General features: G+C 70.4%; 50 protein-coding genes (2 of these 50 running past the window's edge). 25 read left to right on the forward strand and 25 right to left on the reverse strand.

Going from position 1 to position 55653, the window contains the following annotated elements:
* On the reverse strand, positions 1-1462 hold the 5' portion of the coding sequence (locus ASF43_RS22765; RefSeq protein ID WP_056186164.1) for a sensor domain-containing diguanylate cyclase. 239 nt of this gene lie to the left of the window's left edge; the window shows 1462 of its 1701 coding nt (coding positions 1-1462); the start codon lies at positions 1460-1462; the stop codon falls past the left edge of the window.
* A gap of 190 nt (positions 1463-1652) precedes the next feature.
* Here ASF43_RS22765 and ASF43_RS22770 point away from each other — a divergent pair, with 190 nt between their 5' ends.
* Complete coding sequence (locus ASF43_RS22770) at positions 1653-3014, forward strand: FAD-dependent oxidoreductase (protein ID WP_056186167.1); 1362 nt, start codon at positions 1653-1655, stop codon at positions 3012-3014.
* Positions 3015-3041: 27 nt separating this feature from the next.
* Here ASF43_RS22770 and ASF43_RS30940 read toward each other — a convergent pair whose 3' ends face one another.
* The 4 genes from ASF43_RS30940 to ASF43_RS30090 form a co-directional block, all read right to left on the reverse strand.
* Complete coding sequence (locus ASF43_RS30940; protein ID WP_156373472.1) at positions 3042-3242, reverse strand: hypothetical protein; 201 nt, start codon at positions 3240-3242, stop codon at positions 3042-3044.
* Positions 3243-3391: 149 nt separating this feature from the next.
* Positions 3392-3877, reverse strand: coding sequence for a VOC family protein (locus ASF43_RS22775; RefSeq protein WP_056186171.1), 486 nt, complete (start codon positions 3875-3877; stop codon positions 3392-3394).
* A gap of 67 nt (positions 3878-3944) precedes the next feature.
* Positions 3945-4556, reverse strand: a complete 612-nt coding sequence (locus tag ASF43_RS22780; RefSeq protein WP_156373473.1) for a GAF domain-containing protein — start codon at positions 4554-4556, stop codon at positions 3945-3947.
* Positions 4557-4762: 206 nt separating this feature from the next.
* Positions 4763-5764 carry a polysaccharide pyruvyl transferase family protein gene (locus tag ASF43_RS30090; RefSeq protein ID WP_162241848.1) on the reverse strand — a complete coding sequence of 334 codons (1002 nt, stop codon included), beginning with the start codon at positions 5762-5764 and terminating at the stop codon, positions 4763-4765.
* Here ASF43_RS30090 and ASF43_RS31285 point away from each other — a divergent pair.
* Positions 5763-5912, forward strand: a complete 150-nt coding sequence (locus ASF43_RS31285; protein ID WP_162241849.1) for a hypothetical protein — start codon at positions 5763-5765, stop codon at positions 5910-5912. The genes ASF43_RS30090 and ASF43_RS31285 overlap by 2 nt on opposite strands.
* 226 nt (positions 5913-6138) lie before the next feature.
* Here the strand turns inward: ASF43_RS31285 and ASF43_RS22790 are convergent, their stop codons facing one another.
* Genes ASF43_RS22790 through ASF43_RS22825 form a run of 8 tightly spaced genes read right to left on the reverse strand, consistent with a single transcriptional unit; the run spans position 6139 to position 13122 of the window.
* Positions 6139-7449 carry an MSMEG_0569 family flavin-dependent oxidoreductase gene (locus ASF43_RS22790; RefSeq protein ID WP_056186180.1) on the reverse strand — a complete coding sequence of 437 codons (1311 nt, stop codon included), beginning with the start codon at positions 7447-7449 and terminating at the stop codon, positions 6139-6141.
* Between the two features lie 27 nt (positions 7450-7476).
* Positions 7477-7761 (reverse strand): MSMEG_0570 family nitrogen starvation response protein, encoded by a 285-nt coding sequence (locus ASF43_RS22795; RefSeq protein ID WP_056186182.1) that lies wholly within the window; start codon positions 7759-7761, stop codon positions 7477-7479.
* Positions 7762-7773: 12 nt separating this feature from the next.
* Positions 7774-8991 carry an MSMEG_0565 family glycosyltransferase gene (locus tag ASF43_RS22800; protein ID WP_056186185.1) on the reverse strand — a complete coding sequence of 406 codons (1218 nt, stop codon included), beginning with the start codon at positions 8989-8991 and terminating at the stop codon, positions 7774-7776.
* Complete coding sequence (locus tag ASF43_RS22805) at positions 8984-9982, reverse strand: sll0787 family AIR synthase-like protein (RefSeq protein ID WP_156373474.1); 999 nt, start codon at positions 9980-9982, stop codon at positions 8984-8986. The genes ASF43_RS22800 and ASF43_RS22805 overlap by 8 nt, the downstream gene beginning before the upstream one ends.
* Complete coding sequence (locus ASF43_RS22810; protein ID WP_056186187.1) at positions 9973-10536, reverse strand: MSMEG_0567/Sll0786 family nitrogen starvation N-acetyltransferase; 564 nt, start codon at positions 10534-10536, stop codon at positions 9973-9975. The genes ASF43_RS22805 and ASF43_RS22810 overlap by 10 nt, the downstream gene beginning before the upstream one ends.
* A gap of 7 nt (positions 10537-10543) precedes the next feature.
* Entirely contained in the window at positions 10544-11614 is a 1071-nt protein-coding gene (locus ASF43_RS22815) for an MSMEG_0568 family radical SAM protein (protein WP_056186189.1), read from the reverse strand.
* Positions 11577-12626: a Nit6803 family nitrilase gene (locus tag ASF43_RS22820; RefSeq protein WP_056186192.1), complete on the reverse strand. Its 1050-nt coding sequence runs from the start codon at positions 12624-12626 to the stop codon at positions 11577-11579. Before ASF43_RS22820 ends, ASF43_RS22815 begins: the two co-directional genes overlap by 38 nt.
* Positions 12627-12639: 13 nt before the next feature.
* Positions 12640-13122, reverse strand: coding sequence for an MSMEG_0572/Sll0783 family nitrogen starvation response protein (locus ASF43_RS22825; protein ID WP_056186195.1), 483 nt, complete (start codon positions 13120-13122; stop codon positions 12640-12642).
* A 344-nt stretch (positions 13123-13466) separates the two neighbouring features.
* On the opposite strand from ASF43_RS22825, the gene ASF43_RS22830 reads away from it, so the two are divergent.
* The gene (locus ASF43_RS22830; protein WP_056186198.1) at positions 13467-14858 is read left to right on the forward strand and encodes a PLP-dependent aminotransferase family protein; all 1392 of its coding nucleotides are present in this window, start codon (positions 13467-13469) and stop codon (positions 14856-14858) included.
* Positions 14859-14921: 63 nt separating this feature from the next.
* Positions 14922-15614 carry an extensin family protein gene (locus ASF43_RS22835; protein WP_056186649.1) on the forward strand — a complete coding sequence of 231 codons (693 nt, stop codon included), beginning with the start codon at positions 14922-14924 and terminating at the stop codon, positions 15612-15614.
* A gap of 3 nt (positions 15615-15617) precedes the next feature.
* Here ASF43_RS22835 and ASF43_RS22840 read toward each other — a convergent pair whose 3' ends face one another.
* A complete protein-coding gene (locus tag ASF43_RS22840; RefSeq protein ID WP_056186201.1) occupies positions 15618-16538 on the reverse strand; it encodes a LysR family transcriptional regulator in 921 nt (306 codons plus the stop codon).
* A 120-nt stretch (positions 16539-16658) separates the two neighbouring features.
* Here ASF43_RS22840 and ASF43_RS22845 point away from each other — a divergent pair, with 120 nt between their 5' ends.
* The 4 genes from ASF43_RS22845 to ASF43_RS22860 are packed head-to-tail and all read left to right on the forward strand — an operon-like array spanning position 16659 to position 20149.
* Positions 16659-17855 (forward strand): CaiB/BaiF CoA-transferase family protein, encoded by a 1197-nt coding sequence (locus ASF43_RS22845; RefSeq protein WP_056186204.1) that lies wholly within the window; start codon positions 16659-16661, stop codon positions 17853-17855.
* The gene (locus ASF43_RS22850) at positions 17852-18331 is read left to right on the forward strand and encodes a MaoC family dehydratase N-terminal domain-containing protein (RefSeq protein WP_156373475.1); all 480 of its coding nucleotides are present in this window, start codon (positions 17852-17854) and stop codon (positions 18329-18331) included. Before ASF43_RS22845 ends, ASF43_RS22850 begins: the two co-directional genes overlap by 4 nt.
* A 23-nt stretch (positions 18332-18354) precedes the next feature.
* Positions 18355-19146 (forward strand): class II aldolase/adducin family protein, encoded by a 792-nt coding sequence (locus tag ASF43_RS22855; RefSeq protein WP_056186209.1) that lies wholly within the window; start codon positions 18355-18357, stop codon positions 19144-19146.
* 25 nt (positions 19147-19171) lie between these two features.
* Entirely contained in the window at positions 19172-20149 is a 978-nt protein-coding gene (locus ASF43_RS22860) for a tripartite tricarboxylate transporter substrate binding protein (protein WP_056186212.1), read from the forward strand.
* A 32-nt stretch (positions 20150-20181) separates the two neighbouring features.
* Here the strand turns inward: ASF43_RS22860 and ASF43_RS22865 are convergent, their stop codons facing one another.
* Positions 20182-21117 carry a LysR family transcriptional regulator gene (locus ASF43_RS22865; protein ID WP_056186215.1) on the reverse strand — a complete coding sequence of 312 codons (936 nt, stop codon included), beginning with the start codon at positions 21115-21117 and terminating at the stop codon, positions 20182-20184.
* Between the two features lie 100 nt (positions 21118-21217).
* Here ASF43_RS22865 and ASF43_RS22870 point away from each other — a divergent pair, with 100 nt between their 5' ends.
* The 7 genes from ASF43_RS22870 to ASF43_RS22895 all read left to right on the forward strand — a co-directional run bounded on the left by ASF43_RS22870 (position 21218) and on the right by ASF43_RS22895 (position 27486).
* Positions 21218-22234: a tripartite tricarboxylate transporter substrate binding protein gene (locus tag ASF43_RS22870; RefSeq protein WP_082498092.1), complete on the forward strand. Its 1017-nt coding sequence runs from the start codon at positions 21218-21220 to the stop codon at positions 22232-22234.
* 5 nt (positions 22235-22239) lie between these two features.
* Entirely contained in the window at positions 22240-23301 is a 1062-nt protein-coding gene (locus ASF43_RS22875) for a maleylacetate reductase (protein ID WP_056186656.1), read from the forward strand.
* 30 nt (positions 23302-23331) lie between these two features.
* A complete protein-coding gene (locus ASF43_RS22880; RefSeq protein ID WP_156373476.1) occupies positions 23332-24288 on the forward strand; it encodes an SMP-30/gluconolactonase/LRE family protein in 957 nt (318 codons plus the stop codon).
* Positions 24289-24304: 16 nt separating this feature from the next.
* Positions 24305-25021, forward strand: coding sequence for a 3-oxoacid CoA-transferase subunit A (locus ASF43_RS22885; RefSeq protein ID WP_056186220.1), 717 nt, complete (start codon positions 24305-24307; stop codon positions 25019-25021).
* 14 nt (positions 25022-25035) lie between these two features.
* On the forward strand, positions 25036-25680 hold the full coding sequence (locus ASF43_RS22890) for a 3-oxoacid CoA-transferase subunit B (protein WP_056186222.1): 645 nt from the start codon (positions 25036-25038) through the stop codon (positions 25678-25680).
* A 163-nt stretch (positions 25681-25843) separates the two neighbouring features.
* The gene (locus ASF43_RS31820) at positions 25844-26350 is read left to right on the forward strand and encodes a helix-turn-helix domain-containing protein (RefSeq protein ID WP_235578338.1); all 507 of its coding nucleotides are present in this window, start codon (positions 25844-25846) and stop codon (positions 26348-26350) included.
* The gene (locus ASF43_RS22895) at positions 26266-27486 is read left to right on the forward strand and encodes an ATP-binding protein (protein ID WP_235578339.1); all 1221 of its coding nucleotides are present in this window, start codon (positions 26266-26268) and stop codon (positions 27484-27486) included. The genes ASF43_RS31820 and ASF43_RS22895 overlap by 85 nt, the downstream gene beginning before the upstream one ends.
* A gap of 150 nt (positions 27487-27636) precedes the next feature.
* Here the strand turns inward: ASF43_RS22895 and ASF43_RS22900 are convergent, their stop codons facing one another.
* Positions 27637-29712, reverse strand: a complete 2076-nt coding sequence (locus tag ASF43_RS22900; RefSeq protein WP_056186225.1) for an NAD(+) synthase — start codon at positions 29710-29712, stop codon at positions 27637-27639.
* 135 nt (positions 29713-29847) lie between these two features.
* Between ASF43_RS22900 and ASF43_RS22905 the strand changes: the two genes are divergently transcribed.
* On the forward strand, positions 29848-30225 hold the full coding sequence (locus tag ASF43_RS22905; protein ID WP_056186227.1) for a carboxymuconolactone decarboxylase family protein: 378 nt from the start codon (positions 29848-29850) through the stop codon (positions 30223-30225).
* Between the two features lie 75 nt (positions 30226-30300).
* Here the strand turns inward: ASF43_RS22905 and ASF43_RS22910 are convergent, their stop codons facing one another.
* From ASF43_RS22910 to ASF43_RS22920, 3 genes are all read right to left on the reverse strand, one after another.
* On the reverse strand, positions 30301-32451 hold the full coding sequence (locus ASF43_RS22910) for a hypothetical protein (protein WP_156373477.1): 2151 nt from the start codon (positions 32449-32451) through the stop codon (positions 30301-30303).
* Positions 32452-32629: 178 nt separating this feature from the next.
* Complete coding sequence (locus ASF43_RS22915) at positions 32630-33301, reverse strand: DUF6064 family protein (RefSeq protein ID WP_082498093.1); 672 nt, start codon at positions 33299-33301, stop codon at positions 32630-32632.
* Between the two features lie 22 nt (positions 33302-33323).
* Complete coding sequence (locus ASF43_RS22920) at positions 33324-34265, reverse strand: aldo/keto reductase (RefSeq protein ID WP_056186230.1); 942 nt, start codon at positions 34263-34265, stop codon at positions 33324-33326.
* Positions 34266-34447: 182 nt separating this feature from the next.
* On the opposite strand from ASF43_RS22920, the gene ASF43_RS22925 reads away from it, so the two are divergent.
* Positions 34448-35017 (forward strand): DUF3455 domain-containing protein, encoded by a 570-nt coding sequence (locus tag ASF43_RS22925; RefSeq protein ID WP_056186233.1) that lies wholly within the window; start codon positions 34448-34450, stop codon positions 35015-35017.
* Positions 35018-35177: 160 nt separating this feature from the next.
* Positions 35178-36923 (forward strand): bifunctional diguanylate cyclase/phosphodiesterase, encoded by a 1746-nt coding sequence (locus tag ASF43_RS22930; RefSeq protein WP_162241850.1) that lies wholly within the window; start codon positions 35178-35180, stop codon positions 36921-36923.
* Here ASF43_RS22930 and treF read toward each other — a convergent pair.
* Genes treF through ASF43_RS22950 form a run of 4 tightly spaced genes read right to left on the reverse strand, consistent with a single transcriptional unit; the run spans position 36895 to position 40888 of the window.
* Positions 36895-38484, reverse strand: coding sequence for an alpha,alpha-trehalase TreF (gene treF / locus ASF43_RS22935; RefSeq protein WP_082498095.1), 1590 nt, complete (start codon positions 38482-38484; stop codon positions 36895-36897). The genes ASF43_RS22930 and treF overlap by 29 nt on opposite strands.
* 5 nt (positions 38485-38489) lie before the next feature.
* Positions 38490-39053: an NYN domain-containing protein gene (locus ASF43_RS22940; protein WP_082498096.1), complete on the reverse strand. Its 564-nt coding sequence runs from the start codon at positions 39051-39053 to the stop codon at positions 38490-38492.
* 47 nt (positions 39054-39100) lie between these two features.
* The gene (locus tag ASF43_RS22945) at positions 39101-40006 is read right to left on the reverse strand and encodes a DMT family transporter (protein WP_056186238.1); all 906 of its coding nucleotides are present in this window, start codon (positions 40004-40006) and stop codon (positions 39101-39103) included.
* Between the two features lie 39 nt (positions 40007-40045).
* A complete protein-coding gene (locus ASF43_RS22950; protein ID WP_056186240.1) occupies positions 40046-40888 on the reverse strand; it encodes an outer membrane beta-barrel protein in 843 nt (280 codons plus the stop codon).
* Positions 40889-41073: 185 nt separating this feature from the next.
* Here ASF43_RS22950 and ASF43_RS22955 point away from each other — a divergent pair, with 185 nt between their 5' ends.
* The 6 genes from ASF43_RS22955 to ASF43_RS22980 all read left to right on the forward strand — a co-directional run bounded on the left by ASF43_RS22955 (position 41074) and on the right by ASF43_RS22980 (position 52672).
* Entirely contained in the window at positions 41074-42087 is a 1014-nt protein-coding gene (locus tag ASF43_RS22955) for a LacI family DNA-binding transcriptional regulator (RefSeq protein WP_056186243.1), read from the forward strand.
* 225 nt (positions 42088-42312) lie between these two features.
* Complete coding sequence (locus tag ASF43_RS22960) at positions 42313-44898, forward strand: beta-glucosidase (RefSeq protein WP_056186245.1); 2586 nt, start codon at positions 42313-42315, stop codon at positions 44896-44898.
* Between the two features lie 38 nt (positions 44899-44936).
* Positions 44937-47210, forward strand: coding sequence for a glycoside hydrolase family 3 N-terminal domain-containing protein (locus tag ASF43_RS22965; RefSeq protein ID WP_082498097.1), 2274 nt, complete (start codon positions 44937-44939; stop codon positions 47208-47210).
* 34 nt (positions 47211-47244) lie between these two features.
* A complete protein-coding gene (locus tag ASF43_RS22970) occupies positions 47245-50010 on the forward strand; it encodes a glycoside hydrolase family 2 (protein WP_056186248.1) in 2766 nt (921 codons plus the stop codon).
* Positions 50011-50178: 168 nt separating this feature from the next.
* A complete protein-coding gene (locus ASF43_RS22975) occupies positions 50179-51717 on the forward strand; it encodes an MFS transporter (RefSeq protein ID WP_082498098.1) in 1539 nt (512 codons plus the stop codon).
* Between the two features lie 13 nt (positions 51718-51730).
* On the forward strand, positions 51731-52672 hold the full coding sequence (locus ASF43_RS22980; protein WP_056186250.1) for a LysR family transcriptional regulator: 942 nt from the start codon (positions 51731-51733) through the stop codon (positions 52670-52672).
* 76 nt (positions 52673-52748) lie between these two features.
* Here the strand turns inward: ASF43_RS22980 and ASF43_RS22985 are convergent, their stop codons facing one another.
* A complete protein-coding gene (locus tag ASF43_RS22985; RefSeq protein ID WP_056186253.1) occupies positions 52749-52958 on the reverse strand; it encodes a hypothetical protein in 210 nt (69 codons plus the stop codon).
* Between the two features lie 251 nt (positions 52959-53209).
* On the opposite strand from ASF43_RS22985, the gene ASF43_RS22990 reads away from it, so the two are divergent.
* Positions 53210-54280 (forward strand): flavodoxin family protein, encoded by a 1071-nt coding sequence (locus ASF43_RS22990; protein ID WP_056186255.1) that lies wholly within the window; start codon positions 53210-53212, stop codon positions 54278-54280.
* A 94-nt stretch (positions 54281-54374) separates the two neighbouring features.
* Here the strand turns inward: ASF43_RS22990 and ASF43_RS22995 are convergent, their stop codons facing one another.
* Positions 54375-55653: the 3' portion of an APC family permease gene (locus tag ASF43_RS22995; RefSeq protein WP_235578340.1), read on the reverse strand. It continues 128 nt past the right edge of the window; only the last 1279 of its 1407 coding nucleotides appear in the window; the start codon falls outside the window, past its right edge; it ends in the stop codon at positions 54375-54377.

The raw sequence follows: 55653 nt of genomic DNA on the forward strand, positions 1-55653 counted from the left end.
CGAACTCCTCGCCACCCCAGCGCGCAATGACGTCGGTGCCGCGCAGGCGGGCGCGCAGGCAGTTGGCCAGGAACTGCAGCACGGCGTCGCCGATGGCGTGGCCGTGCAGATCGTTGACGACCTTGAAGTGGTCGGCATCCAGCATCAGCAGGCTCAGTGGCCGGCCGCTGCGCCGGGCCAGCGCGAACAGGGATGCACCTTGCGCATGCAGGCCGCGCCGGTTCAGCACGCCGGTCAGCGGGTCGTTGCGCGCCATGAGTTCCAGCGCGCGGTTGGCCTGCTCCAGGTCGGCCGTGCGCTGGCGCACCTGCCGCTCCATCTCTTCATTGGCGGCCAGCAGCCGCTGCGTCATGCGGTGCAGCGAGCCGGACAGCGCCAGCACCTCGCGGCTGCTGGTCAACACCGGGATCGTGGCGCCCGCGCGGCGCGCCTCGACCTCTTCGGCGGCCCGCGCCACATGGCGCAGGTCGCGGCCGAGCCTGCGCGCGCCCAGCCATGCGGCGCCGCAGGCCAGCAGCGCCACCAGGCAGCCGATGCCGAACGCGATCTCCACCGCGCCGCGCAGCGGCGCCAGCGACTGGGCCAGCGGCTCGCGCGCGACGATGTGCCAGCCGAGCGCGGCCACGCTGGCGTCCGGCTGCAGCAAGGCAGCGGCCGTGAGGTAGCGCTCGCCGTCCTGCCAGGCCACGATCTCGGCCGGCGCGTCGTCGCGGTCCACGTCGAGGCGCCGCGCCGTCGGCAGCCGTTGCTGTGCCGCGCGCAGCGCGGTGGTGCGGCCGCCCGGCGCATAGAGCAGCTCGCCGGCGCGGTCGAAGATGAAGATCTCCAGCTGCCGCTCGCCCGCATTGCCGGGCAGGATGCGCGCAATCGCCTGGCGCGCCCAGTCCCAGCTCACGTGGGCGCACAGCACGCCGAGCAGTGCACCGTCGCGCCGAATGGGCGCCGCGAAATCCAGGAAGCGCAGCGGGTCGCCACTGGCCGGCGCGGGCAGCTTGGCCTCCAGCAGCACGGCCGCGTGCACGTCGCCCACATACAGGCCCTGGCGCCCCCCGCTGAACCAGGGCCGCGCCGCCACGTTCTCGCCGAGCAGCAGGTCGCCGGTCGCGGCGCGCACCACGCCCTGGGCGTCGGCCACGCCGATCCACAGGCTGTTGGGGCTGACGGCGCGCAGGCGCCCGAGCAGCGCGACGACGGCGGGCGAGTCCAGCCCGTCCTGCCACAGCGCCTGCGAGCGCGTCAGCACCTCGATCTCTCGGCTGCGCTCGACCAGGCCCTCGGCCAGCAGCTTGGCTGCGTTGCTGGCGATGACGTCCAGTTCCGTCGCGCTGCGCTTGACGGACTCCTGGCGCACGAGGTCGCCGAAGATCAGTGCGAGGACGACGGCCAGCGCGCCCACCAGCAGACCGAACAGGGCCGTGATCTGCGTCGTCAAGGCCGGTGCGGAACGTCGGGCCGAAGGCATATGTGTCGATTCGTCTCGCGGGGCCATGGGTGCAGGGCTGCAAGCCTGTGCGTAGGCCGGCCGGCAGGTGCGTCCAGTGTCGGTAGGCGCAGCGGCCAATGTATCGGCCTGCGCAAACCGCGCGTGTGGGAGAACACGCCGTCGCCGGAGGCGACTAGCATGTCGGCCCCGACCACCGCCAGGCACGCCCATGCACGAGACCGCACCCCGCACCTTGAACGAGCCGAGCCGCGACACGCCCGTGTGGGGCGCCTACGACGTGGTCGTGCTGGGCGGCGGCCCGGCCGGCATCGCCGCGGCCACTGCTGCGGCGCGCGGTGGCCAGGCCACGCTGCTCATCGAGCGCTACGGCTTCCTGGGCGGCATGGGCACGGCGGCCGGCGTGACGAACTTCTGCGGCCTGCATGCCAATGTGCACGGCAGCATCCAGCAGGTCGTGCATGGCGTGGCCGACGAGCTGCTCGCGCGCATCGACGCGCTGGGGGGGCTGAACGCGCCGCATCGGATCTTTGCCGACCGGATCGCCGCGCAGGCCTACGACAACGCGGCGCTCAAGGTCGCGGCCGATGACCTGGTGCTGGGCAGCGGCGCCCGGCTGCTGTTCCATGCCACGCTGGTCGGCGTGTCGATGGACGGGCCGGGGCGCATCCGCGCGGCGCTGATCGAGACCAAGTCGGGCCGCTTCGCCGTGCTGGCCCGGACCTTCATCGACTGCTCGGGCGACGGCGACCTGGCCGCCCATGCCGGCGCACCGTTCGAGAAGGGCACGGGCGGGCACGACATGATGTATCCCTCCACCATGTTCCGCGTCAACGGCGTGGACGCCGCCGTGGCGGGCGATGCCTACAACCGCTTCGGCCAGCTCATGGAAGAGGCGGAGAAGAAGGGCCGCAAGTTCCCGCGCAAGATGCCCATCATTCGGCCGCAGAAGAACCCTGCGGAGTGGCGCGCCAACGTGACCCAGCTGTCCAATGCCGACGGCAGCCCGGTGGACGGCACGAACGCCGCGCAGCTCAGCGACGCCGAGGTGCAGGGCCGGCGCCAGATCGTGGACTTCTTCCAGTTCCTGCGCGCGTCGGCGCCAGGCTTCGAGAACTCCTACATCCTGGAGATCGCGCCGCAGGTCGGCGTGCGCGAGACACGCCGCATCGTGGGCGACTACCAGTTGACCGAGGCCGACGTGCTGCAGTGCGCGAGCTTCGAGGACAGCATCGGCGTCAACGGCTGGATGGTGGAGGAGCACGTGGCCGGCACCATCGCGCTGAAGTGGCAGGACATCCCGCACTGCCGCGGCTTCAACCACCTGCCCTACCGCATGCTGCTGCCGCGCCAGGTCGACAACCTGCTGGTGGCGGGGCGCTGCGCCTCGATGACGCACATGGGCCAGTCGGCGGCGCGCGTGTCGGGCGCCTGCTTCGTCATGGGCCAGGCGGCCGGCACGGCCGCGGCGCTGGCGTTGCAGGCCGGGGTGCGCCCGCGCGATGTGTCGGTGCCGGCGCTGCAGCAGCAGCTCGAAGCGGCAGGGGCCTACCTGGGGCGCGAGCAGGCGTGAGAGTAGGCCGGGGCCAGCACCTCGGCCTCAGGCGAAGTGCGTCCAGGCCTCCAGCGCGCGGTCATGGCTGTCGATGCGCAGGTGCGATGCGGCCGCAGGTGGGCGCCGCGGCGTCGCGGGCTGGGCGGCCGGGGCCGGCGGCACCGGCGCGGGCGTGGCCCATCTCCACAGCTGGTGCGGGCAACTGGACGAGCAATGGCCTTCTCGGCCGCAGGCGATGCATGTCATGGCGCAACTCCGGTTGCCTGCAGCATGCGCGCTGCAGGCCCCGGCCGTCAGTGACGGATTCCCGTTCCGGCGTCGGCACGGGTGCACATTTGTCCCCGCTGCGGCGCGTACCGGCCTGTCGGATGGCGCGCCGTGCCCGCAGCGCGGCCTCAGCCCGCGCCGCGGCGCGCTGCCTCGATGGCGGCGATGTCGATCTTGCGCATGGTCATCATCGCCTCGAACACCCGCTTGGCCGCGGCGCGGTCCGGGTCGGCCATGCCGTCGGTCAACGCGCGCGGCGTGATTTGCCACGACAGCCCCCAGCGGTCCTTGCACCAGCCGCAGGCGCTTTCCTGGCCGCCGTTGCCCACGATCGCGTTCCACAACCGGTCGGTCTCGGCCTGGTCGTCCGTGGCGATCTGGAACGAGAAGGCCTCGCTGTGATGGAAGGCCGGCCCGCCGTTCAGCCCCAGGCAGGGGATGCCGGCCACGGTGAACTCGACCGTCAGCACATCGCCCTGGTGGCCCGAGGGGAAGTCGCCCGGCGCGTGGTGCACGGCGCCGACCGCGCTGTCGGGGAAGGTGGCGGCATAGAAGGTGGCGGCGTCCAGCGCGGTGCCGTCGTACCACAGGCAAAGGGTGTTCTTGCTGTGCATGCTGTGCTCCTTGGTGGGAGCGGCGATCTTGGCACCGCGGCCGCCCGCTGACCAGCGGGGGCTGCCCTCAACAGGCTGGCGGTCTTGCGAGGTCCGGGTAGGGCGGCACCAGCCCGGGCTGGGCGAGCGCGCTGCTCACCTGCACCAGCAGGTCCAGGTTCAGTTGCTCCGGGTCGCGCGGCACCACGTCGTAGTGGCACAGCGTGCCGATCAGCGTGCCGTCCGATTCCATGATCGGAATGCCGCAGTAGGCCAGGACCACGTCGCGCGCCGGGTGGCCCAGGGTGCGCGGGTCCGATGCGGCGTCTGCCGTGGCGAACGGCTTCATGCTGCCGCGCACGAACGAGCAGTAGGTTGCCGTGTCGGGCACTTCGTCGGCCTGCGTGATGGCCAGATTCTCGCGGTCGACATGCACACAGGACGTGGCCTTGCCGTCCTTGAAGCGGAAGATGCCCAGGAAGCGGTAGTCCGACTGGCGCAGCACCGCGTACAGCGCGGCGCGGATGCCGTCGCTGTGCAGCAGGCTCGTGAAGATGTTGAACGCCACCGCCGTCTGGTCGATGCGCCCCACGACGGAGACCGGCTGGCGCGCAGCGCCGCCGCGTGCCTGTGCCGTCGCCGTGCCGATCTCCTGCGTCAGTTCGTCGAGCCGCTGGGCGTGGGGGCGGGTGGTCGTCATGGTGGTCATCAAGGCGCAGGTGCGCGTCCGTTCAGGGGGTGGGCGATTGTGCATGGCAGGCGAAGGCGTGCCGCAGCCCGTGGCCTGGACGGCCGTGCGCCGTGCGCAGCTGGATCAGAACCTGGCGCGGGCCGGCGCCGGGCTGCTGGCGCGGCTGGTGGCGCCCGGGGCGGTGGCGGTGCGGCCCGTGATGGCCGAGCGCACCATCAGGACGCGAGAAAAGCAGCGGCAGGCTGCCCGCCGGCGTGCGGCGTGGCGCGGGGTGGCGCCACGGGCGCAGCCACTTCGGGCGGCAGTGGCCCGGCCAGGTCCATGCGGGCCGAGAACGCGTCCATGGTCTCCATCAGGCGGCGCTTGGCGTCGTCCTGCACACGCGCATCGCTCAAGTACAGCGTGGGCGCATTCTTGAGCTGCGTGAGTTTGTCGAGCACCGATTGCCAGACCTGCTGCCGGTTGTTGGTGGGCAGGGGCGGGGTCCAGCTTTTCGCGTCCATGCCCAGGCGGATGAGGCCTTTTTTGATCGCGCTCTTGAACAGTTCCTTTTTGTTGCTGAACGGCTCGATATCCCACAGCTCCGGCAGATCCTCGGGCGCATAGGCCATCTTCAGCGACGCGCACCAGTCCTGCCATTTGAATTCGAGAATGTGCTGGTAGGCACGCACCGGCATCCAGGGCACGCGCAAGGCATCGGCCACGATGGCCGCGTGCATGGCCTCGGCAATCACGAATTTGCTTCTGGAGATTTGCAAAATGGTCTGGTGGATATCGGCCGTCGGGTCCAGATAGGTCAGGCCCACCTGGCGGCATACCTCGGCCCAGTCTGCCTGGTAGGCGCTGACATGGTGCGGCATATAAGACACCATCGAGGTCTGGCTGGGCCGTTTGGGCACCAGTTCGGAGACCAGAATGGCCGGGTCGGTGATCGCAAAATCCGGCGACAGCCCCAGATAATCCGCCGTTTTCGGGCCGCGCACGAAAACGTAATTCCAGCCGGCCTCGGGTGGCGGGGCTCCGTAATATCCCGTGCCAGAGCCACACACATACACCGGCCCTGGAATACGCGTGCGGTCGTTGATCAGCGTGCCGATGCCCAAAATCGTACCGCGGCCGCGCTCCTGGAACAGCTCCGGATAAAGGCTGTACCAGACCCAGGGATTCAGGTCGTCACCAAAATTACCTCGGGAATCTTTGTAATAGGACAGCTGCATGAATTCGGTCGTCAGAGTGTTTGTTGTGTCCGGTTTCATTGAAGCCCTGGTGCGGGCGTCGCGCCCCGGAATCCCGGAGATTTGTACAAACGCTTGTGCGGTGACGACACCACGGAAAATCGTGCGCGCGCTCGTCGACGGCAGATGATCGTATGCAATCAGTTGGCATGTGCTGGTGATTGCAACAAGACGATTCTGACCGTCTGGCCGACTTCTGATTCCAGAATGCTTGCACTGGTGCGCCATGGCGCACGACGCCGCTACCGTAACCGATTCACCCGGCATGCGTGCCGGAAATACCCGAGCCCATAGGGATATTGGGAGCGGCTGAGTAATGCAACAGAAATTACATTCTCAGCGTCCCAATCAGTTGCTTACGCAGCGCGCAGCTCGATTGTCGCTGTTGCCACAACGGGCTGATCGGCCAACCCGCCCAGGCGCACGATCTGTTGCGCAAGGTATTCGGCGTCCCGCGCCACCCCGGAAAAGCGACCCGAGCCCCAGGTGTGCAGCCAGGGCAGGCCCAGGAAGTACAGGCCCGGCTGCTGCGTCACGCCACGCAGGTGCACCGGCTCACCACGGCCGTTGAACACCGGCGCGTCCACCCAGGCGAAGTCCGGCAGGAAGCCGATGCACCACACCACGCTGCTGATGCCGGCCGCGCGCAGGCCCAGCGTGGTGCGCTCGGCCGCGGGTTGCCAGACCGGTTCGTAGACGCCGCCGGGCGGCGCGTCGATGCCTTGGGCCGCGATGAACTTGTCGATCGAGGCGTTGATGCCGTTGAAGATCGCGTCGGCATGGTCCAGGTGCTCGCGCAGGTTGGACTGGAACTGCAGCGTGTCGCCGTCCAGCCCGGTGAGCTGGCCGTACAGCTGCATGCCCTCGGCCGCGAAGCGGCGCAGGTCGATGTCGCGCCCGCCGTCGCGCCCGGTCACGTAGTGGTTGGTGTTGTCGCGCACGCCCTCGCGCAGCGGGTGCTGCGTGACGGGCATGTCGTAGTAGTGCATGTCGGCCAGCCAGTCGACCACGTCCTTGCCGCGGTAAAAGCGCGCGCAGCGCGGCGCGTTGCCCGTGGCCAGGAACACCTGGCGGCCGGCCAGGTGCAGGTCTTCGGCGATCTGCGCACCCGACTGGCCGCAGCCGACCACCAGCACGGCGCCGGCCGGCAGCTGGGCGGCGTTGCGGTACTGCGCCGAGTGGTACTGCGTGACGCAAGCCGGCAGCCGTTCGGCCATGCGCGGCACCACGGGCTTGTGGTAGCCGCCCGAGGCCACGACCACCTGGCCCGCCGTGAACCGGCCGGCGCTGGTGTCCACCGTGTAGCGGTCGGCCTCGCCCACGCGCGAGATCTTCTCCACCGTCACGCCTTCGAGCGCGGGCGGGCGCACCTGGGCCACGAAACCCGCCAGCCAGGCGTTGATCTCGTCCTTGACCATGAAGCCGTGCGGATCGTCGCCCGTGTAGGGCCAGCCCGGCAGGTTGCACTGCCAGTTGGGCGTGACCAGGCAGAACGAGTCCCAGCGCTGCGTGCGCCAGGCGTGCACGAGGCTGCGCTTTTCGACGACGAGGTGGTCCACGCCGCGCTGCTGCAGGCAATGGCTCAGCGACAGGCCGGCCTGGCCGCCGCCGACGATGACGACGCTGTAGTGCGTGATGGAGGGGTCGACGGGCGAGAGGTAAGACATGGTGGGCTCCGGGAAAGGGGTGGGCGTTCAGTCGAACGCGACGACGGTGACCGTGGCGCCTGCCGCGCCTGCGAACAGCGCAGCCCGGGCCTCGATCTCGGCCAGCTGGTCCATGGCCTGCGAACACGCGAAGCCGTACTTGGCGCGCACGCGTTCTGACGCGATGCCCAGCGCCTCGCGCGTACGGGCGGTGAAGTCGTACAGCGGGTAGGCCGTGCCGGGCGTGAGGAAGTCCGCCACGACCAGCGAGGGCGAGTAGCAGCGCGTCTCGGTCTGGTCGGGCCAGCGGACGCGAAAGTGCATGACGGGCATCGTGGTTCTCTTTCAGGCGGTGGTGGCCAGGCCGCGGCGCGCGGCCGCGATGCCCTGCCGGTACAGCAGGCTGTGCCGGGCGGCCGACACCGCCCAGCTGAAACGCGCGCCGAGCCGCGCGGCCGCGCTGGCGATGCGCCGGGGCGAGCGCCGGTCGATCGCGTGCGACAGCGCGTGGGCGATCGATGCCGGGTCGAACGGGTCGGCCCAGCTGCAGTCGCCATCGAGCAGGTATTCGGTGAACGGCGCGATGCGCGACACGGCCACCGGCACGCCGCTGGCAAGCGCCTCCAGCACGACCAGGCCGAAGCCCTCGTTCAGCGAGGGCATCGCGACCACGTCGGCCAGGCGGTACAGCGCGGGCATGTCGGCGTCGGCCAGCGGGCCGGTGATGACGACGGGCTGGCCCGGCCCATGGGCCAGGCCGGCCGCCCGCGCCAGCGCGTGGAACTCGCGCGCGTAGGGCGCGTGGTCCAGGAGGCTGGCGCCGCCCGCGATGACGAGCTGCGCGCCGGGCCGCTGGGCGCGCAGCGCGATGAAGGCCTGCAGCAAGCGCAGGGTGTTCTTGCGCGCCTCGATGCCGCCGACCGCCAGCACCACGGGCGCGCCCACGTGCACGCCCAGGCGCTGTGCCAGGGCCGCGTCCTGCGGCTGCGCGATGTCGGAAAAGCGCGCGCTGTCCACGCCATTGGCCACCTCGTCGGCGGCCACGCCGTGCTCGCGCGCCAGGGTCTGCTGCCACAGCCGGCTCACGCAGAACACCTGCCGCGCCGCGCGCAAGCCGCGCGCCTGCCAGGCCATGAGCTGCGGCTGCGCGAAGGTTTCCAGGTGGTGCACGGTGCGCACGAAGCCCTGGGCCAGCCCGCGCTCGGCCAGCGTGGCCAGCGCGTTGCCACCGATGGGGTCGTGCGTGTGCAGCACGTCGAAGCTCTCGCGCTGCAGCAGCGCCGCCAGGTGCGTAGTGAACGCATCGATGCGGTTGCCCACCATCTCCACCATGCCCTGCGCCGCCGCCGCCGCCGCCGCCGCCACCGGCACCAGCGCGCTTGCGCAGCGCAGAGGGCGAAAGAAGGCCTGGCCCGGCGTGGCGGGGGCCAGCACGGTGACGGCATGGCCGGCGTCGTGCAGCGCATGGGCCAGCTCGATGGTGTGGACCACGCCGCCACGCGGGTTCACCGAATGCGTGAGCAGCGCGATGCGCAGCGGCGCGGTGGTGTAGCGCTCAGGCATCGCACAGCTCCCGCGGCCCGGGCGCGCAGATGAAGTTGTCGCGCTGCAGGTCCCACAGCAGCGCGTGCTCGCCGCCCTGCGCCAGGTGCAGCGCCCGCGTGTCGTCGACATCACCGACCACCGCGGCCGCCAGGTCGCGCGCTGCGAAGCGCGCCAGCACCGCGTCCACGTCGCCGGGCCGCACGCTCAGCACGAAGCCGTAGCTCGGGAACGCGTGCAGCCAGCGCAGCAGCGGCTGGCCCGCCGGCCTGGGGATCGCGTCCAGGTCGATGGTCGCGCCCACGCCCGAGCATTCCAGCAGCATCAGCGCCGTGCCGATGGCGCCGGCCATGCTGATGTCCTTGGCCGCCCTGCACAGGCCGTCCTCGGCCAGCGCGGGCAGCAGCGCCAGGTCGCCGCGCAGGCGCTCGGTCGGGGCCGTGGTCGAGGCGTTCCAGTACGGGAAGGGCTCCTCGTAGGCGCCGCGCAGGTCCACGGCCATCACGAGCCGGTCGCCCGGCCGCGCGTCGAAGCTGGTGAGCAGGCGCTGCGCGCGGCCCAGGATGGCGACGGCCAGTTGCGGCCGCGCGCTGCGGTTGTTGCTGTGGCCCCCGACGATAGGCACGCCGTAGCGCGCCGAGGCCGCGGCCATGCCCCGCAGCATGTCGGCGGCCGGGTCCATGCCGTGGCTCCACAGCGCGTTGACGACGGCCGTGGGCCGCCCGCCCATGGCGTAGATGTCGCTCACGTTGACCATCACGCTGCAGTAGCCGGCGAACCAGGGCATGCGCTCGATGAAGTCCTCGACCAGCCCCTCGATGGCCAGCAGCAGGTAGCCGCCCTGGCCGTCGGGGATGGCCGCGCAGTCGTCGCCCACCGGCACGGCCTGCGCCAGGTCGCCCGCACCGCCGGGCAGGGCCGTGCCCAGCGCCGCCACGATGTCGCCGATGTCGCGCTTGTGCGCGAAGCCGCGGCTGGTGCGCAGCGCGGTGACGATCTCGGTCAGGTGCATGGCGCGCTCCTGCGCCGCGACACGAAGCCGCTGGCTGCGTCGTGGCAGGGCGGGTAGTGCGCCAGGTCCGGCGCCATCACGGCATGCGCGCGGCCGTGCACCGCCGTCTGGCCCAGGGCCTGCCAGTGCAGCTTCTCGAACAGCGGCACGTTCTGCATCTGCACGTGGGCGCGGAAGGCGGTGCAGCCCTGCGCATGGGCGCGCGACACGGCCAGCCGGATCAGCGTGGCGCCCAAATGGCCCTGGCTGCGAAAGGCCGGGTGCACGGCCAGCCGCGAGCCCCACCACAGGCCGGGCCGATCGGCGTGGATGCGCACCGTGCCCACCACCTGCTCGGGCATGCCGGCGATGCATGCCATGGCCACCAGCAGCTGCGCATGGCCGTCGATGGTGTCGCGGTCGTCGCCCGCGAAGATGCCCTGCTCGATGCAGAACACCGCGCGGCGCAGCGCGTGCGCCTCGTCGCGCTCCCAGCCGGCCGTGGCCTCGCGCACGATAAACGCGACGGGCGCGTAGTCCAGCCGCAGCTCGCTCAGGTCGTCGATGCACAGCATGGCGGCCTCAGCTTTCGTAGACCGAAAGCGACGAGCAGGCGCCGCACTTGCCGCAGCCGGCCTTGATGTCGGCCGAGCGCAGCTTGTGCGCGGCCACGCTCCGGCCCAGCGGCTCCAGGATGGACCGCATGAATTCGGGCGTAGGCGCCGGGTGGCTTTCCAGCGGCGTGCCGCTGATCGGCACGAAGGGCACGACGAAGGGGTAGACGCCCAGCGCCAGCAGTTGCTCGCAGATCGTGAGGATGGCCTCGCGCGTGTCGCCCAGCCCGGCCAGGATGTAGGTGCTGACCTGGCCGCGGCCGAACACGGCGACGGCGGCCTCGAAGGCGGCCATGTAGCGCGCGATCGGCACGCTGGCCTTGCCCGGCATGATCTTTTCGCGCACGGCCGGCGTCACGGCTTCCAGGTGCATGCCCAGCGTGTCGATGCCCGCGGCGTGCATGCGCTGGAACCAGCGGTCGTCGTCGGGCGGCTCGCACTGGCCCTGGATCGGCAGATCGACCGCGGCCTTGATCGCGAACGCGCTCTCGCACAGGATGGCCGCGCCGCGGTCGGTCGCGTTCGGCGTGCCCGTGGTCAGCACCATGTGCTTCACGCCGTCCAGCAGCACGGCTGCGCGCGCCACCTCGGCCAGCTGCTCGGGCGTCTTGCGCGCCACCGTGCGGCCGGCCGCCAGCGACTGGCCGATGGCGCAGAACTGGCAGGTCCGGGTGCGGCTCTGGTAGCGGATGCAGGTCTGCAGCACGGTGGTGGCCAGCACATCGCTGCCGTGCAGCGTGGCGATGTGCGAGTAGGGCACGCCGTCCAGCGTCTGCATGGCGTAAAAGCGCGGCTGCTTCGGGAAGCTGATGCGCGCGATCGGAATCGTGCCGCGCATGACGGTGCTGCGGCCCGTGGCGTCGGGCGCCTGCGCGACGAAGGGCGAGTCCCACGCGGTGGAGGTGTGGACCGGCACCATGATCGTGTGCCCGTCCACCGTCACGGCCTTGTGGTCCGACGGCCCGGCACCGCCGCGCCGGCTGGCGACGCCTGCGCTCGGGTCAACCAGCCGCAGCCCGAAGGACTGCAACTCGGTCATCAACTGCCGGCTCGATATCGGGGCGGAGGGGGTCATGGTGGGTGCTCCCGTGGGAGAAGTTGGAAGGAGAGGTCGTGGCCGGCATGGCGCACGTGGTCGTGGCGGGCCGGTCGTCCAGCGCCAGGCGCAGCAGCTCGGGCCGGGCGTAGTGGCCGACCGAATCCATCATGCGTTTGCGCTTGGTGATCAGCGCCATGTCCAGGTCGGCGACCACCATGCCTTCGCCCTCGGTCAGGGGCGGCGCCAGGTGCCTGCCCTCGGGCGACACGATGGCCGTGTGGCAGCCGCCGCGCAGCGCTTTTTGCAAACCCGCGTCGGGCGTGATGGCGGTGATCTGCGCGTCGGTGAGCCAGCCGGTCGCGTTGACGACGAAGCAGCCCGATTCCAGCGCGTGGTGGCGGATGGTGACCTCCATCTGCTCGGCGAAGATCGGCCCGACCAGCGAGCCGGGGAACTGCGCGCAGTGGATCTGCTCGTGCTGCGCCATCAGGGCGTAGCGCGCGAGCGGGTTGTAGTGCTCCCAGCAGGCCAGCGCGCCGACACGGCCGACGGCGGTGTCCACCACCTTCAGCCCCGCGCCATCGCCCTGGCCCCAGACCATGCGCTCGTGGTAGGTCGGCGTGATCTTGCGGCGCTTGAGCGCCAACGTGCCATCGGCGTCGAACACCAGCTGCGTGTTGTACAGGCTGCCATGGTCGCGCTCGTTCACGCCCAGCACCACGACCACGCCGCGCGCACGCGCCCGCTCGGCCACGGCCGCCGTCACCGGCCCGGGCACGACCACCGCGCGCTCCATGAGCCGGATGTGCGCCGGCCCCTGCAGCACGGGCGGCTGCACGAACGAGAAGTAGGGGTAGTAGGGCACGAAGGTCTCGGGGAAGACCACGATCTGCGCGCCGCGCGCCGCCGCGGTGTCGATGGCCTCGCACACCTTGTTCAGCGTTCCGTCCGGGTGTTCGAAGTCCGGCGCGATCTGGACGGCGGCGGCGCGCACGATGCGCTGTGTCGTCATGGCAGCTGCCGCCTCACAGCGTCCAGGTGTCCAAGATCACGGCACCTGCCTTCTTGTGCAGCAGCACGATGTCCAGCACGTCCAGCGGGTTGATCGGCGTGATGCCGGGGATCAGCGCGCCCTCGCCGTGCCCGTACAGCGCCTGCAGCGCGAAGCGGCAGGCGTAGACCTTGCCGCCTTCCTCCATGAACTTGGTGATCTGCTTGTTGAAGTTCTGGTGGCCGGGGAAGGCCTCGTCGCCCAACGTGGGAAAGCCGCGCTGCACGCCCAGCGTGACGCCGGGGCCGTACAGCAGCACCGAGGTCTCGTAGCCCTTGCGCTTGAGCCGCGTGGCCTGCAGCAGGTTCACGAAGCCGATGGAGCCTTCGAAGGCCACGGTGTGGAAGGTGACGAGTGCCTTCTCGCCGGGCTCGGCCTTCACGTCGGGGAACACTTTCTCTTCATAGTCGACCAGGTGTTCGCCGGCGACGTTGGGGGCTTTGCTGACTTTGGGCATGGGTGGCTCCGATGGGAAAGAACGTGGATGGAATGGGTTGCGCGCCCTGTTCTTTCGCATGCGCCGTGCCATGGAAAGGCGCAGGCCATGCGATCAATGCGCGATCAATCAGCGCGGGCGCCCTGTGTGGCCGGTCGAGAAATTTTTCGGCGCCTCGGCAGGCTCTTTGCGTTGCCGGGAGGGCGGCCGCGCTGCACCGCATTGACGCATGCGCCATGCGATCAATGCACCCGATCAAGGGGGTGCCATGCACGCAATCCATGCGCTGCTGGGCTGGAAGGCCGGCATGCTTCATGCGTCCATCCAGGGGCACCGATGCAATCAATGGATGCGATCAACTCGCCATGACCACCACCACCCAGCAGTGGCGCAAGCGCCTGGAAGCGAGCGACCGGCCGGCCTACCTGCTGCTGGCCGACCTGATCGCGGAGGACATCCGCACGGGCCGACTCACGGCGCGCGATCAACTGCCCACGCTGCGCGACCTGGCCGCCGAGCTGCGGCTGAACTACACGACGGTGGCACGCGGCTATGCCGAGGCGCGCAAGCGCGGCCTGATCGACTCGCGCTCGGGCACCGGCACCTTCATCCGGCGCAGCGGCCCGGCCGTGCCGCTGCGTGGCGGCAGCGGCGCCGAGATGACCATGAACCTGCCGCCCGAGCCGCAGGACGCCGCGCTGCTCGCGCGCATGCACGACAGCGCCGCGCGTGTGATGGCCGATTCCGACCTGTGGGACCTGCTGCGCTACCAGGACTTCGGCGGCTCGGTGCGCGACCGCGAGGCCGGCATGCAGTGGATCCGCCCGCGTGTGCCCGACTGCCGGCTCGACCAGATGCTGGTGTGCCCCGGCATCCACAGCGTGCTGGCCGCGCTGTTCTCGCAGCTCGCGCGGCCCGGCGAGCTGGTCTGCGTGGAGGCGCTGACCTACCCGGGCGTGAAGGCCATCGCCACGCAGCTCGGCATCGGGCTGCACGCGCTGCCCCTTGACGAAGAGGGGCCGATGGGCGAGTCGTTCGAGCACGCGTGCAAGACGCTCAAGCCCAAGGCGCTGTACGTGAACCCGACACTGAACAACCCCACCACCGCCACCATCTCGCGCGCGCGCCGCGAGGCGCTGGCCGACATCGCGCTGCGCTACGCCATTCCCATCATCGAAGACGACGCCTACGGCTTGCTGCCGCGCCAGATGCCGCCTGCCATCGCCACGCTGGCGCCCGAGCTCACCTACTACATCACGGGCTTTTCCAAGACGCTGGGCGCCGGCCTGCGCAACGCCTACGTGCGCTCGCCGAGTGCGCGCCAGTCGCAGCGCCTGGCCGGCGCGCTGCGCGCGACCACCGTCATGGCCTCGCCCATCACCAACGCGCTGGCCACGCTGTGGGTCGAAGACGGCACGGCCGAGGCCATGCTGCAGGCGGTGCGCGCCGAGTCCAACGCGCGCATGGCCATGGCCGTGCGCCACCTGGGCGCCTACGGCGTGGCCGCGCCCAGCGACAGCTTCCACCTGTGGCTGCCGCTGTCCACGGCCTGGAGCACGGTGGAGTTCGCGTCCTACCTGCGCACGCAGAACGTGGGCGTGGTCGCCAGCGCAGCCTTCTCCACCGACGGCATGCCGCCCGAGGCCGTGCGCATCTGCCTGGGTGGGCCGATGTCGCGCGACGCCTGCGACGAGGCGCTGCGCCTGATCGCCGACACGCTGTCGCACCCGCTGCATCCGCATGCGACGGTGACCTGAGCGCGGCCAAGGGATTGGGCGCCGTGCGCGCCCCACCGCGCGCCGGCCCCGCAGAATCGCGTGGTGCGCTACGTGCTGTCCCTCTTCGCCCTGGCCCTGGCCGCCGCGGTCGCCACGCACGGCCGGCTGTGGACGCTGCCGGACCGCCACAACCCCTGGGCGCCGCTGGCCTACGACGAAGCCCCCGGCTGGCTCACGCCCTACAAGCTGTCCAAAGTCTCCGCGCAGCCCGCCGCCTGCCAGGCCTTCCTGGCCACGACGCCGTGGCAGACCGAGCCCGTGCCCGACCGCGCCACCGGCCCGGGCTGCGGCTTCACCGACGCCGTGCGCGTGCGGCGCACGGCCGTGCAGGTGGGCGAGCCCTTCGTGCTGAGCTGCCGCGCCGCGGCCTCGCTCGCACTGTGGGAGCGCCATGTGCTGCAGCCGCAGGCCGAGGTGCTGCTGGGCGCGCCCGTGCGGCGCATCGAGCACTACGGCAGCTACGCCTGCCGCAACGTCTACGGCCGCGAGGCCGGCAACCGCAGCCAGCACGCGACGGCCGACGCGTTCGACGTCGCCGGCTTCGTGCTGCAGGACGGGCGCCGCATCACGCTGGCGCGGGACTGGGGGGCTGGCGATGACGCCAAGGGCCGCTTCCTGCGCGCGGTGCACCAGGGCGCGTGCGGGCTGTTCGACGGCGTGCTGGGGCCCGACTACAACCAGGCGCATGCAGACCACTTCCATCTGGACCGCGGGCCCTACCGCATGTGCCGCTGAGCGTCAGCCGCCGGCCGGTGGCGTGCGGTCGCCGTCCTCCTGGCAGGCGAGGGCCAGTTCGCGGAAGCGCCGCGCCGCCGGGTTGTAGGCGTCCTCGCGCGACGCCATGGCGAGCGCAATCGCAGCCGAGGCCGGCAGGCCGTGCACCGGCCGGAACACCACGTCGCGGGCCGCGAGCCGCGCGCTGACCGACGGCACCAGCGCCACGCCCATGCCGCTTTGCACCAGGCTGATGACGGTCTGCACCTGCGTGGCCTCCTGCGCCACGCGGGGCGCGAGGCCGGCCTGCTGGAAGGCCAGCATCACCATCGCGTGCAGGCCGGGCACGCGCGTGGAGGCGTAGTCGACAAACGGCTCCTGCGCCAGCATGACCAGCGTCAGCCGCTTCTTGCCGGCCAGCGCATGGCCCACCGGCAGCACGGCGCAGAACACGTCGCGCTCCACGATCTCGAAGCGCAGCGCGCTGGCCGAGCCTGTGGGATAGCGCACCAGGCCGATGTCGAGCTCGCCGCTTTCCACCATGGCCAGCAGGCCCAGGTTGGCCGACTCGCGCAGCACGAGTTCGACGCCGGGGTAGCGCGCGCGAAACGCCGGCAGCAGCCGCGGCAGCAGCGCGTAGGTGGCCGAGCCCACGAAGCCCACGCGCAGCAGCCCGCGCACACCGCCGGCCGCTGCCTGCGCCACACCGCGCAGGGCGGCGGCGTCGTTGATGCAGCGCTGCGCCAGCCCCAACGCGGCCACGCCGGCCGGCGTCAGCGCCACGCCGCGCGCCTGGCGCTCGAACAGCGGCGCGCCGACCTCGTCCTCCAGCTTGCGGATGGCCACCGACAGCGGCGGCTGGGCCATGTGCAGGCGCTCGGCCGCGCGCCGGAAGTTCAGCGTCTCGGCCACGGCGATGAATTGCTGGAGCTGGCGCAGTTCCATGTGAGGCTTTAGGCAAGAGGTATCGCTGAGGACATCAACGGTATTGGACGCGTTAAGCCTGCCTTCCTACCATGCAGGCATTCCCTAACCACAGCGCGGCCCGAGACACCGCGACAGCCGATGACCCCTGCGTCCCCCCTGCCACTCGACGGTGTGCGTGTGCTCGACCTGAGCGCCGTGGTGCTCGGCCCCTACGCCAGCCAGAACCTGGCCGAGTACGGCGCCGATGTCATCAAGATCGAGCCGCCCGAGGGCGACTCCACCCGCCGCACCGGCCCCAGCACCGAGCCCGGCATGGGCGCGATCTTCCTGGGTGTGAACCGCGGCAAGCGCAGCGTGGTGCTGGACCTGAAGCAGGCCGACGCCCGCGCTGCGCTGCTGACGCTGGTGGACACGGCCGACGTGCTGATGCACAGCATCCGCCCGCAGAAGCTGGCCGCCATCGGCCTGGACCCGGACACCCTGCTGGCGCGCAACCCGCGCCTCGTCTATGTGGGCCTGCACGGCTTTGCCGAAGACGGCCCCTATGGCGGCATGCCGGCATACGACGACATCATCCAGGGCCTGTCGGGCTGCGCTGCGCTGATGGAACGCCAGTCGGGCGCGCCGCAGTACTTCCCCACCATCGCGGCCGACAAGACGTCGGGCCTGGTTGCCACCCACGCCATCCTGGCCGCGCTGTTCCGGCGCGAGCGCACGGGCCAGGGCGGCTATGTCGAGGTGCCGATGCTCGAGTCCATGGTGGCGTTCAACCTGGTCGAGCACTTCTACGGCCACCACTTCACGCCGCCGCTGGCAGACACGGGCTACCCGCGCCTGTTCGCCCAGCACCGCCGGCCCTACCGCACGGCCGACGGCTACCTGTGCGCCATGCCCTACACCGATGCGCACTGGCAGCGCTTCTTCATCGAGGGCGGCATGCCCGAGGCCGCGGCCGACCCGCGCTTTGCCAACATCACCGAGCGCACGAAGAACATCGACGCGCTGTACACATTGGCCGCGCAGGTGATCGCCACGCGCAGCACGCAAGCGTGGCTCGAGGTCTTCGCCAGGCTGGAGGTGCCGGCCTCGCGCATGAACCGGCTCGACGAGCTGGTGGACGACGCGCACCTCAAGGCCACCGGCTTCTTCAAGACCATCGACGACCCGCGCATGGGCCGTTTGCAGTTCCCCGGTGCGCCCGTGCGCATCGACCGGCGCCAGCTGCCCGTGGGCATGGCGCCGCGCCTGGGCGAGCACACGCACCAGGTGCTGACCGAGGCCGGCATCGCGCCGCTGGCCACCACATCCCCCGCATGGCAAGGAGCACCGATATGACCGCACCGCAAAGCCCGTACCCGCTGCTGGGCCACGGCTTCTTCTGGCAGGACCTGGCCGTGGGCCAGAAATTCCAGACCTTCAACCGCACCGTGACCGAGACCGACCTGGTCAACTTCATCTCGTGCACCGGCATGCTGGAGATCATCTTCATCGACGCCGAAGGCGCGGCCAGCGCCATCGGCGGGCGACCCGTGCCCGCGGCGCTGACCTATTCGCTGATCGAGGGCTTCATCCTGCAGACCATGATCCAGGGCACGGGCATGGCCATGCTGGAGTGCACGCAGAAGGTGCTGGGGCCGGTGCGCGTGAACGACACCATCCACGCGGTGGTCGAGGTGGCCGGCGTGAAGCCCACATCCAGGGGCAACCGCGCCATCGTCGATTCGAACATCGACGTCTTCAACCAGCGCGGCGAAGCCGTCATGCGCTACACGGCGCGCCGCATGCTGGCCGGCCGGCCCGAAGCTTCCTGAACCGCCCCGCGAGGCCAACACCCATGAACACCACCGTCACACCCCGTGCCGCTTCCGTGCGCGAGCGCGTCAGCGATGCCGAATGGAAGGTCCGCACCGACCTGGCCGCCTGCTACCGCCTGGTGGCGAAGTACGGCATGAGCGACCTCATCTACAACCACATCACGGCCAAGGTGCCGGGCGATGCCAAGCACTTCCTGATCAACCCGTTCGGCCTGCTGTACACCGAGATCACGGCCTCGTGCTTCTACACGCTGGACCTGGACGGCAACGTGGTGGACAAGCCCGAGGGCGAGTTCGGTACGTTCCCCGTCAACCGCGCCGGTTTCATGATCCACAGCGCCGTGCACGGCGCGCGCAGCGACCTGCGCTGCGTGATGCACACCCACACGCGCGCCGGCATGGCGGTGTCGGCCATGCGGGACGGCCTGCTGCCGCTCACCCAGACGGCCATGCGCTTCTATGGCGCGGTGGGCTTTCACGACTACGAGCAGCCCACCGTGGACATGGGCGAGCGCGAACGCATCGCGCGCGACCTGGGGCCGCACAGCACGCTGATCCTGCGCAACCACGGCCTGGTCGGCTGCGGCCCGACCGTGCAGGACGCGTGGAACCTGATGTATTGGCTGGAGACCGCCTGCAAGGTGCAGGTCGACGTGCTGGCCAGCGGCGCCGCCATCAGCATGCCCAGCCCCGAGCTGGCCGCCACGATGGCCAAGCGCTACGGCCCCGAGGGAAAGATCAACTTCGCGCCGATGGAATGGCCTGCGCTGCTGCGCCAGCTGGACCGCGAAGACCCTTCCTACAAGACCTGAACCGATCCGAAAAAAGGAGACAAGCATGTTTTTCAAACCCCTCGCACTCGCCCTGGCCACCGTGGCAGCCCTCGTTGCACCGCTGGCCCGCGCGCAGGACGCCTACCCGTCCAAGCCCGTGAAGATCGTCGTGCCCTACGCGCCCGGCGGGCCGAACGACATCGTGGCGCGGCTCATCGCGCAAAAGCTCGGCGAGATCGAGAAGCAGTCGTTCATCGTCGAGAACAAGGCCGGTGGCGGCTCGAACATCGGCGCCGACTTCGTCGCCAGGGCGCCGGCAGACGGCTACACCTTCCTGATCGTGGCCACGTCGCACGCGATCAACATGACGCTGTTCCCCAAGGAGCAGCTCAAGTACGACCTGCTCAAGGACTTGACGCCCGTCTCCATGGTCATGACCGGCCCGCTGGTGCTGGTGACGCGGCCCGACTTCGCGGCGAACAACTTGAAGGAGCTGGTGGCTGCCGCCAAGGCCAAGCCGGGCGAGCTGTCGTTCGCCTCGTCGGGCAACGGCTCGTCGACCCACCTGGGCGGTGAGATGCTGAACACCGCCGCCGGCATCAAGACCATCCACGTGCCCTACAAGGGCAGCGGCCCGGGCCTGACCGACGTGATGGGCGGGCAGACCACCTACATGCTGGACACCATGATCTCGGCCACGCCCTTCATCACGTCGGGCAAGCTCAAGGCCCTGGCCGTGACGGGCAAGAAGCGTTCACCCGTGCTGCCAAACGTGCCGACGGTGGCCGAGCAGGGCTACCCCGGCTTCGAGGCCGTCGCCTTCATCGGGATGATGGCGCCCGCCGCCACACCCAAGGCCATCGTCGACAGGATCAGCGGCGACATGCAGAAGGTGCTGGCCATGCCCGACATCCGGGACAAGCTGGCCGCCCAGGGCTTCACCGCGGAATGGATGGCGCCTGCCGACTTCGGCAGCCATCTGCAGAAAGAGGTGCCCAAGTGGGGCGCCATCGTGAAGGGCAGCAACGTCAAGCTCGACTGATCTGGCAGCGCGCGCCCGCGGCCTGCACGGCTTCAGGCCGCGTTGGCCGTTTCGGCGTCCTGCACCCAGCTCGCCGAGCGCCCGATGCTGTCCAGCAGATGCTGCGTGAAGGCACGCGTCTTGGTGTTGGCGCGCGGCGCAGTGCGCAGCAGGAAGATGCCCGTGGCGTCCAGCGGCGGCGCGCCCTCCAGGTCCAGCGCCACCAGCTTGCCGGCAGCCAGGTCTTCGCCGATCGCCCAGTTCGGCATCAGCGCGATGCCCAGGCCCTGCGCGGCCGACAGCCGCCGCGCATCGCAGTCGTCGCACTCGAAGGCGAACTGCTCGGGCATCCAGGCCTGCGGCCCGGCCAGCTCGCGCCAGCCGCGCGTGCTGGTGCTGTGCTGGCGGTCGATCAGCCGGTGCCGCGCCAGGTCGTCGAAGTGCGTGGGGCGCCCGTAGCGCTGCAGGTAGGCCGGTGAGGCGCCGATGATGTAGCGCTGGTTGCCGATGCGCTGGCCCACCAGGCTGCTGTCGGGTTGCTGGCCCAGGCGGATCACCAGGTCGAAGCGCTCCAGCACGGCGTCGACCGTGCGCTCGGTCAGCTCCAGTTCCACGCTCAGCTGCGGGTGCTTCTCGAACAGCGTGCCCAGGTGCGGCACCACATGGCGCCGCCCGAAGGCCGGCACGCAGCTCACGCGCAACACGCCCTGCACCGTCTGCTCGGCCGACACCACCTCGCTGCGCACCACGCGCATGTCGTGCAGGATCTTCACGGCCCGGTCGAACAGCAGGCTGCCCGCATCGGTCATCACCAGCGCGCGCGTGGAGCGCGTGAACAGCGCGACCTTGAGGTCGTCCTCCAGCGCGTCGATCTGGCGCGCCACCGACGAGGCCACCAGGCCCTTGCGCCGCGCCACGGCCGAGAAGCTGCGGGCCTGGGCCACGTCCACGAACATCGCAAGGTTCTCGGCGAACTTGATCGATTCCATCTGTGCAACCTGCGCAAAGGCGTTTGGCAACTGGCGGTGATTCCATCGCCGGGGCGCAAACCATACCATCCGCCCACCGACCCTACAAGGAGACAAAGCGATGCCCGCAACCACCACCGCGCCGCCCGGCGCCACCCACCAGACGCCACAGGCGCGGGCCTCGCGGCGCCGGTTCGGCCTGGGCCTTGCGCTGTATGTTGCGTTGCCGGGCCTGGCGATGGCGCAGGACTTCCCGAGCAGGAACGTCACGCTGGTCGTGCCGTTCGCGGCCGGCGGCACGGTGGACAAGGTGGCGCGGCAGATCCAGGAGCCGCTGCGCGCCCGGCTCGGCCAGCCGCTGATCATCGAGAACAAGGGCGGCGCGGGCGGCACCATCGGCATGGCCGCCGTGGCCAAGGCCGCGCCCGACGGCTACACCGTGGCGCTGGTGTTCGACTCCTACGCCACCGAGCAGCACATCTACCCCCGGCTTCCCTACAACACGCTGCGCGACCTCACGGGCGTCTCGTACGTGGCGCGCTCGCCCATGGTGCTGGTGGTGCCGGCCGCGTCGCCCTACAGGACGCTGCAAGACTACGTGGCCGCCGCCAAGAAGCCGGGCGCCGTGTCGTTCGCGTCGGTCGGCGCGGGTAGCTCCAACCACCTGGCGGCCGAGCTGTTCCACGAGACGGCAGGCACCAGCGGCACGCACGTGCCGTTCAAGGGCGGCGGCCCGGCCATCACCGACCTGCTGGGCGGCCATGTCGATTCGATGATCGCCAGCCTGCCGCTGGTGCTGCCCCAGGTGCAGGGCGGCAAGCTGCGCGCGCTGGCCATCACCTCAGCGAAGCGCGCCGCCGCGCTGCCCGATGTGCCCACTGTGGCCGAGACCTACAAGGGCTTCGAGGTCTATTCCTGGGTCGGCATGGTGGCGCCTGCCAGGACACCGGTGCCGGTGCTCGACCGGCTGGCTGCCGACATGACGGCCACCTTGCAGAGCCCCGAGGTGGCCAAGCGCTTCGCCGAAGGCGGCTTCGAGGTGGTGGCCGGCTCGCGCGAGCAGATGAACCAGCTCGTCAAGGCCGAGAGCGAACGCTGGGGCCGCGTGATCAAGGCCCGCAACATCGTCGCGGAATGACCGCCATGCAGAACTTCACCTTCGTGAGCCGCGCGCAGCGCGTGCTGTTCGGCGCCGGCACGCTGCAGCAGACCGCGGCCGAGCTCGACGCCATCGGTGCGCGCAAGGCCATCGTGCTGTGCACGCCGCAGCAGCGGGCGCAGGCCGAGCAGGTGGCCGACCTGCTGGGCGCGCGCGCCGCGGGCATCTTCGACGGCGCCGTGATGCACGTGCCCATCGAGACGGCCCGCGAGGCGCGGCGCTTTGCCGCGCAGCAGGGCGCGGACTGCGCGGTCGCCATCGGCGGCGGCTCCACCATCGGCCTGGGCAAGGCCATTGCCTTCGACTCGGGCCTGCCGATCCTGGCCATCCCCACCACCTACGCCGGCTCAGAGATGACGCCCATCTACGGCCTGACGGAGGCCGGCCTCAAGCGCACCGGGCGCGACCTGCGCGTGCTGCCGCGCACGGTGATCTACGACCCGCAACTGTCGCTGGGGTTGCCGGTGCGCATGTCGGTGGTGAGCGGCATCAACGCCATCGCCCATGCGGCCGAGGGGCTGTACGCGGCCGACGGCAACCCGGTGATGAACCTGATGGCCGAGGAAGGCATTGCCGCGCTCGGCCGCGCGCTGCCGGCCATCGGTCGCGATGCCGGCGACGTGCAGGCGCGCGCCGATGCGCTGTACGGCACCTGGCTGTGCGGCTCGGTGCTGGGCAGCGTGGGCATGGGCCTGCACCACAAGCTGTGCCACACGCTGGGCGGCAGCTTCAACCTGCCGCATGCCGAGACGCACACCATCGTGCTGCCGCACGCACTGGCCTACAACGCCGCGGCCGCGCCCGAGGCCATGCAGCGCATCGCGCGCGCGCTGGGCGGCACGTATGCCGCGCAGGCCGTGTACGCCCTGGCCTGCGACAACGGCGCGCCGCTGGCCTTGAAGGACATCGGCCTGCAGGCCGCCGACCTGGACCGCGCCTGCGCCATCGCGCTCGAGAACGAATACCCCAACCCGCGTCCCATCGAGGCCCGGGCCCTGCGCCAACTGCTGCAGAACGCATACGACGGCGTGCCGCCGGCGGCCTGAGCCCCTCACCCTGACAGACGGAGACATTCCATGCACCACAGAGTCTTGTGGCAGGCGCTCGCCTGCGCGTTCATCGGCCGCGCTGCGTACGCGCAGGCCCCCAATCCGGGCACCAGCGTGCGCGCGGTCGTGGTCGCGCAGCAGTCTGCGCCCTCGTTTCTGGAAAGCATCGCAGTCGGCCCCGACAACGCGCTGTACGTGACCGATTTCCAGGGCCGGCAGATCCTGCGCTATGCCGACGACAAGGGCTTCGCCGTGGTGGCCCGCCTGGACGTGCACCCCTGGGGCATGGTGTTCGACAGCGACGGCACGTTGTACTTCGGCGCGGCCGACCGCGGCATCAGCGACAAGACCTCACCGCCCACGCAATGGGTTTACCGGATGTCGCGCGGCCAGGCGCCAGAGCGGCTGCTCAAGATCGAAGACGCCAAAGCCCTCAACGGCATGACGCTGCTGGCACCCGGCCGGTTGCTGCTGGCCGATGGCCGGGGCGGCACGGTCTGGCACCTGGACGTGCGCAGCCAGGCGGTCTCGCGCTGGCTGCAGGACGAGGCGCTCGACGTGCCAGCCGGCTTTGCGCTGCCCACGCCGGCGGCCAACGGGCTGAAGATCCACGCCGGGCATCTCTACATCTCCAACACGGCGCGCGCCACGATGCTGCGCGTGCCGATCGGCGCCGACCTGGCGCGGGCCGGCGCGGTGGAAGTGTTCGCGCAGCCGGTGCGTGCCGACGACTTCGTGTTTTCTCCGCTCGGCAACCTCTACTACACGACGCACCGCAAGGAGATCATGAAGATCACGCCGGCCCGTGTGGTGTCCGAGGTGCCCGGCATCGGGCCGGAGCTGGTCGGCAGCACGGCGCTGGCCTGGCGCGCGGGCGATGACGGCCCGTTCGCCATCAACGATGGTGGCTTCATCGCGCACCACTGGTATGGCGGCCCGGCGCCCGCGGCATCGAACCTCGTGCGCCTGCACGGGCTGGACTGAACAGGAGGGCACTCACATGATCAACAAAATCGCAGCCTCCATCGGCGAGGCGCTGGCCGGCATCGCAGATGGCGCCACCGTGCTGATCGGCGGCTTCGGCACGGCCGGGGTGCCCAACGAGCTCATCGGCGGCCTGATCGAGCAGGGTGCGCGTGAGCTCACCGTGGTCAACAACAACGCCGGCAACGGCGACACCGGCCTGGCCGCGCTGCTGCAGGCCGGGCGCGTGCGCAAGATCATCTGCAGCTTCCCGCGCCAGGCGGACTCGCAGGTGTTCGATGCGCTGTACCGCGCCGGCCGGGTCGAGCTGGAGCTCGTGCCGCAGGGCAACCTGGCCGAGCGCCTGCGCGCGGCCGGGGCCGGCATCGGCGCCTTCTTCACGCCCACCGGCTACGGCACGCCGCTGGCCCTGAACGCCGACGGCAGCGCGAAGGAAACGCGCGTCATCGACGGCAAGCCCTACGTGCTGGAGCTGCCCATCCACGGCGACGTGGCGCTCATCAAGGCCGAGTGCGGCGACCGCTGGGGCAACCTGGTCTACCGCAAGGCCGCGCGCAACTTCGGGCCGGTCATGGCCATGGCCGCGCGGCGCACGGTGGCCACGGTGCACCGCACGGTGGAATGCGGCGAGCTGGACCCGGAGGCCATCGTCACGCCGGGCATCCATGTGACGCGCATCGTCCAGATCGGCCATGCGGCCACCCAGGCCGGTGGCTTGCGGCAAGCCGCATGAAGGGGATTGCAGCCATGGCCCACTACCAACCCCGCACCAAGGACGCACTGGCCCGCCGCGTCGCGCAGGACATCCACGACGGCGCCTACGTGAACCTGGGCATCGGCATGCCGACCTGCGTGGCCAACCACATCCCGCCCGACATCGAGGTGGTGCTGCACAGCGAGAACGGCATCCTGGGCATGGGCCCGGCGCCGGCTGCCGGAGACGAAGACTACGACCTCATCAACGCCGGCAAGCAGCCCGTCACGCTGCTGCCGGGCGGCGCCTATTTCCACCACGCCGACAGCTTCGCGATGATGCGCGGCGGGCATCTGGACATCTGCGTGCTGGGTGCGTTCCAGGTCAGTGCCACCGGCGACCTGGCCAACTGGAGCACCGGCGAGCCCGGCTCCATCCCCGCCGTGGGCGGCGCGATGGACCTGGCCATCGGTGCCAGGCAGACCTGGGTGATGATGGACCTGCTCACCAAGCAGGGGCACAGCAAGATCGTCGAGGCCTGCGCCTACCCGCTGACCGGCATCGGCTGCGTCAAGCGCATCTACACCGACCTGGCCACGCTGGCGTGCACGCCGCAGGGGTTGCGGTTGGTGGACAGGGTGGAGGGGCTGTCGCATGCGGAGTTGGAGGAGTTGGTGGGCTTGGTCATCGCGGTGTGAGCAGTTGCTGATCGCGCAGAAGTGCGCGGGCGCAGGGCGCGGCGGAGTTGAAAACGCTGCTGCGGCCGAAGCGGAAAGTGCGGCAAACTCGACACGCGAATCACGAATGCCGCGCTGCCCGCGACTGACGTTTTCGCGTTCTCAAGACTGCTGCCCTGAACGCATGACCCTCGAAGACCAGCACACCGACCGCAAGTCCTTGCGCACCGTCAGTGGCAAGACGGCTGACTGGGCTGCGCTGGCGCAAGACGCGGTTTGCTTTGCCAACGGCGCGGGCGGCCGCCTGCTGATCGGCATCGAAGACGGCGAAACCTTGCCACCGCCCGGCCAAACGGTGGCGCCCGAGCTGCTGGACCGGTTGCGCAAACGCATCGGCGAGCTGACGGTCAATGTGCAAGCCCTGCCCAGCCTGCGGCGCGCGGCCAACGGCGGGGTATTTATCGAACTCGTGATCGAACGCTCGGGCGCCGTGGCGTCCACGCGCGACGGCCGCTACTTCCTGCGTGTGGGCGACACCTGCCAGCCGGTGCTGGGCGACGACGGCTGCGCCTGGCCAACGAGCGGCCGGGCCGGCCCTGGGAGGCGATGGACAGCGGCGCGGCGCGCGGTGCGACCGATGCCGACAAGCTGGCCCGCTTCGTTGCCGGCATCCGTGCATCGGACCGTGTGAAGGATTCGGTGCGCGAGAAGACGCCTAGTGAGTTGCTGACCCACTATGGCCTGGCGCAGGGCCGCCACCTCACCCGCCTGGGCGTGCTGCTGCTGGGCCGCACCGAAGACCGTCGCGCGCTCGGCACGGCGCCACTGGTACAAGCCATCAAGTACGACGAACAGGCCCAGAAGATCAACAAGTGGACGTGGGACGACCACACCTTGTCGCCGGTCGAGCTGGTCGACGCCATCTGGCGCGAGCTGCCCGACTTTCGCGAGAGCTACGAGGTGGCAGAAGGCATGTTCCGCCGCAGCGTGCCGGCTTATGACGAGAAGGTGGTGCGTGAGTTGCTGGTCAATGCGCTGGTGCACCGGCCCTACACGCAGCAGGGCGACATCTACCTGAACCTGCACCCCGAACGCCTGGAGGTGGTGAACCCCGGGCGTCTGCCGCTGGGCGTGGCGCCGCGCAACATGCTGCACGCCAGCCGGCGCCGCAACGAGGCGATGGCGCGGGTGTTCCATGACTTGGGGATGATGGAGCGGGAGGGCAGTGGCATCGACTTGGTCTACGACCGGCTGCTGTCACTGGGGCGGCCGGCGCCGGTGCTAGACGAAGGCACTGACCGCGTGCGCATGACCATCCAGCGGCGCATCGCCAAACCGGAGGTGATGCAATTGCTGAGCGAAGCCGACGCGCGCTTTGAGCTCACCCAGCGCGAGCGCATCACGCTGGGCGTTCTGGCGCAGACCGAGGGCCTGACAGCACGCGAACTGGCCGCCCAGCTCGAAACCGATGGCAGCGAGGCGCTGGCGGTGTGGCTGGGTCAGCTGCTGCGCAGCGGCCTGGTGCTGAGCGCTGGCCAGACTTCCGGCAAACGCTATTTCGTGGCGCCCGACTGGCTGCGCGGCGCTCGGCTGGACCGGCAGACCACGCGCAGCCGCGTGGCGCCCCACCGGCTGCGGGCGTTGATCCTCGAAGACCTGCAGAGGTACCCGGATTCGTCGTCCAGCGATGTGAACCGACGCATCGGTGCCGAGGTGTCGGCCAAGACCGTCAAGCGCGCACTCGATGAACTGGTGGCTACCGGCAGCGTGCGGCTGGCTGGTGGGCGCCGATGGAGGCGCTACAGCCTTGCAGTGCCTTCGGCATAAAGGATAAATGCGCGCAAAGTTTGCCAAGCGGCTTGGCTCACTAACCGTTGGATTTCGTCAAGTGGCTGATTCGTAAGGATTTCATAAAGGCCAATTGCTTGGCTTTGTCCTTTACGCCAGCATCTTTGTCCTTTAGAGATCTCCCGCCCTTCACCCCTCCACCGGTATCCCCGCCACCTCATCCATCCAGATCCGCGCCTCCGCGTCACTCGGCGCACGCCAATCCCCGCGCGGCGACAGCGAGCCGCCCGAGCCCACCTTGGGCGCGTTCGGCACGCAGCTGCGCTTGAACTGGCTGATCTGGAAGAAGCGCCAGACGAAGGTCTTCAGGTGCTTCTTGATGTCCACCAGCGCGTAGGCGTTGCGCGGGCCGTGCAGCGTCTCGGGCCAGGGGCCGGCGTCCACGTCGTGCCAGGCCGCGTGCGCGAGGTAGGCGACCTTCGATGGCCGAAAGCCGTGGCGCACGATGTAGTACAGGTGGAAGTCCTGCAGCTCATACGGCCCCACGGTGTCCTCGGTGCGCTGGCCGGGCTGGTCCTGCGTGCCTTCGGCGTTCGCGCCGGTCGGCACGAGCTCCGGGCTGACCTCGGTCGCCAGGATGTCGCGCAGCACCTGGCTGCCGGCCTCGCCCAGCCAGTTCTGCCCGGCGACCCAGTGCACCATGTGCTTGATCAGCGTCTTGGGCACGCTGGCGTTCACGTTGTAGTGCGACATGTGGTCGCCTACGCCGTAGGTGCACCAGCCCAGCGCCAGCTCGGAGAGGTCGCCCGTGCCGGCCACGATGGCGCCGTGGTGGTTGGCCAGGCGGAACAGATGGCTGGTGCGCTCGCCGGCCTGCACGTTCTCGAAGGTGATGTCGTAGACCGGCTTGCCCTCGGCATAGGGGTGGCCCAGGTCGGCCAGCATCTGGCGGCAGCTGGGGCGGATGTCGATCTCCTGCGCGCTGCAACCCACGGCGGCCATCAGCCGGTGCGCCTGCTCCAGCGTGCGGCCGGTGGTGGCAAAGCCCGGCATGGTGTAGCCCAGGATGTGGCTGCGCGGCCGGCCGAGACGGTCCATGGCCTGGGCCAGCACCAGCAGCGCGTGCGTGGAATCGAGCCCGCCCGAGATGCCGATCACCACCTTCTCGATGCGCGCGGCCTCCAGCCGCTGCACGAGCGACTGCACCTGGATGTTGAAGACCTCGTGGCAGCGCGCGTCGCGCGTGGCGGCATCGGCCGGCACGTAGGGGAAGCGCTCGACCACGCGGCGCAGGCCGCCCGGCACGCTCTGTGGCGGCGGCAAATCGAACTCCACCGTGCGCCAGCCGGCCAGGGCCTCGCGGTGCTTGCCGGCCGACACGCCGAAGCTGTTCTGCCGCATGCGCTCGTGCGCCAGGCGCTCCAGGTCCACGTCCGCGAAGATGGTGTGCGAGACATTGCTGAAGCGCTCGCTCTCGGCCTGCAGCTCGCCGCCTTCGTAGATCAGCGCCTGGCCGTCCCAGGCCAGGTCGGTGGTCGATTCGCCGATGCCGGCCGACGAGTACAGGTAGGCCGCCAGGCAGCGCGCCGACTGCAGGCCCACGAGCCGGTGCCGGTAGTCGGCCTTGCCGATGGTGATGTTGGAGGCCGAGAGGTTCACGAGCACCGTGGCACCGGCCAGCGCTGCGTAGCTGCTGGGCGGGATGGGCACCCACAGGTCTTCGCAGATCTCCACGTGCAGCGCCAAGAGCGGCTGCTGGCGCGCACGGAAGACGAGGTCGGTGCCGAAGGGCACGCTCTGGCCGTTGATCTGCACCGTGGTGGAGACGGCCGTGTCGGCCGCTGCGAACTGCCGGCCCTCGTAGAACTCGGCGTAATTGGGCAGATAGGTCTTGGGCTGCACGCCCAGCACCTGGCCGCCGGCCACGATGGCGGCGCAGTTGTAAAGCCGGTGGTCCACGCGCAGCGGCAGGCCGACGATGGCCACGGTGTGGCGCTCTCGCGTGGCCTCGGCCACGCGGGCCAGCGCGGCCAGCGCGCCCTCCAGCAGCGCGCTCTGGTGGAACAGGTCGTCGCAGGTGTAGGCCGACAGGCCCAGCTCGGGAAAGGCCACCACGGCCGCGCCCTGTTCGCTGGCCTCGGCGTACAGGCGCACCGTCTCCTCGGCGTTGTACTTGGTGTCGGCCACGCGGTTGCGCGGCACGGCCACGGCCAGGCGCACGAAGCCATGGCGATAGGGGTTAAGGAAGGGGAGTTCGTTCTGCACGGCGCGCGATCCTTTGTCATGGGGCCGGGGCGGGCCCGGCTCGGGTCGATTCTGCCGCCGTTTGTCGGGCGGGCGCGTCGGCGATCATGTGCGCCAGGGTTTGCCGTTTTCCAACCACTTCACGAGGACATCACCATGGACCAGGACGCTTTCGACAACGGGCTCAAGACGCGCCGCGAGGTGCTGGGCTCGGCCTATGTCGACGCCGCGCTGCAGGGCGCGGACGACTTCAGCCAGCCGCTGCAGGAGTTCGTCACGCAGTACGCGTGGGACGGCGTGTGGAACCGCCCGGGCCTGTCCCGCCGCGACCGCAGCCTGCTCAACCTGGGCATGCTGGTCGCGCTGAACCGGCCGCACGAGCTCAAGATCCACCTGCGCGGCGCGCTGAACAACGGCGTGACGAAGGAGGAGATCCGCGAGGCCTTCCTGCAGGCCGGCGTCTACTGCGGCATGCCCGCGGCCGTCGATGCGTTCCGCACCGCGCGCGAGGTGTTCAAGGAAGTGGAAGGCTGATCCCCCACGATGCAGCCAGCGGCTGATGCGGCCGTCACGGCGCGGGGTCTCGGGTGTTCCTGGCCTCTGAAGCTCTCAGCCCGACAGGCTCGCCAACGCCCCGAGCCAGTTCAGCCGCCAGGCGGCCAGCGCCAGCGCCGCCACCAGCAGCCCGCACAGCAGCACCAGCCGACCATGGCCCGGCTCGGCGAACGGATCGGGCAGGCGCTGCGTGCCCGGCGGCAAATGCGCGGTCTGCGACAGCGACGCGCCCAACCGTACGTTCAGCCGCATGCGGCCGTTGATGGCCCAGCCGCTGGCGTCCAGGATCGGGCCCAGGCTGCGCTGGCGCAGCTTGAGCCAGGCGATCAGCATGCTGGGGCCGGAGATCGACAACACGATGCCCAGGATGGCCATCGGGATCCACCAGCCCAGCTCCACGAACTTGCCGAACACGCCGACGATCACGGCGCTGATGCTGCCCAGCGCCACGCCCAGCGCGGCCACGGTGCCCACGTCGAAGCGCCCGCGCGCCGCGGCGGCCGGGGCCGCGTCGGCTGCAGCCGGCTTGGCCGCGCTGGGCACCTTGTCGGCCGTGGCGATCTGGCCGGCCCAGCTGCCCAGCTTGCCGGTCTGGGTCTGGTCGCTGGCGGCGGCACGCTTGGCGACCTGCTCCTCGACCATGCGCAGGAACTTCTTGTACGGCGACATGAAGGCCTGGCCGATGCTGATCGGGTTCTCGATGACCTTCACGATGCGCGCGTCCCAGTCCTGGCCCTCGCGGTCGTAGAACAGGCCGTTGCGGCCCACGAAGAGGAAGTCCACGTCGCCGGCCGTGAAGGCTGCGGCAATCGTCATCTTGTCCTTGCCGCGCGTGCATTCGCAGTAGGCCAGGTAGGCCTTGGCCAGGCCCGCGACCACGGCGTGCTTGGCGGCATCGGCCACCTGCACCGTGAGCTCGCAGCTGCGCCCATCCAGGTAGAGCCGGCCGGCCTGGAACACCGCGCCTTCGCGGTGGTAGAAGGCCTCGAACGAGACGAAGTTGCGCAGCAGCGCCACCAGGTCGCGCTGCAGGCGCAGCAGCTTTTCGAGGTCGTTGACCAAGCCCTGCTGCGGGGCGGCGGCGCTGTCCTGTGCGATGAGCGCGTCCAGTCGTGCGCGGGCGGCCGGCAGGTCGTCGCCGAGCAGCGTGCGCAGGGCTTCGGTGCCCAGCGCGGCCACAGGGCTGGTCGGGCGCGTGGTCAGCCAGTCGCGGCAAGGGGCGACCAGGGTCTTGAGCTGCTGCCATTCGGCCTCGGTCAGGGTGTCTCGTGCGCCGTCGACCAGCAGCGGTGCGACGGCCTGCGTGCGCAAGGTTTGCAACGCCGGTTGCCAGGCCGGGTTGGCGGCGCCGTCCAGCGGCAGCGCGCGGCCGACGGCCACCGGGGCCAGCGGCAGCTGCGCCAACAGCTCACCGGTCAGCGACAGCGGCTGCAGAGCGCGGCCACGCAGCTCTTCGGGCGGCGGCGCACTCAGTGCCTCGGCCGCGCGCGGGTCGTAGCCGGCCAGCCGGCAGCGCGCGAAGAAGTCCTCCACCTTGGCATGCACGGCCTCCACGGCCTCGGCCGCGCTGCGCAGCGTGCCGCAGTCCTGCTCGCCGCGCGCGTGCCAGGCCAGCAGCTTCTCGGCCGCGTCGAAGAAGGCCTTGGCGTGCGCGGCGTCCACGCCCGGCGTGCCGCCCGCATCGGGCACGCCGCCCTGTGTGGCGACGATGCGCTCGACCAGCGCGCGCAGCGGCGCGTCGTCGCCAGCCGAGGCCGGCGTCACGATGCCGTCGCCGTTGAAGGGCTCGCCGGCCAGGTGCTTCTGGCGCTCGGCCAGCACGTCCAGGCCGATGTCGGCGCTGCCGGCCTCGCCATGGCGCTGCAGGCTGCGCCGTGCCTCCTCGGCCAGCGCGCGGCCAGTGTCGTTGTCGGCCAGGTCGGCCAGCGCCAGGCGCTTGCCGCCCCGCAGCAGCAGGTCGGCATCGCGCAGCCTGGCGCAGGCCCAGTCGCAGGCGGCCAGCAGCTCGGGGGCGCGGATGCGGCCGTCGTGGTCGGTGTCGATCAGGTCCAGCGTGCGCGTGTCGAAGTGCAGGCCGCGCGTCGGGCAGGCCAGCGCGACCCAGAGCTTCTGGTCGAGTTCGTGCAGGTGGGCGATGTCGGCGCCGCGGGCGATCAGGACCTGATCGACGCCGCCTGCCCGGAAGAATTGCCAAGCATGGGACATGGGTGGGACTGCGGCGCGCGCCGGGCACGCCGTGGGTGCGAGAAATGCGGGAAAAGCGAGGCTCGAGCCTCGCACGCCTGCCGGGTTGCAGCCAGCATCGGCCGCCACGCATAGGTGTAGGACGCCGCCTTCTCCGCCGGCTGGCGCGCCCGTGGCTGCGGTCTGGCGCAGCGCCCCGTCAGCGTGGCGCGCGCGCGGCGGCCAGGGCCAACAGCGCGGCGCCCACCAGCACCCAGGTGTCGGGCGCATGCAGCGTCCACAGCGTGGCGGCGCTGATCGCGCACCACAGCAGCGGCACCAGCCAGGGCAGGGCGCCCACGGCCCGTGCGCGGCCGCGTGACAGCAGCAGCAGCAAGCCCAGCGTGCCCACCGCGGTCGCATCCGGCGTCAGGCCGAACAGCGCGGCCTGCTGCCAGGGCCGGCCGAACAGCAGGCCCACGAACGGCTGGAGCAGCACCGCGAACGCCGTCAGCCCCAGCCCCACGCGACGCACCCAGGCTGGCCCGCTGCGCGGCTGCCAGCCGCTGCCCGGCCAGGCCATCGCGCCCAGCAGCAGCGCCTGCAGCACGAACCCGCCCGCAAACCAGGGCGCGGCCGTGTGGATGCCGGCATAGCGCTGCGCGTGGAAGGCCCAGGCCGTGAAGGCCCAGCCGAGCGCGACGAGCACGCAGGCCACCCGCCAGGCCGAATGCCGCCGCGCCAGCAGCCACCACACGATCCCGCCCAGCGGCAGCGCCACGCACTGCGCGGGCCAGACCTGCGCGTTGTAGAGCGCGAACATGCGCTGGTAGGTGCCGGGCGAGAACATCAGGAAGTCCGCCAGGCTGTAGGTCCACCATTCGAGGATCACACACCCCCAATTAACGACATGCCTACAGCGCCGCCACGTGCGCCGCCATGCGCTGGCGCAGCGCCGCGTCGGGCATGGGGCCGCGGGCTGCCTCCATGTTCTGCTGCACATGCACGACCTGGCTGGTCGCGGGGATGGCGCAGGTCACGGCCGGGTGCGACACGACGAACTTCAGCGCCACCTGCGCCCAGTGGCGGCAGCCGATCTCGGCGGCCCAGCCCGGCAGCGGCTGGCGGCGCAGGTCGGCCAACAGGTCGCCCTGGCGGAACGGGCGGTTCACGAGCACGGCAATGCCGCGCTCGGCCGCCAGCGGCAGCAGGCGCTGCTCCACGTCGCGGTCCAGCAGGTTGTAGCTGAGCTGCACGAAGTCCAGCGGGTGGCGCTGCATCAGCGCTTCCATCTCGCGGTGGCGCCGGCCCTCGGACGTGGTGATGCCCACGTGCCGCAGCTGGCCCGCGGCCTTCATCTCGAACAGGCGCGGCAACTGCGTCTCCCAGTCCAGCAGGTTGTGCACCTGCAGCAGGTCGAACGGGCGCTGCAGCTGCCAGCGCTGGCGCGAGGTCGCGATCTGCGCGCGGCCGCGCTCGGCGCCGCTGGTCCACACCTTGTCGGCCGCCACGAGCTGCGCGGGCCGGCCCAGCTGGGCCAGCGCCTGGCCGATCACATCCTGCGCCGAGCCGTACATGGGCGACGAGTCGATCAGCCGCCCGCCGGCCGCGAAGAAGGCCCGCATCACGGCCGTGGCCGCGGCCCGGCCCTGGGGGTCGTCGCCGACGTTGAAGGTGATCCAGCTGCCCAGGCCGACGACGGGCAGGGCGTCGCCGGTGGACGGCACGCGGCGGGTCAGCGGGGCGGGCGCGGGCGCCTGCGCGTGGGCGGGCAGCAGCGCGGCGGGCAGGCTGGCGGCTGCGGTGTGCAGCAGCAGGCGGCGCGTGGAGGAGGGCAGGGGCAGGTGGGTGGGCATGGCACAGGTGCGATGCACGCGCCGCGCGGAAGTTCAGTGCGACAGGGCAAGACGCCAGACCACGCAAGCCGCGTCGGCGCGCTCACCGGGAGCCCGGGGGGCCAAACAATTTGTTTCAAACTGACTGCATCCATACCGGCCCCTTGCCAGTAGTACCTGCACCAACAACCCTGGAGCTCCCCATGCGCCACCTCACCGCCTCCCGCACCCTCGCCCTGTGCGGCACCGTGTCCGCCGCCGCCCTGCTCGCCGCCTGCGGCGCCATGCCCGGCGCGAACAAGACCTTCTCGCAAGCCACGCTGCCCGCCAGCATCCAGGTGCCCAGCGGCAACCGCGTGGCCATGGAAACGGTGGGCAAGGGCGAGATCCTGTACGAGTGCCGCGACAAGGCCAACATGCCCGGCCAGATGGAATGGACCTTCGTCGGCCCCGATGCGCGGCTGATGGACCGCAGCGGCAAGCAGGTCGGCCGCTACTACGGCCCGCCGGCCACCTGGGAATCGTCGGACGGCTCCAAGCTCACGGCCACGCAGCTGGCGATCGCGCCCTCCAGCCCGACCAGCCTGCCCTACCAGCTCGTCAAGGCCAACCCGGCCATGGGCAGCGGCGCCATGAGCGGCGTGACCTACATCCAGCGTGTGGCGCTGACGGGCGGCGTGGCGCCAGCCGCCATGCCGTGCTCGGCCATGAACAAGGGCCAGAAGACCACCGTGCCCTACCAGGCCGACTACATCTTCTGGAAGGCGTCCTGATCCGCTGTTGATCGCCGGGCGCGCGCCCGGCCGCCGCCGCGTTGGGGCAGTTGCCCGACATCTGGCCTGATTCGGTGCGATATTCGCGGCACCTGCGTGACCATTCATGGCGGTGACCGACCAGGGGGTCGGTCCGCCGCTGGATGCAGGCAGTCCCAACATGCATGTTTCCGACGATGTTTCCGGGCTCAGGCTCTACCAGGCCGTGGCCCGCTACCGGCTGCTGGGCTACCAGGGCAAGATCCTGGCAGCGGTGTTCCTGGGCATCCACCTGCCGCTGATCACGCTGGCACTGTGGGTCGCGCTGGACCGCACGGCCGACTGGAGCGTTTGGCTGCAGACGCTGGCCGTGGCGCTGGCGGCCACGCTGGTCGGCACGGGCCTCACGCTGTGGGTGCTGCACCATCTGCTGCGGCCCGTGACGCTCACCTCGCAGGCGTTGCGCCGGTTCCGCGACACGCGCGAACGCCTGTCGCTGCCCGTCCATTACACGGACCAGGTCGGCACGCTCATGGCCGACACCCACGAGACGCTGGCGCACCTGGAGCAGGCGCTGCACGCGCTCGAATTCGTGGACGCGGCCACTGGCCTGCCCAACCGCAAGCGCTTCGCGCGCGAGCTGCAGCAGCGCATCGCGCAGGGCGAGGTGTTCGCCGTGGCCGTCGTGCGCTTTTCCAACCTGTCGCGCATCGCAGGGACCATGGACGTGGAGCGGGCCGAGAGCGCCGCGCGCGCGGTGGCCTTGCGCCTGGGGGCCATGCCGGCTTTTGCCCTGGCGCTGTCGCGCATCGGCCCGTCCAAGTTCGGCTGCGTCTTGCTGCCCGTTGCCGGGGATGCCACGCCCTGGGCATCGGCTGCGGCCCGCCTGCGTGCGGCGCTGGATGCCTGTTGCGACGAGATACTGATCGGCGAATTCGCGTTCAAGCCGGTGCTGCAGGGCGGGTTGTCGGCCTACCCCGACGATGGGGCCGACGCCGAGCAGTTGATCGACGCGGCGGTGCATGCGGCCTCGCTGGCGCAGGCGGGCGATCCCGTGGTGCAGCATTCGGCCAAGGCCCGCCAGGCCTCGCTGGAGCATTTCCGCCTGGAGCAGGACCTGCGCCGGGCCCTGGAGCGCGAGGAGTTCGTGCTGCACTACCAGCCCGTGTTCGACCTGGCCGCCGGGCGCGCCGTGGGCGCCGAGGCGCTGCTGCGCTGGCAGCACCCCGAGCGCGGCCTGCTGCTGCCCGGCGCCTTCATCGGTGCGGCCGAGGCGTCGGGCCTGATCGAGCCCATCGGCCTGTGGGTGCTGCGCCAGGCATGCGCGCAGGTGCGCGACTGGAACGGCCAGGGCCTGGCCGGGCTGCGCATGGCGATCAACGTGTCGGCGCGGCAGTTCCTCAACCCGCTGCTGAAGGACCAGGTGCTGGCCGCGATCGCGCGCTGCAACCTGAGCCCGGCGCAGCTGGAGATCGAGCTGACCGAGACCGCCGCGATGGCCGACCACGCCCACACGCACCGCGTCTTCACGGCGCTGCGCGATGCGGGCGTGGGCATCTCGATCGACGATTTCGGCACCGGCTACGCCAGCATGAGCTACCTGCGCAAGCTGCCGTTCGACAAGCTCAAGATCGACCGCGAGTTCGTGACCGACGTGCACCAGACGCGCCCGAGCCAGGCCATCTGTTCGGCACTGATCGCACTGGCCCGCGGCCTGGGCCTGCGTGTGCTGGCCGAGGGGGCGGAGACGGCCAGCGAGGTGAACCACCTGGCGCAGCAGGGCTGCGACCTGTTCCAGGGCTACTTCTTCGCGCGGCCGGTGCCGGCGGCCGACTTCGCCCAGGCCATGGCCATGCCGGTCGGGCTGGCCGAGCCGGCGCGCCCTGCAGGGCTGCGCGTCAGCCGGCGCGCAGCCACTGGCGCGTGACGCCGTTGGTCCAGCCGAAGCCGTCCTGCAGCGGGTATTCGCCGCCTGCGCCGCCCGTGGACGCATGCGGCGGCGCATCGCGCAGCGCGTACTTCTCGACCAGCTTGCCGTCGCGCTGGTAGACCGCCTCCACGGTCTGGCACCAGCGCGTGCGGATGTCGTCGGCCAGTGCGTGGCAGCCATAGGCGGCCAGGCCCTGCACGGCCATCCACTGCAGCGGCGCCCAGCCGTTGGGCCGGTCCCATTGCTCGTCGCTGGCCAGTTCGGTGGTGGCCAGGCCGCCGGGCGCCAGCAGGCGCGCGCGCAGCGTGGTGGCCAGGCGCCGGGCCTGGGCCGGGGTGGCCGAGCCCGTGAACAGCGGCGTGACGGTGGCGGCGTTCAGGCCGGCGCGCTGCGTGGCGCCGGGCCAGTCCAGGTCCAGGAAGGCACCGGCCTCCTCGCTCCAGAAGCGGGCCTGCAGCGCGCGGCATCGCGCGTCGGCCAGCGCCTGGAAGCGGGCGGCGGTCGGTGCGTCGCCGGTCTGGGCGCCCAGTTGCGCGATCAGCGATTCCAGCTTGTGCAGCAGCGCGTTCAGGTCCACCGGCAGGATGCGCGTGGTGCAGATGCGCGACAGCGCATCGTGCCGGCCGGGCGACGCGGGCGCAGCGGCCAGCCAGCGCGTGCTGAAGTCCCAGCCGGATTCGCAGGCCGCGCGCAGGTCGCGCCAGACCTCGGCCGCGGGCCGGTTGGGCGCGGCGGCGGCGGTGGCCACGTCTTCGCGCCAGGCTTCGTCACGCGGCGTGTCGCGGTCGTCCCAGTAGCGGTTCAGCAGCGTGCCGTCGGCCAGGCGCACCACGCGACGGTGCGCCTGGCCGGGCGCGAGGCCCTCGGCGCCGTCCATCCAGAACGCGTGCTCGCGCTGCAGCTGGGGCAGGTAGCGGGCCGCGCCCTGGCCGTGGCAGCTCTCGCACAGCTCGGCCATCAGCGCGAACACCGGCGGCTGCGAGCGGCTCAGGTAGTAGGTGCGCGTGCCGTTGGGCACGTGGCCGTAGGTGTCGATGAGGTAGGCGAAGTTGTCGGTCATCGCATGCAGCAGCCTCTGGCGACCGCTGGCCGACAGGCCCAGCATGGTGAAGTACGAGTCCCAGTAGTACAGCTCCACGAACCGCCCGCCCGGCACCACGTAGGGGTGCGGCAGCGGCAGCAGCGAGCCCAGGGGCGGATGCTGGTCGGGGTGGCGCGTGAGCTCGTCCCACAGCCCGTCGATGTGCGCGGCCATGCTCTGGCCGGGTGTGAAGGCATGCGGCGCGAGGGCCGGGCGCTGCGGCTCGAAATGCTGCTGCACGAAGGCTCGCAGGTCGAAGCCGGGCTGGCCGCACGCGCGCCGGTAGGCTGCCACGATGGCCTCGGGCGCGCCGCGCGGGGCGCAGTCGGCGAAGGTCTTGCTGTCGGCGAACACGGCGCCCTGCTGCACGGCCACGAACAGCTCGGCATAGCGGTCGGCCGGCGACTGCGTGTCGGGCGCGGGCCGCTGCGCGGCGATGGCCTGGCGGGTCGCGGGCTCGGTGTGGACGCCAGCCACCGTGCTCAGGCCTGCGACGCGTCGGGCGCGGTGCCGGGCTCGCCCATGCCCATGTCCTCGACGTAGTGGAAGGCGTGGCAGCTGCTGGCCCAGTGGCGGTTGGTGTTGGGCCGCGTGCCGATGCCCACCAGCCGGCGCCCGGCGGCCTTGATCTTTTGCGCCAGCGGCATGAAGTCGCTGTCGCCGCCCACGATCACCACGGTGCCGAGGTGCGCGAAGCGGCCCAGGTCTTCCACGGTGTCCAGGCACAGCCGGATGTCGGCGCCGTTCTTGGCTGACGCACCGGGCGGGAACAGCTGCACCAGCTCCATGCCGGCGTGCAGCAGCGCGTCGCGGTAGCGGCCGTAGAACTGCCAGTTGCAGTACGCGCGGTTGATCGCGATGGGGCCGAACGAGGCCGCCAGATCGACGATGGCCTGCACATCGGCCAGCGGCTCCTGCGGCTTGAAGCGCACGTCGGCCTTCGCGTAGTGGCCCTCGCCGAACTTCGCCTCGGCCAGGCCGGCGTGCAGGTTCTCGAAGTCCCAGTAGAGGGCGACCGATGGCGCGCCGTCGCGTTCGTGGGGCATGATGTCCTTTGCAGAGCGGGCAGGCATCGTAGCCGGAGCGGTGCCGGTCAGCGCGAGCGCGACAGCAGCACGATGCCGGCCACCACCACCAGCGCGCCGGCGATCTGCACCGGCGCCAGCCACTGGCCCAGCACCGCCCAGCCGATGAACAGCGTGGCGATGGGCTCCATGTTCATGACCGGCGCGTTGCGCGCCATGTCCAGCCGCGGCACGGTGACGAACAGCACGGTGAAGGCCGCGCAGTACAGCGCCATCAGCACCGCCAGCCCGGCCCAGCCCGGCGCGTCGTGCGGAAGGACCATGCCGCCCGGCACCAGGCCGGCCGCGCCCGCGATCGCCATGCTGCTGCACACGGTCAGCATGGTGTAGAGGCTGCGCACGGCGCCGGGCACGGTGGCGAGCTTGTGGTCCGTCGTCCAGATGCCGCAGGCGAACGCCGTGGCCGCGCCCAGCGCGAAGGCCACGCCCGCGCCCCAGGCCACGGTGCTCGTGCCGGCCTCGGCCAGCCGCGTGGGCACGTCCAGCGCCAGCACCAGGCCGATGAGGATCACGCCCATCACCGCGCTGGCGCGGCGCGTGGGCCGCGGCCCGCCACAGGCCCAGGTCAGCAGCGCCAGCAGCACCGGGAACACGTTGGACACCAGCAGCGCCAGCGCCACCGGGATGCGTGCCACGGCTGAGTACAGGCACAGGCTCTGCACCGCGATCAACAGCCCCAGCAGCAGCTGCCAGCGCCGCGTGCCCGGCGGCAGCGCCAGCGGGTTGCGGCGCCAGGCCACGAGCGCGGCCAGCACCAGCAGCGTGATGCCCGAGCGGCACAGGATGGCCGCCAGCAGCCCCGTGCCATGGTCGAACGCCAGCCGCGCCGCCACATGGTTGCCGGCGAAGCCGCAGGCGATGGCGGCCAGCAGCAGCATGGCCTGGGGGCGGGGGAAGGGGGCGGGCGTCGGCATGGGGCGCGCATTGTCGCCCCGGCCTCCTGTGCGCCTGGCCTAGAACCCGGCGCGCACGAAGAGCTGCGGCCCGTTGAAGCGGTAGCGCAGCTCGCCCGAGAAATTGGAGCCGTCGCCCTCCACGCGCAGGTCGTCGCGGCGCCAGCCCACGCCCACGCCGATGTTGGGCGTCACGCGGTACAGCGCGTTGGCCTGCATGTTCAGCAACCGGCCCGAGTAGTCGCGGTAGCGGAGCTTGAAGAAGTCCACCCGGCCGTCCAGCTGCCAGTTCGAGCCGAACCGGTAGCTGCCGTACACGCCCAGCGTGGGCGCCGGCAGCGTCTCGCTGCGCCGCTCGGTGAACGCGCCCACCGCCTGGCCGTTCACGATGGCCGCACCGCTCACGCTGACCAGCATGTCGGTGACGTGTGCGCCGACCACCACGCCGAGCTCCTTGTCGGCGTCGCGCAGGAACGAGTAGCCGGCCGCCAGCCGGTAGGTGTGCGTGCGCAGGCGGGCGTCGATGTCGGCGTTGAACTGCCCGTCGCCGAAGGTGATGCCGCCGATGTCGGCGACCGAGGTACTGCTGCTGCGGTTGAGCGACAGGTACTCGAATTCGGCGCGCCAACGCTCCGAGATGCGCAAGCCCAGCAGCACCGCGGGCACGGTGCGGTGCCGCGCCAGCCCCAGGTCGCTCTCGCCGTCGATGTCTGTGCCGTTCAGCGGGCTGTCGGTGCGGTCGAGCCGGAAGTTGGAGTCGACGTTGGGGCGGTAGGCAGAGACCTGCAGCCAGACGCGCGGCTCGGGCGCGGGCGCGGTGCTCTGCGCACTGGCGGCGCCAGCGCCCAGCGCCAGGGCCAGGGGAAGCGTATGGCGCGCGCGGCGGCGAAATTCGGTATTCATCAATAGAGCCTTTCGATGTGCACACAATCGGGCCCCAAGTGTGCGTACTGATTGAGGCGGCCAGACCGATGCACCGATTCCGTTTGGCTGAACCTGGCGTAGGACGTGGCTGACGCAGCGGTGCCCAGCCGCCCATGCCGCGCCTATAGTGGCGCCCCGCGCCGCCGCATTGCCATGGACCTTCGATGACCCCTCCGCGCAAGCGCGCCGCCACCATCCGCGACGTGGCGCGTGCCGCCGATGTCTCCACCGCCACGGTCTCCAAGTACGTCAACGGCGGCCAGCGCTTCACGGCCGATGTCGAGGCGCGCATCGCGCGTGCCGTGCAGGAGCTGGGCTGGTCGCTCAACCCGATGGCGCGCGGCATGAACACGGGGCTGACCGGCAATGTCGGCATCGTGATCCTGGACATCCGCAATCCGCATTTCACGAGCATGGTCAAGGGCGCGGCGCGCGCGGCCGCCACCGCAGGGCTGAACCTGATCTTCGCGGACGCGGCCGAGAGCAAGGCGCCCGAGCTGGCCGTGCTCAAGTCGCTGAGCCGGCGCGTGGACGGCCTCATCGTCAGCGCGCGGCTGCCGCAGCCCGTGCTGGACGCCCTGTTCGACAGCGGCACGCCCGTCGTGTTCTACGGCGGGCCGTCGCCGTACCCCGATTACCACAGCGTGTGCTGCGACAACACGCTGGCCGCGCGCATGCTGGGCCGGCACCTGCGCGACACCGGCTACCGCCGCATCAGCTACGTGGGCTTCCCGGCCGCGCGCTGGAGCGCCGAGCGCTGGCGCGGCCTGCAGGACGCGTTCACGGGCCTGGACGCCAGCTTTCGCCAGTTCGACGCCGCGGCCCCCGTGGCGGAGGAGGGCGAGCGCCTGGCCTCCACCGTGCTGCTGTCGGGCGAGATGCCCGATGCCGTCGTCGCCTTCAACGACCTGCTGGCGCTGGGCCTCATGGCCGAGGCCCGCGCGCTGGGCGTGCGCGTGCCCGCGCAGGTGGCCATCGCCGGCTTCGACAACATCGCCTACGGCCGCTACTGCAGCCCCATGCTGACCAGCGTGGACATGATGAGCGAGGCCATCGGCGAAGTGGCCATGCGCCATCTGGTCGACGTGATCCAGGGCGTGCAGGGCACACAGGACGAGGTGCTGACCAGCCGCGTCATCGTGCGCGAATCGACGGCGCGGGCTGCGGGTAATCCCTGAACACCGGGCTGGTTGGTATCGATCACACTCCTCCCTCAAGGCCTCGCGCCCATTTTTTTGGCCTGCGTGGTTAACCGTTTACCTTGATGCAAGGCGTTTCTGCGATTGTTGGCAGGACTCACACGACAGGTCGTTGGCTGCCATTGTTCGTGTCAGAAGGTAACCGGTTTACATGATCGCCCCAATGCTTCGTTTTCCACCATCCACCAGACCAGGAGTCGAGACATGACCGCCACCCCCCACAAGAAAACCGCCCTGGCTCTGGCCATCGGCGTCGCGCTCACGCTGGGCATCGCCGCCTGCGGTGGTGGCGGCGACAGCGAGCCCGTGCCCGAGACCGGCAACGCCTGGATGCGCGCCTCCATCGTCGCGCGCCAGGCTGCGGCCGGCACCGACGCTGAGAAGGAAGCGGTCGCCAAGGAGCGCGCCACGCTGCTGCTGGCCGCCATGACGCTGGACCAGAAGATGCAGCAGCTCACCGGCGCCATGCCCGAGGTGCTGCCCGAGCTGCCCGAGTGCTACGGCGCGCGCCATGTCAGCGGCATCGCCGCGCTGAACATCCCCACCTTCCGCATCACCAACGGCCCCGTCGGCCTGGGCCAGAACGACTGCGTGGCCGCCAGCGTCTACGCGGAAGTGCAGGCCGGCACCAAGTCGTTCACGGCTGCCTACACGCACCCCAGCTCGGCCAAGGCCACGGCGCTGCCCTCGGCCATCGGTGCGGCGGCCTCGTTCGATCCGGCTGTGGCCACGGCCTATGGCGAAGTGATCGGCGACGAAATGAACCACCTTGCGCTGCATGTCTTCGAGGCGCCCGGCTTGAACATGGCGCGCCTGCCCGTGCTGGGCCGCAACTTCGAATATTTCGGCGAAGACCCGTACCTCACCGGCGTGATGGGCGTGGCCGAAGTCAAGGCGGTGCAGGCCAAGGGCCTGATCGGCATGCCCAAGCACTACCTGGCCAACGAGCAGGAGACCAACCGCCAGAAGATCCAGACCAATGTCGACCCGCAGGTGCTGCGCGAGATCTACATGCTGCCGTTCGAGATGACGGTGAAGGACGGCAAGGCCGCCTCGGTCATGTGCGCCTACAACTACGTGAACGGCGTGCACTCGTGCGAAAACGAAGAGCTGCTGACCAAGGTGCTGCGCGACGACTGGGGCTTCACGGGCTACGTACAGTCCGACTTCTTCTCGATCAAGAGCACGGCTGGCACCTTGCGCGCGGGCATGGACCACGAGATGCCGATCCCGCAGTTCTGGAGCAAGACGAACCTGACCAAGGCGTTGGCCGACAACAGCATCACGGTCGCCATGATCGACAAGGCGCTGGAGCGCCGGTACACGCAGACCTTCAAGTGGGGCATCTTCGACCGCGCGCTCAAGCAGACGCCAATCGACTTCGCCGCCCACGGCCAGCGCGCGCGCAGCATCGGCACCGACGCGGCCGTGCTGCTGCAGAACAACGGCGCGCTGCCCATCGCATCCACCGTGCGCAAGCTGGTCGTCATCGGCAAGGCCTCGCAGGTTTATGCACGCCAGGCCGTGGCCGGCGGCGCCATGGTCGGCCAGCCCATGGGCGCGGGCGGTGGCAGCTCGGACGTGGTGCCCACCTACACCGTGGCGCCGGTCGACGGAATCAAGGCCGCCCTGACCAGCCTGGGCAACACCGGCGCGACGGTGCAGCTCGTGCTGGTGGACGATGCCAACGCCACGGCCACCATCGACGGGGCGGCCGTGTCCTTCGCCGACGCGCTGGCCGCGGCGGGCGGCGCCGATGCCGTCGTGCTGATGGCCGGCACCATCTCCGAAGAGGGCGCAGACCGCGCCACCACGGCGGACGGCAGTTCACTGGCTTCGGCCGTGATCCCGCTCGCGCCCGCCGCCAAGGCGGGCGACGGCGGCAGCCTGGACTGGTACGCCCCCGCCTCGCTGACCTCGCCCGCCACGGCCACCGGCCCCAACGGCGTGAAGAACAGCAACACCGTGGCGCTGATCAAGGCCGTGATGGGCGCAGCCTCGACCACCGGCAAGACCATGGTGCGAAAGACCGCCCTGGTCCTGAAGGACAACGCCGGCGTGGCCATGGACCCGGCCCTGGTCGGCGCCGCCGGCCCGGCCATCCTCGAAGTCTGGTTCCCAGGCCAGGAGGACGGCAACATCGTGGCCGACCTGTTGTTTGGCAAGAAGAACCCGTCCGGCAAGTTGCCCGTGACGTTCCCACTGGCCGGCAGGGGATTCCTGGACAGTGTGACGGCCGAGCAGTTCCCCGGCGTGGTCAGCGCTGACGGCAAGACCCAGACCGTCACGTACGCGGAAAAGCTGAACATGGGCTACCGGTGGTACGACGCCAACGCCAGCGGCCAGTGCGCGGTGGTCAACGGCACCAACCCCTGCGTGGCTTTCCCGTTCGGCCACGGCCTGTCGTACAGCAGTTTCGCCACGGCTGGTGCCAGCGTGACCGCGAATGCCAACCGCAACGGCTACGAGGTCAAGGCGCGCGTCACCAACACCAGCACGGTCGCCGGTGGCGAGGTCGTGCAGGTCTACCTTTCGCTGCCCGCTTCGGCCAGCGCCGTGGGCGCGCCGCAGCCGCCCAAGCGTCTGGTTGGCTTCCAGAAGGTGCAGCTCGCGCCTGGCGCCAGCCAGGAAGTGACGGTCGCGCTGGACCCGAACGCGAGCAACCACCCCTTGAGCGTCTGGAACCAGGCCACCCGCGCCTGGGTCGTGCCCGCAGGCCAGTACACGGTCTATATCGGCAAGTCGTCGGCGCCCAAGGATCTGGTGCAGGCCGGCACCTTCACGCGCTGAGCGCCCGCATCACCTTTTCTTTCACAACGGAGACCTTCATGAAAACCTCACGCGCCCAACGCCGCATCGCCCTGCGTTCCACCGGCACCGTCCTCAAGTACAGCGTCTACGGCGCCGTGGCGCTCGCCGTCCTGGCGGCCTGCGGCGGCAGCGACGACGAAGAGATCGCGCAACCCGTCATGGGCGCGCGCGCCAAGCCGCTGCTGATGCTGGACGGCAAGCAGTTCAAGGACTCCAACGCCAACGGCAAGGTCGATCCGTACGAGGACTGGCGCCTGCCGGTGGACCAGCGCATCGACAACCTGGTGGCGCAGATGACGCTGGAGGAGAAGGCAGGCCTCATGCTGATCAACACGCTGAACGCCGGCGCCGGGGGCGCCTTGCCGGCCGCCGCCGCCAACATGATCCAGACGCAGAAGATGAGCCGCTTCGTGTTCCGCAGCGTCGTCACCATCCCGGCGACCGGCTCGCAGGTCACGCCCGAGCAGGCCGCCACCTCGCTCAACGCGGTGCAGGAGATGAGCGAGGCCACGCGCCTGGGCATCCCGGCCGTGTTCAAGTCCAACGCGCGCAACCACTACGAGAAAGACCCGCGCGTGGGCATCAACGAAGCGTCCGGCGCGTTCACCGAGTTCCCCAAGGAGGCCGGCCTGGCCGCCGCCTCGCTGGGCGCGGGCGACATGTCGCTGATCAAGAACTTCGCCACCGTGATGGGCAACGAGTGGAAGTCCATCGGCCTGCGCGGCATGTACGGCTACATGGCCGACCTGTCGACTGAGCCACGCTGGTACCGCGTGCACGAGACCTTCACCGAGGACGCCGACCTCAATGCCAACATCATGAAGACGCTGGTGCAAAACCTGCAGGGCGAGAAGATCAAGGACGGCACCTCGGTCACGCCGGAGTCGGCGGTGGCGCTCACGCTCAAGCACTTCCCCGGCGGCGGGCCGCAGGAGATGGGCTTCGACCCGCACTACGCGCACGGCAAGAACCAGGTCTATCCGGGCGGCAACTTCGGCTACCACCTCAAGCCCTTCCTCGCGGCGATGGAGGCCGGCGTGTCTGCCGTCATGCCCTACTACGGCGTGCCGATCAACGTCACCTACGAAGGCGTGACCTACGAGCAGACCGGCATGGCGTTCTCCAGGCAGATCGTCACCGACCTGCTGCGCGGCAAGCTGGGCTTCAAGGGCTACGTGAACTCGGACACCGGCATCATCAACGACCGCGCCTGGGGCCTGGAGAAGAAGTCCGTGCCCGAGCGCGTGGCCGCGGCCATCAACGGCGGCACCGAGACGCTGTCGGGCTTCAGCGAGAACAAGACCATCACCGACCTCGTGGCCGCCGGCCTGGTCAGCGAGGCGCGCGTCACCGAAGCCGCCAAGCGCCTGCTCAAGGAACAGTTCCAGCTCGGCCTGTTCGAGAACCCGTATGTGGACGCCAGCAAGGCCGACGCCGCCATCGGCAACGACGCGAACCGCGCGGTGGGCATGGACATCCAGCGCAAGTCCATCGTGCTGCTGCAGAACCAGGACCAGGGCACCGGCGTGAAGACGTTGCCGCTGAAGGCCGGCGCCAAGGTCTACACCATGGGCCTGGCCAAGACCGACACCGACAAGTACGGCTACGCCGTGACCGACGGCGAGGCGTTGGTGGGCGGCGTGCGACCCAGCGCTGCGGGCCACGACTACGCGGTGATCCGTGTGGAGGTGTCCAACAACAAGCTCATCCCCGGCACCAACACCCGCGCGACCAGCACGTACAAAAGCGATGACCCGGCCACCGGCGGACGCATCAATCCCGCGACCGGCCGCACCTGGGGCTCGGACGACCGCTGCGTCAACAAGGCGGCGTATTCCGCCGAGGACGCAGCCCGGGCCTGCCTGGACAACGGCCTGGGTTTCGGCGGCTCCTTCCCGTGGGAGAACGGCAAGATGTCGTTCACCGAGATGGCGGCGGCCGAGTCCTGGCTGGTCTCGCCCTCGCTGGACCAGATCCAGGCCGTGATGAACGAAGTCGGCGCCAAGAAGACCGTGCTGGCCATCTACTTCCGCCAGCCCTATGTGCTGGACGACGCCAGCGGCCTGAAGGGTGCGGGCGCCATCGTGGCGGGCTTCGGCGTGAGCAACACCGCGCTGCTGGACGTGCTGAGCGGCAATGTGCTGGCCACGGGCGCTGCGTTCAAGCCGCAGGGCAAGCTGCCGTTCGCGTTGGCCAACAACTCCAAGGCCATCGTCGACAACCTGCCCGACGTGCCGGGCTACCCGGCGGCCGATACCTTGTTCCCGTTCGGCTTCGGTCTGACCTACTGAGCTCCGCGTTCACTCGAAACCACAGGACATCCCCATGCAACACCATTCCCTGAGCGCCGTTGCCAAGGCCATCCTCGCCGTCTCGCTGACGGCCGCGCTGGCCGTCGGCTGCGGCGGCAGCGACAACGACGACAACGGCAACCAGGCGCCGGTCGTCTCGCTGGACGCCGTGCGCAGCAGCACCGCGCTCGACCGCAACTGGCGCTTCGTGTTCGACGACGGACTGTCCGACGAGCAGGCGCTCGGCGCCAACACGTCGAACTGGTCGCAGGTCAGCCTGCCGCACACCTGGAACGCGACCGACGCGGCGACCACCGCGCAGTCCACGCCCTCCACGCCCACCTACCAGCGCGGGGTCGGCTGGTACCAGCTGGAGTTCGACGCGGGCGCTGCCACGTCGGGCACCAAGTGGCTGCAGTTCGACGCAGCCAGCATCACGGCCGACGTGTGGCTGAACGGCACCAGGCTGGGCCAGCACCGTGGCGCGTTCACCGCGTTCCGCTTCGACGTCACGGGCCTGCTGAAAGCCGGCAAGAACGTGTTGGTCGTGAAGACCGACAACCGCCGCGCGACCCGCGACGGCGAGCCGAACGCCATCGCCCCGTTGAGCGGCGACTTCAACATGTCCGGCGGCCTGTACCGCGGCGTCTCGTTGATCTCCACGCCGAACAAGGCGCACATCGCGCTGGGCGACCTGGGTGGGCCGGGCATCTATGCCAGGACCGCGTCGGTCAGCGGCAGCAGCGCCGTGGTCAACGTGGCGACCAAGCTGGAGAACACGCTGGCCGCCGCCGGCACCTACACCGTCACTGCATCGCTGCTCGACGCAGAAGGCAAGGCGGTCAAGCAGACCGCCTCCAGCTCCATCGCGCTGCGGCCCGGCGAGAAGGCCACCGTCTCGCAGGACCTGAACCTGGCCGATGTGCGCCTGTGGCAGGGCCTGGCCGACCCCTACCTGCACAAGCTGGTGGTCGAGCTCAAGGACAGCGCAGGCGCATCCATCGACAAGGTGGTGCAGGACTTCGGCGTGCGCGAGATGCGCTTCGATGCGAACAACGGCTTCTTCCTGAACGGCAAGAGCGTGCCCCTGCATGGCGTGAACATGCACCAGGACATGCTGGGCAAGGCCTGGGCCGTGTCGCACGAGGACATCGACCGCTCGTTCGAACTCATCAAGGAAGTCGGCGCCAACACGCTGCGCATGGCCCACTACCCGCATTCGGACTACGCCGTGCAGCAGGCCGACAAGCTGGGCCTGGTGGTGATGGCCGAGCTGCCGTATGTGAACGCGTCGGCCGTCGGCGGCCGTACGGTGGACCCGGAGACCACCGGCTTCGCCGAGAACGCGCGCGAGCAGCTGCGCGAGCTGATCCGCCAGAAGTTCAACAACGCCTCGCTGGGCATCTGGTCGGTCGGCAACGAGGTGCAGGGCGGCGACGACGCGCAGAACAATGTGCGCGCCATGTTCAAGAGCCTGCACGATACGGCCAAGGCCGAGGACCCGGGCCGCATCACCACGCTGGCCAACCAGATCAACCGCAGCGGCGACGTGATCCGGCCGGACGCCATCACGCTGACCGGCGTGACCGACAGCTTCAGCGTGAACCGCTACTTCCAGTGGTACTACGGCCAGTCGGAAACGCAGCTGGGCGAGAACCTGGACCAGATCCACGCCGCCAGCCCCTCGCAGCCCATCGGCGTGACCGAGTACGGCGCCGGCAGCGGCCTGACACACCACACCGACAACGTGCGCGGTGGCCGCGTGTGCTCCAGCGACACCAGCGGCTCCACGCGCATCTGCTACCAGCCAGAGGGCTATGCCAACTACGTGCACGAGAAGGCCTACGAGCAGATGGTGCAGCGCCCCTACCTCATGGGCACCTGGATCTGGAACATGTTCGACTTCGGCTCGGGCAACCGGCACGAGGGCGACATCGGCCAGACCAACACCAAGGGCATCGTGACCTTCGGGCGCGACGTGAAGAAGGACGTGTTCTTCTTCTACAAGGCCAACTGGTCGGCCGCGCCGGTCACCTACATCGCCGAGCGCCGCCACACCGAGCGCGTCTACAAGACGGCGCAGGTCAAGGTGTACAGCAATGCGGCGTCGGTAGCGCTGCGCGTGAACGGCGTGGAGGTGGCGCGCAAGTCGGCGGCCGAGTGCCCGGTCAAGGTGTGCAACTTCGGCGACGTGCCGCTTGCGGCCGGCACCAACACCATCACCGCGGTGGGGCAGCACGGCACCGAGAGCGTGACCGACTTCGTGAACTGGAACCTGTCGGCCCAGCACGCGGCCAACGTCTACATCGCTGCGGGCCAGCTCACCAGCGGCCTGGACGCGAACGACCCGCTGCTCGGGCGCAACGTGTACGGCTCGGACAACTACTTCCTCGACGGCGACCTGCCGCCCCTGTCGGGCCGCAGCAACGTGGGACTGTCGGCGGCCATCGCCATCAATGGCCTGGGCACGACGACGATCCCGGAGACCGGGCGTGTGTGGGACATGTGGCGCGAGGGCGCGAATTTCACCTACGAGATCCCGGTGGCCAACGGCAACTACAAGGTTACGCTGGGCTTCCTGGAGCCGACCGTGACCACGGTGGGCGGGCGCGTCTTCAACGTGAACGCCGAAGGGGTGGCGGCCATCTCCAACCTGGACATCTTCCAGAGCACCGGTGCCATCAGGACGGCCACGGCACGCAGCTTCACGGCCACCGTGGCCGATGGCAAGCTCACCCTGAACTTCGTGGGCGTGCAGGGCCGGGCCATCGTGTCGAACATCGCTGTCGAGCGGCAGTAGCAAGGGGCTGGCCGCCGGCCGGCGTGCCAGCCGGCGGCAGCGGCGCGATCGGTCCGCACAACGCGGACCGGTCAGCGCGCCCGGTGCGGTGCGCGCTGCTGGCGCGTGTCGAATGCGGCAGGGCCTGTCCGTCGTAGAGGAATCACCCAGGCCCGGTAGATTCCCCCCATGCAAGAAAAAACGAGCGCGTCAATCGACGCCCACCCACGCGCCACCTCTCGCGAATGGATCGGCCTGGCCGTCCTGGCCCTGCCCTGCCTCGTCTACGCCATGGACATGACGGTGCTGAACCTGGCGCTGCCCGTGCTCAGCCGCGAGCTGCAACCCACGAGCGCGCAGATGCTCTGGATCCTGGACATCTACGGCTTCTTCGTCGCGGGCTTCCTGATCACCATGGGCACGCTGGGCGACCGCATCGGGCGGCGCCGGCTGCTGCTCATCGGCGCGGCCTTCTTCGCCGCGGCCTCGGCGCTGGCGGCCCTGGCGCACACGGCCGAGTTGCTGATCGCGGCGCGCGCGTTGCTGGGCCTGGCCGGCGCGACGATTGCGCCGTCGACCATGGCGCTGATCCGCAACATGTTCCACGACCCGCGCCAGCGCCAGTTCGCCATCGGCGTGTGGATCGCCGCGTTCTCGCTGGGCAGCGCCATCGGGCCGCTGGTGGGCGGCGTGCTGCTGGAGTTCTTCCACTGGGGCTCGGTGTTCTGGGCCGCGATCCCGGTCATGGTGCTGACGCTGGCGCTCGGCCCGCGCTACCTGCCCGAGTACCGCGACCCCGACGCGGGCCACATGGACCTGCCCAGCGTGGCGCTGTCGCTGGCCGCGGTGCTGCTGACGATCTATGGCCTGAAGCATCTGGCCGAGCAGGGTGTGCACGCCGAAGGCCTGGCCGCCACGGTGGCGGGCCTGGCTCTGGGCGGGCTATTCGTGCGCCGTCAGCGCCATATCGCCTACCCGCTGCTGGACCTGCGGCTGTTCCAGCACGCGCCGTTCTGCGCCGCGCTGGCCGCCTATGCGCTGACCTGCCTGGCCATGTTCGGTGTCTACATCTTCATCACGCAGTACCTGCAGCTGGTGCTGGGCCTGTCGCCATTGCAGGCCGGACTGGCCACGTTGCCCTGGTCGCTGGCGTTCGTGGCCGGCTCGATGGCGGCGCCGCACCTGGCGGCGCGGCTGCCGCGCGCACGCATCATCGTCGTGGGACTGGCCGCGGCGGCCGTGGGCTTTTGCGGCGTGGCGGCGGGGCAGGGGCTTTGGCTGCTGGTGCCGGCCACCGTCATCATGAGCCTGGGCATGGCACCGGTGTTCACCATCGGCAACGAGATCATCATCACCACGGCGCCGCCCGAGCGCGCGGGCGCTGCGTCGGCCCTGGCGGAAACCGCATCCGAGTTCAGCGGCGCCATGGGCATCGCGCTGTTCGGCAGTGCCGGCATGGTGGTGTACCGCCGCGCGCTCAACGCTGCGCCGCTTTCCGACCTGCCCGCCGATGCGTTGCGCGCAGCCGGCGCGTCGCTGGGCGGCGCGGTGCACCTGGCCGAGACGCTGCCCGCGGTGCAGGGCCAGGCGCTGCTGCTGGCCGCGCACGGCGGCTTCACCTTGGCGCTGCAGGCCGTGGCGCTGGCCGGCGCGCTCATCGTCATGGCCTCGGCCTGGCTGGTGGCGCGCATGCTGCGCGGCGTGGACCTGTCGGCCGCGCCGCATTGATGACAATCGCGCCATGGACCAACTCAAAAGCATGCGCGCCTTCGTCAAGGTCCTCGACGAGGGCAGCTTTGCGGGCGCCGCGCGCGCCATGGACACGGCCACCTCGGTCGTCACGCGGGCCATCGCCGACCTGGAGCGCGAGCTCGGCAGCCGGCTGCTGAACCGCACCACGCGCACGCTGTCGCTGACCGAAGTCGGCGCCGCCTACCTGGAGCGCGTGCGCAGCATCCTCGAAGACCTGGACGACGCCAACGCGCAGGCCGTGGCGGCCACGGGCGAGATCCGCGGGCGGCTGCGCATCGCGGCGCCCGAGGCCATGCTGACCGGCAGCCTGGGCAAGCTGCTGCCCGGCTTCGCAGCCCGGCATCCGCAGGTCGAGATGCAGCTGATCGTGTCGCAGGGCACGGCCGACGTGCCAGACGACAGCGCCGACGTCACCGTGCTGCTGCACGGCCCCTTGCCGCTGGACGGCAACTTCGTGGCGCGGCTGCTGGCCCGCTCGGAGGTGCTGCTGTGCGCCACGCCCGAATACCTGCAGCGCCGTGGCCAGCCGAAGAAACCCGACGACCTGAAGGACCACGTGGTGCTGGTGCCCGAGGGCGCCATCACGCACAAGGACTGGATGTTCCACCTCGACGACGCCAAGAGCGCGCAGTCCGTGGCGCTCAAGCCGCAACGCGCCGCGTTGTCGTCGGCCAGCGCGGCCGTGCTGCATGCGGCCGGGCGCAACAGCTTCGGCATCTTTGGCTCGCTGTCGCTGGACGTGGTGCAGGACCTGCGCGACGGCCTGCTGGTGCGGGTGCTGCCGCGCTGGCGCATCGGCACCTACGGCGTCTACGCCGCGATGCCGAGCCGGCGCCACCTGCCGCTGCGCACGCGCGCGTTCCTGGATTACCTGGTCGAGCAGTACGGCGGCAAGGAAGCCGACCCCTGGCTGGCCGGCAAGGTGCGCTGAACGAGCGCCAGCCGCCATTGCCGGCGCCGCTGCGCGGTGATGGCGCCGACGAGTGCGCCGTCGGTGCCGGCCAGGGTCAGCGGGGGCATGTCATTCCCGTCATGTCGCACAGCCAGTTCCCATCGGCTGCCGGGTCCTTGGCGTGGGCGTTTGCGGTGCTCGGTTCGGGCGGCAAGGCGTCCGTCACCAGTGGCAGTGCCGCGCCCAGCAGGCCTGCGGCGATGCCGGCGCAGAACAGCGCGATGGCGCCGCGCGGCGAACGCTTGCGGGAAGGTGCGGCCTTCATGGCGAATCCTCGGGTGATGTCTGGAGGGCGGGTGTCTGCACGAGCGCAGGCGACGCTGCGGCCCGGCGATGCAGTCTGCGCCGCAGGTGCGGTTGGCGCATCCACGACTCTGAGGATGTCCCGGAACCGGCCTTTGCCGACACGGGCTCGCGCCGGGCTCCCACCGCGGCCGTGAGGCGCGGGCACGCACGATGGCGCCAACGCGTGCACCCGCGCCCGCGCACCAGAACAACCACCCACGAGGCGACCCCATGACCCACGTTCGCACCGGCCAGGCCCCCGCGCCGCTGGACCGCCAGACTTTCCACCTGCGCTTCGTGCGCCGGTTCAGCGACCCGGCCTATGCGAGCGTGCAGGACGCGATCGCACAGATCGAGGACGTGGCCTGGGATGCCTACCACCAGGGCCGCAAGGCGCCCATCACGCGCCCCGCCGGCCCGGGCTTCGCCGACCCCGCCTACGACACATCGGTCGAATGGCTGGAGACACGCGAGCGGCTGCAACAGGCGCAAAAGACCTGGGCCGACCCGGCCACGCCCTCGCGCGTGCTGCTGGTCTGCGCCAGCGCGCGCAACGACGGCACCTGCCCGGGCGAGATGTCCAAGACCTGGCGCATGACGCAGATGGCGCGCGCCGTGGTCGAGGCCCAGGGCATGCAGGCCGATGTGCTGGACCTGAGCCTGGTCACGTCCGAGTACGGCAAGGCCATCCACCCGTGCAAGGGCTGTGTCGGCACAGCCATGCCGCTGTGCCACTGGCCGTGCAGCTGCTACCCCAACCACGCCATGGACCAGGCCAACGACTGGATGGCCGAGATCTACGAGCGCTGGGTGGCTGCGCACGGCGTGATCCTGCTCACGCCCACCTACTGGTACCAGTCCACCAGCCCGCTCAAGCTCATGATCGACCGCATGGTCTGCGCCGACGGGGGCAACCCGGACGTGACCAGCACGCACGGCAAGAAGGCCGCCGAGGCCAAGGCCATCGAAGAGGCCGGTTGGGACTTCCCCAAGCACCTGGCCGGCCGCGCCTACGGCCTGGTCGTGCACGGCGACGTGGCGGGCGTAGAGGTGCACCGCCGCAACCTGGCCGACTGGCTGAACTGGATGGGCCTGCTGGACGCCGGCCATGCCTCGCAGCTGGACCGCTACATCGGCTACTACGAGCCCTACTACGACAGCCACGACACGCTGGATGCAGACGAGGACGTGCAGGCCGAGGTGCGCCAGGTGGCCGAGGTGGTGGTGGCTGCGGTGCGGGCCGTGCGGGCCGGCACGCTGCGGCCGGCGAAGACGCAGCCCAGGCTGGTGCGGCCGAAGTGAGCCGCCCGGTCGCGCGATGCGCGCGTCTGCGAGCCCGGCTGGCGGGTGACGGGATCGGGGTGGTGGCAGTCGCGCGCCACCGGCGCCGGCCTGGCTACCGGCTCGGCCCGCCCTTACCGGCCACCGGGTGCCGGCCCGCCCCACGCAGCAGCACGAGCAACAGCAGGCCGCTCGCCAGCACGCCCACGCCCACCCAGGCCGCGTTGAACCCGCCGAGCTGCTGCGAATACACATAGCCCAGGCTGGACCACAGCATGTAGGCGCTGCTGGCGCAGAACAGCGCGGGCAGCACCGGGTACAGCGGCACGCGGAACGGGCGCTCGCGCGCGCCGTCGATGGCACGCAGGCGGAACAGCGCGATGCCGACCAGCAGGAAGAACAGCCAGAACACCGGCGCCGTGTACTCCACCATGGCCTGGAAGCCGCCCTTGAAGGCCACGCCTCCCACGATCAGCACCAGCGCCAGTGCGCACTGGATCGGCAGCGCGTTGCGCGGCACACGGCGCGCCTCGTCCCAGGCCGCCAGCACGTGCAGCGCCGGCCAGTCCTGGCCCAGCGCGCTGGCCGTGCGCGCGCCCACGATCATGGTGGCGTTGATCGACGTGAGCGCGGCCGCGGCCACCATCGCCGCGATCAGCTTGCCGGCGCCGGGGCCGAAGGCTGCGGTCAGCGTGTCGGTGGCCACGGCCTGCGACTTCGCCATGCCGGCCTGGCCCAGTACCGACCAGTAGGCCCAGTTCACGAGCAGGTACAGCGCAGTGAGGAACAGCACCGAGACCAGCAGCGCGCGCACGATGGCGCGCCGGTCCTGCAGGTCGGCGCTGATGTAGGCCGCGTCGTTCCAGCCACCGAAGGTCAGCAGCACGAACACCATGCCGAAGCCCACGCCGGCGATGCTGGCGGAGCCGGCGGGTGCGGCCGGCACGGGCGGCGGTGCGCTGCCGCCACCGGTCGCCACCCACAGCGCGGCCGCGACGATCAGCACCAGGCCGGCGACTTCCACCGCGGTGAGCCACGATTGCGTCTCCGCGCCGCTGCGGATGCCGCGCAGGTTCACGAGCGTCAGCACCACCGTGGCAATGGCCGCCCACAGCGCGCTGCTGTAGGGCCCCAGTGGCACCAGCTGCGTCATGTAGTCGCCGAACACGAAGCCCAGCAGCGCAATCGACCCGGTGGTGATCACCGCGAAGCGCGCCCAGGCGTACAGCAGCGCCGTGCCGCGGCCGAACGCGCGCGACAGGAAGTGGTATTCGCCGCCCGCGCTCGGGTAGGTGCTGGACAGCTCGGCGTAGCACAGCGCACCGATCAGCGCGACGAGGCCGCCGGCCGCCCACAGCGCGAACATCCAGCCGGCCGAGGGCACGCTGCCCGCC

The sequence above is a fragment of the Pseudorhodoferax sp. Leaf267 genome, from assembly GCF_001422405.1.
GTDB lineage: Bacteria > Pseudomonadota > Gammaproteobacteria > Burkholderiales > Burkholderiaceae_C > Pseudorhodoferax.

Excerpts from the sequence above, each read along its gene's own strand:
- ASF43_RS22770 (WP_056186167.1), top strand. The coding sequence starts at position 1,653 with ATGCACGAGACCGCACCCCGCACCTTGAACGAGCCGAGCCGCGACACG.
- ASF43_RS30940 (WP_156373472.1), bottom strand. The coding sequence starts at position 3,242 with ATGACATGCATCGCCTGCGGCCGAGAAGGCCATTGCTCGTCCAGTTGC.
- ASF43_RS22775 (WP_056186171.1), bottom strand. The coding sequence starts at position 3,877 with ATGCACAGCAAGAACACCCTTTGCCTGTGGTACGACGGCACCGCGCTG.
- ASF43_RS22780 (WP_156373473.1), bottom strand. The coding sequence starts at position 4,556 with ATGACGACCACCCGCCCCCACGCCCAGCGGCTCGACGAACTGACGCAG.
- ASF43_RS31285 (WP_162241849.1), top strand. The coding sequence starts at position 5,763 with ATGAATTCGGTCGTCAGAGTGTTTGTTGTGTCCGGTTTCATTGAAGCC.
- ASF43_RS30090 (WP_162241848.1), bottom strand. The coding sequence starts at position 5,764 with ATGCAGCTGTCCTATTACAAAGATTCCCGAGGTAATTTTGGTGACGAC.
- ASF43_RS22790 (WP_056186180.1), bottom strand. The coding sequence starts at position 7,449 with ATGTCTTACCTCTCGCCCGTCGACCCCTCCATCACGCACTACAGCGTC.
- ASF43_RS22795 (WP_056186182.1), bottom strand. The coding sequence starts at position 7,761 with ATGCCCGTCATGCACTTTCGCGTCCGCTGGCCCGACCAGACCGAGACG.
- ASF43_RS22800 (WP_056186185.1), bottom strand. The coding sequence starts at position 8,991 with ATGCCTGAGCGCTACACCACCGCGCCGCTGCGCATCGCGCTGCTCACG.
- ASF43_RS22805 (WP_156373474.1), bottom strand. The coding sequence starts at position 9,982 with ATGCACCTGACCGAGATCGTCACCGCGCTGCGCACCAGCCGCGGCTTC.
- ASF43_RS22810 (WP_056186187.1), bottom strand. The coding sequence starts at position 10,536 with ATGCTGTGCATCGACGACCTGAGCGAGCTGCGGCTGGACTACGCGCCC.
- ASF43_RS22815 (WP_056186189.1), bottom strand. The coding sequence starts at position 11,614 with ATGACCGAGTTGCAGTCCTTCGGGCTGCGGCTGGTTGACCCGAGCGCA.
- ASF43_RS22820 (WP_056186192.1), bottom strand. The coding sequence starts at position 12,626 with ATGACGACACAGCGCATCGTGCGCGCCGCCGCCGTCCAGATCGCGCCG.
- ASF43_RS22825 (WP_056186195.1), bottom strand. The coding sequence starts at position 13,122 with ATGCCCAAAGTCAGCAAAGCCCCCAACGTCGCCGGCGAACACCTGGTC.
- ASF43_RS22830 (WP_056186198.1), top strand. The coding sequence starts at position 13,467 with ATGACCACCACCACCCAGCAGTGGCGCAAGCGCCTGGAAGCGAGCGAC.
- ASF43_RS22840 (WP_056186201.1), bottom strand. The coding sequence starts at position 16,538 with ATGGAACTGCGCCAGCTCCAGCAATTCATCGCCGTGGCCGAGACGCTG.
- ASF43_RS22845 (WP_056186204.1), top strand. The coding sequence starts at position 16,659 with ATGACCCCTGCGTCCCCCCTGCCACTCGACGGTGTGCGTGTGCTCGAC.
- ASF43_RS22850 (WP_156373475.1), top strand. The coding sequence starts at position 17,852 with ATGACCGCACCGCAAAGCCCGTACCCGCTGCTGGGCCACGGCTTCTTC.
- ASF43_RS22855 (WP_056186209.1), top strand. The coding sequence starts at position 18,355 with ATGAACACCACCGTCACACCCCGTGCCGCTTCCGTGCGCGAGCGCGTC.
- ASF43_RS22860 (WP_056186212.1), top strand. The coding sequence starts at position 19,172 with ATGTTTTTCAAACCCCTCGCACTCGCCCTGGCCACCGTGGCAGCCCTC.
- ASF43_RS22865 (WP_056186215.1), bottom strand. The coding sequence starts at position 21,117 with ATGGAATCGATCAAGTTCGCCGAGAACCTTGCGATGTTCGTGGACGTG.
- ASF43_RS22870 (WP_082498092.1), top strand. The coding sequence starts at position 21,218 with ATGCCCGCAACCACCACCGCGCCGCCCGGCGCCACCCACCAGACGCCA.
- ASF43_RS22875 (WP_056186656.1), top strand. The coding sequence starts at position 22,240 with ATGCAGAACTTCACCTTCGTGAGCCGCGCGCAGCGCGTGCTGTTCGGC.
- ASF43_RS22880 (WP_156373476.1), top strand. The coding sequence starts at position 23,332 with ATGCACCACAGAGTCTTGTGGCAGGCGCTCGCCTGCGCGTTCATCGGC.
- ASF43_RS22885 (WP_056186220.1), top strand. The coding sequence starts at position 24,305 with ATGATCAACAAAATCGCAGCCTCCATCGGCGAGGCGCTGGCCGGCATC.
- ASF43_RS22890 (WP_056186222.1), top strand. The coding sequence starts at position 25,036 with ATGGCCCACTACCAACCCCGCACCAAGGACGCACTGGCCCGCCGCGTC.
- ASF43_RS31820 (WP_235578338.1), top strand. The coding sequence starts at position 25,844 with ATGACCCTCGAAGACCAGCACACCGACCGCAAGTCCTTGCGCACCGTC.
- ASF43_RS22895 (WP_235578339.1), top strand. The coding sequence starts at position 26,266 with ATGGACAGCGGCGCGGCGCGCGGTGCGACCGATGCCGACAAGCTGGCC.
- ASF43_RS22905 (WP_056186227.1), top strand. The coding sequence starts at position 29,848 with ATGGACCAGGACGCTTTCGACAACGGGCTCAAGACGCGCCGCGAGGTG.
- ASF43_RS22910 (WP_156373477.1), bottom strand. The coding sequence starts at position 32,451 with ATGTCCCATGCTTGGCAATTCTTCCGGGCAGGCGGCGTCGATCAGGTC.
- ASF43_RS22920 (WP_056186230.1), bottom strand. The coding sequence starts at position 34,265 with ATGCCCACCCACCTGCCCCTGCCCTCCTCCACGCGCCGCCTGCTGCTG.
- ASF43_RS22925 (WP_056186233.1), top strand. The coding sequence starts at position 34,448 with ATGCGCCACCTCACCGCCTCCCGCACCCTCGCCCTGTGCGGCACCGTG.
- ASF43_RS22930 (WP_162241850.1), top strand. The coding sequence starts at position 35,178 with ATGCATGTTTCCGACGATGTTTCCGGGCTCAGGCTCTACCAGGCCGTG.
- ASF43_RS22940 (WP_082498096.1), bottom strand. The coding sequence starts at position 39,053 with ATGCCCCACGAACGCGACGGCGCGCCATCGGTCGCCCTCTACTGGGAC.
- ASF43_RS22945 (WP_056186238.1), bottom strand. The coding sequence starts at position 40,006 with ATGCCGACGCCCGCCCCCTTCCCCCGCCCCCAGGCCATGCTGCTGCTG.
- ASF43_RS22950 (WP_056186240.1), bottom strand. The coding sequence starts at position 40,888 with ATGAATACCGAATTTCGCCGCCGCGCGCGCCATACGCTTCCCCTGGCC.
- ASF43_RS22955 (WP_056186243.1), top strand. The coding sequence starts at position 41,074 with ATGACCCCTCCGCGCAAGCGCGCCGCCACCATCCGCGACGTGGCGCGT.
- ASF43_RS22960 (WP_056186245.1), top strand. The coding sequence starts at position 42,313 with ATGACCGCCACCCCCCACAAGAAAACCGCCCTGGCTCTGGCCATCGGC.
- ASF43_RS22965 (WP_082498097.1), top strand. The coding sequence starts at position 44,937 with ATGAAAACCTCACGCGCCCAACGCCGCATCGCCCTGCGTTCCACCGGC.
- ASF43_RS22970 (WP_056186248.1), top strand. The coding sequence starts at position 47,245 with ATGCAACACCATTCCCTGAGCGCCGTTGCCAAGGCCATCCTCGCCGTC.
- ASF43_RS22975 (WP_082498098.1), top strand. The coding sequence starts at position 50,179 with ATGCAAGAAAAAACGAGCGCGTCAATCGACGCCCACCCACGCGCCACC.
- ASF43_RS22980 (WP_056186250.1), top strand. The coding sequence starts at position 51,731 with ATGGACCAACTCAAAAGCATGCGCGCCTTCGTCAAGGTCCTCGACGAG.
- ASF43_RS22985 (WP_056186253.1), bottom strand. The coding sequence starts at position 52,958 with ATGAAGGCCGCACCTTCCCGCAAGCGTTCGCCGCGCGGCGCCATCGCG.
- ASF43_RS22990 (WP_056186255.1), top strand. The coding sequence starts at position 53,210 with ATGACCCACGTTCGCACCGGCCAGGCCCCCGCGCCGCTGGACCGCCAG.